Below are 45,360 nucleotides of genomic sequence, written 5' to 3'. Positions count from 1 at the left end.
CATGATGGTTCTAGACTTGTATTCAATCCTATGCGTAGCTACGCACCTATGTCCACAAGGATAAGTTATCAATTAGTTTAAAAAAGAGTCGTAGTTGTAAAAAGTTAGAACTTTTTTTTATTTTATCCGAGCTGAGAATGCTAGTACGCTCTCCAAGAAAAAAATGCATATTTGGCAATGAGATAATTATATATTATATATTTTGAAATAACACTTGAGTTATGCCAACCTTTGTGGGCGCGGAAAACATTTTCCGCACTATCATGGAACAAATCGAGTATCTCGGGATTACACACTATCGTTGTGTTGAATATACATACGCTCAACATCAGTATAATCTTTCATAATATAAATTATATAGTTTTATTTTATTTATTTAAAACCAAAACACATTTTTTAACGTAAGTGTTAGAAACAATAATAAAAACAAAATGAAAAAAAAACTATCTAATTTTAAGTTATTCAAAACCAAAATAACTATAATGTTCTCTTTTTTAGTGTTTTCTATCTCAGGCTACTCACAAACGGTTGAAATTTTCTTTGAGCAAACCAACGAATTTTTAAAAAAGAACGTAACTGCCGAAGGTAAAATAGATTATATAACACTCAAAAAAAGTCCTGGTGAGTTAATGTATATCTTGAGTAATGTTGAAAAATTGGATGCTACTTTTACAGATAAAAATTTAGCCAAAGCCTTTTGGATAAACATTTACAATTTACAAGTGATAAAAGGAGTTTTAGATACTTATCCCTTTAAAAACGTAAATCAAATTCCAAACTTTTTCAAAGGAAATTATTTTATAGTAATCCAGCAAGAATTAACACTTGATGATGTTGAAAATACAATTTTAAGAGAATTATTATTTGACCCAGCCATTCATTTTGCGCTATCAAGTGCGTCCAATGGTGGTGCTCCGTTATTAAATGAAGCCTACATGCCAAAAACTATAGAAGAACAATTAAAAACTCAAGCATCTCGTGTAATTAACTCAAAAAGTTATTACAAAATAAACAAAGATGAAAAATCAATTGCATTGCCAAAAATATTTGAGTGGTATAAAAAAGATTTTGTTACTCAATATTTTAACGAAATTGATTTCTTGAATATATTTTCAGAAAAAAGAATAGACAATAAACTATCCGTTACAACTTATGATTTTGATTGGACACTAAATCAAAAATAGTAGAAACCATAGATCAAAAAAACAAAGGATCTTACCCTCTAAACTCACTTAACAGAAATAGAGAAGAAAATCACTAAGACCATTTACACCTAAGGTTTGAGACCATTTCTTACTATTGTCGGAAGAACGACACGCAAAACAATTTGTCATCAAAGACAACAGTAATATATAAAAACCATTCAAAAATTCCGTTTTTTTTGAATGGTTTTCTTTTTGGTATTAAAAATTCAAAGCCGTGCTATTCTTGATTTCGCCCATAACAAATATGGTTTGTGTATTACCAATATTCTCAATCGTAGATAATTTGTTCATCACAAAATCTTGATAACTCGCCATATCCTCCACTAGAATTTTCAACATAAAATCATAATCTCCTGCTATATTGTAACATTCAATAATTTCGGGTAAAGCGACAATGTCTTTTACAAAATTAGCTCCTACATTTCGCGCATGTTCCTTTAGTCGAACATTACAGAAAACAGTCATCCCTAGTTTGAGTTTTTTTTTATCTAATAAAGCCACATATTTCATAATGTAACCCTCTCGTTCAAGTCGTTTGATACGTTCATAAACGGGAGTAGCAGTCAAGAACAACTCGCTTGCTAGCTGTTTTATGTTGATATTAGAGTCAGATTGTAGTCGTTTCAGGATTTGAATATCAGTGCCATCGAGGTTTTCCATAGGATTATTTACGGTAAAAGTTAATTTTAAAGTTATAATTTAGATTTTAGAACTTCAAAAGTACGTTTTTACAGTTCAATTTACCTAATAAAACAAAAAATAACAGTATTAATCACCAACTAAATACATTTGTAAAGTAAAAAATACTTTAAAAATGAAAACAAATAATTTAGGTTATCCAAGAATTGGAAGCAATAGAGAATTAAAAAAAGCAAACGAATTGTATTGGTCAGGAAAAATTTCTGCTGACGAACTTTTGAAAGTAGGTAAAAACATTCGTGAAACCAACTGGAAATTACAAGCCGAAACTGGAATTGATTTTATTCCTTCCAACGATTTTTCTTTTTACGATCAGGTTTTGGATTTGAGTTTGACAGTTGGGGCTATCCCTGAACGATACCATAGTTTTGCAGAAACCAACACCTTTTTAGATTTATATTTTGCAATGGCTCGTGGTGCTCAAAAAAACAACCAAGATGTTGTTGCGATGGAAATGACCAAATGGTTTGATACCAACTATCACTATATTGTTCCTGAATTCACGAAAGATCAAAAATTTTATTTGTTTTCAGAAAAAATTATTGAAGAATTCAAAGAAGCAAAAGCCATCGGGATCCTTACTAAACCCATTTTAATTGGCCCTGTTTCCTACTTACTTTTAGGAAAAGAAAAAGAAGATGGTTTCCATAGAATTGACTTATTAGGAAAATTACTTCCTGTTTATTTTGAGATTCTAACCAAATTAGAAAATGAAGGTGCTACTTTCATTCAATTTGACGAACCTTTTTTAGCACTAAATCTTACCGATACGGAACGTGAAGCTTTGGTATATACCTATAACCAAATTCATAATCAATTTCCAAATATCAAAATCCATCTCGCAAACTATTTTGACTGTTTTGGCGAGAACATAGCCACAGCCTTATCATTACCAATCGATACCTTTCACTTGGATGTAGTTCGTTGTCCGTTGCAATTAGATGATATTTTAGAATCGAAATTACTTGCTTCAACAGCTAAACTTTCATTAGGTGTTATTGACGGTAGAAACATTTGGAAAAACGATTTCAAAAAATCATTGGCTTTAATCGAAAAAGCAACAACTACTTTAGGGAAAGACCGCATTCTAATCGCCCCATCTTGTTCATTGATTCATTCACCTTGTGATTTGGAATTGGAAACTAATGAAGAAAATTTATCTCCAGAAGTCAAACAATGGTTGGCTTTCGCCAAACAAAAAATTGAAGAGGTAGTGGTACTTCGTAATTTGGCTTCAGGCGAAATCACAGAAGACGATCAAGCGCAGTTTGAAGCCAATACTTTGGCGAATGCCAAACGAAAAACAGCGACTATCATTCACAATGAAGCGGTTAAAAAGAGAGTGATCTCTATTACAGAAAACGACTCTAAAAGGCAAAATACCTTTGCTGTACGAAGACAAAAACAAGCTGATGCTTTACAATTGCCATTGTTCCCTACAACTACCATTGGATCATTTCCACAAACCCCAGAGGTACGTAGCTGGAGAGCCAAATTTAAAAAAGGTGATTTGTCACAAAAAGAATACGATGCTTTGTTAAAAAAAGAAACCGAGGAAACTATTCGTTTTCAAGAACAATCAGGTATTGATGTTTTAGTTCATGGCGAATTTGAACGCAATGATATGGTGGAATATTTTGGCGAACAATTAGATGGTTTTGCTTTTACTAAAAACGGTTGGGTTCAAAGTTACGGTAGCCGTTGTGTAAAACCTCCCGTGATTTATGGTGATGTTTCTCGTCCTGCACCTATGACTGTTAAATGGGCTGAATATGCACAATCATTGACTTCAAAATGGGTCAAAGGAATGTTGACAGGACCTGTGACCATCTTGCAATGGTCATTTGTACGTGATGATCAGCCAAGATCTGAAACTTGTACGCAAATTGCATTAGCCATTCGTGATGAAGTTGTGGATTTAGAAAGTGCTGGAATCAAAATTATCCAGATTGATGAACCTGCTATTCGTGAAGGTTTGCCATTACGCAAAGAAGAATGGGCAAAATATCTAGACTGGGCAATTAAAGCCTTTAGAATTTCGGCCAGTGGTGTTGCTGATGATACACAAGTACACACGCACATGTGTTACAGCGAGTTTAATGACATTATTCAAAACATTGCTGATATGGATGCCGATGTGATCACAATCGAATGCTCTCGCTCCCAAATGGAATTATTAGACGCTTTTGCTGATTTTAAATATCCAAATGAAATAGGACCAGGTGTATATGACATTCACTCACCACGAGTTCCTTCAAACGAGGAAATGGTTCATTTATTAGAAAAAGCTGCAGCGGTAATTCCTGCGAACCAACTATGGGTAAATCCTGACTGCGGATTAAAAACACGTCATTGGGATGAAACTAAAAAAGCCTTAATCGAAATGGTAAATGCTGCTAAAAAAATGCGTTTGGCTGTAGAGACTTTGGAGACGGTCTAATAAAACATAGTCTCAAAAAGTATTTAAGTTAAAAAGTTAAGGCTTCGTTTTTATAATCGAAGCCTTTTCATATATAACAAAAACTATTTTAAAACAATTCCTCAAATAGGCAACATGTTCTGCTTTGAGTAAAGGTTCTACTGCTCTTTTATGCATCATTTTTAAAGGAGCTCCACTATTTTAGAATAACTTTTTAACTTACACAGTTAGTAAAACACTACCTTATTCTGCTGGCTTGGTCTCGTCAACAGGTTTCTTCTTTTTACCGAATAAACCATTTAAAAGATCGGTGGCTTTTGTTTTCACTTCTTCTTTTGCTTTTTCTTTTACTTCCTCCTTAGTTACAGGCGCAGTAATTTTAGTGGTGTCACCTGTCTTTTTATTTTTATTCAACAAATCAGTTAAAGCTGATGTTCCTTTGCTAATTAATTTCTCTTTTTGTTGTTGTACCAATTGATTCGTCAAGTTAGTAACAGCTGTCTTCATGTCTGTAGAAATTTTAGGGTTTGAGAAATTACCTGTCATTACCGCATTAATAGGAATGCTTTCTAGTTTGTTTGCATCAGTAGGAGTTAACTTAGCAATCAATGCATTAGCTTCTGTTCCAAGATACTTTGCAGGCACATCAAATTTTAAATTATAGTTCATGTTTTGATCAAAACCATGAGAACCGCCAATTGTTGCTTTGATATCTTGGTATTTAATATCAAATGGTTTTACGTTTACTTTTCCGTTTTCAAAAGTAAGTGCTGCTTTTAAATCATTCAAATTAATTTTGCTCAGATCCAGAAACTTAATATTTGACGTAAGTGCAGTTAATAAAGTAGAATTTTTAGAATTTACTGTGGTCGAAAGTAGTTGTCCAACCAAATCTCCAGTCAATGATTTTAAATCTGGACTCATATCATTGGTTAGGTTTCCGTTCAATTTAATTGTAGAATTTATCTTACCATTAATGATTCCGGCAATAGGTGCAATTTTTTTCAACATATCTAACTGGGTAAATGATTGAGCGATGTCTAGCTGATTTAAACCCAAATTCATATCAAAAACAGGTGTTTTCCCTTTAGTAGAAACCGAACCATTTAAACCAATATTACCTCCAAAAATCGAAGTTTTAATATTTTCCATCGTCACTTTTTCATCTTTTACAATTAGTTTTCCTGAGACATCTTTCAAAGTCAAATTATCATACAAAACTGTATTTGCTTTAGCGGTAAGTGTACAATTCAAGAAAGCTGGAATCTTCATAGCTTCGGTTTCTTTTTTAACCGTAGTCCCTTTTACTGGTTCCTCAGGAGTCATAAAATCACTTACTGCCAATTGATTTGAATTCAAAGAAAAGTTTCCTTTCAATTCTTGATTTTTAAAAATAAAACCATAGAAATTATTTAAAACCCCAGTAACACTAATGTCACTTTTTCCAGTTGACGCGTTAAATTGTTTTAAATTGACTTGACTAGGATTAAATTGTACCAAAGCCGTACTAATATTCATTACTTTACCATTCTCATCAGTATATTTGAATCCTGACAAACTCATCGTTCCTGCATTTTTGATGTTTTGATACTCACTTTTCTCAACAGATGCCATATCGAATTGAGTGGTAACATCCGCTTTCAAAATTCCTAACATAGGTTTATCAAGCTTTATTGGATATGCTTTTGATAAATTCCCTAAGTTGATTGTACCCTTTAAAGCAGCATCAACTAGTGCATTTTGTGTTACGTTTTTAATATTCGCTTTAGCATTAAAAATATCTTGATCTATTTTGAAAGATAATTTATCTAGGTTAACATACGTATCATTCAAAACCCCTGTTTCATTGATGATTTTCGTATCAATTACAATGTTTTGAACGGATTTAGGTAAATTTGGATATTGAAATGAAGCATTGTTTGATGCTATTTCGATATTGAATTTAGGAACAGTAGTATCTGTGTAGGTTCCTTTTGCAAAACCTACCACAGTGAAGTCACCAGTAGTTTTCACATTATCTAAGCTAGCTGAATAAGCCGCAGGAATCAATCCTAAAAAGTTTTTGAATGATGAAGTAGGTGTTTTGAACTTCAAATCATATTCTTGACCTGCTTCCACCATTTGAATGAAACCATCAAATTCTAACGGCAACTGATTGATTAATGCTTTATTTTCCTTAAAAGTATATTTGCTTTTTTCTAAATCGATACCAAGAACAGCATCCAAAGTCAGGGCTACATTTTTCATGTAATTCACTTTATCCATGTCTAAAGATATTTTGGCAGTCGACTTAGTGTTTAAATCCAATTTAGATGCTGCAAAATCTCCTGTTCCTTGATGATTTAAGCTATCAATCACCATTTTGATTTTCGAACCTTGGTCGGTATAGCGAAATTGAAAATTTTCGATTTTATATTCTTGAATTTTCAGTGCCAATGGATCACTGCTACTAGTATCCTCCTTTGGCTTATCCTCTTTCAAGGCAATATCATAATTTCCTAATCCATCTTTATTAAAAATGATATTGATTAAACCATTTTTAGAAGTAATACCTTGAATTGCAATCGACTCGTTTTTTTCTTTAAAAAGTTCTTTAACGGACATCTTTAAATTCAATTCACCCAAAGCAACAAGGGTATCTCCTTCAAAAGGTGCTTTGTTAATAATCACTAAAGAGTCTAAAGTCACGGTAGCGTTAGGGAAATTTTTAAACAAACTCAAATCAGCATCTGTAAAACTTACTTTGGCATCAACTTTCTCATTAATGGCTTGGGCGATTTTCGCTTTGATTTGGTCTTTAAAAAAATAAGGAATAGCAAATAAACTTCCTGCTAGTAACAACAAGATTCCTCCGAATATAAGGGCGATTTTTTTTAACATAGGTAAAAATTTTAATTTATTGTTTAAAGTAGCAAAAATATTGCCGCAATGAATTAGTAAAGACACATTTTTCTATTCTTATTATAAAAAAAGTTTTAAGGGTTATTTGAATTGATGTTGTAGCTTTATCGTATATCAATTTCATATGGCATTATGGCTTGAAGACCTTTGCGTGCTTGAAGACGTTTTACTCGCTCAATAACTTTATAGTTTTCAGTTCCAATTTCCTCTTTTATAAACTCTTTTTTTGATTTAGAAAAAGGAAGTTTAGAAAAAATATCTTGAATATTTTTCTCATATTCAGGAAAGTTTTTAGTTGAATACTCATTAATTTTAACAAGGCTTGCTGCTGCTTTGATTGCATCATTTAAATTTCCAATTTTGTCAACTAATCCAATTTTAATAGCTTCAGAACCTGTCCATACACGACCTTGAGCAATAGAATCAACCTGTGCAAAAGTCATCTTTCGACCTTGAGCCACATGTGTCACAAATGTTTTATAAATATGCTCAACCCCTTCTAGAGTTACAGCTTTAAAATTTTCATCAATTGGGACAAACGGGCTGTAATTTGGTGCATTTTCATGTGTTTTTACTTGCTCAATGTTAATTCCTATTTTTGAGGTCAGTTGGCTAAAATTAGGCAATATTCCAAAAACCCCTATTGATCCAGTAATGGTATTTTTTTCTGCAAAAATTTCATTTGCATTACATGCGATATAATACCCACCCGAAGCAGCATAATTCCCCATAGAAACAATTACTGGTTTTACTTTTTTAGTCAACTCAACTTCTCTCCATATCAAATCAGAGGTTAGTGCATTACCACCTGGGCTGTCAATACGCAAGACAATCGCTTTTATTTTTTTATCTTTTCTAGCTTCTTGTAACGAGCGCTTCATGGAACCTTCACCAATAGTGTTTACATCGCCCTCTCCAGATTGAATTTCACCTTGCGCATAAATAACAGCAATTTGATTATCAGTTTGTGTAAACTCGGCATCAAGAAGGAGTTTTTTAGTATAATCTACAATAGATACTTTCTGATAGTCCTTGTCTTTATCAACTTTTAATAATTTTTTAATCGCATCATGATACTCATCTTCATACCCTATAATGTCAATTATTTTTTGTTGTTTTGCTAATATAGGCGTACGAGCTAGAAGACCGTTTGCTATTTCATTTAGTTTGTTTATTGGTATGTTTCTACTTTTAGAGATGTCTTCCACAACAGCATCCCATACCGAGTTTAATAAAGCTGTAGTTTGTTCCCTATTAGCCTCACTCATTTTATTTTCTAAAAAAGGTTCTACTGCACTTTTATATTTTCCGTGACGAATAACTTCCATTTTCACTCCCGTTTTCTCTTGGAGGTCTTTGAAAAACATAATCTCAGAAGACAATCCTTTAAAATCCAAATCACCTACAGGATTTAGATACATTTTATCCGCAATTGAATTTAAATAATATTCTTTTTGAGAATAAGTATCGGCATACGCCAAAATAAATTTTCCGGATTTTTTAAAATTCCCCAAGGCATCACGTACAGCTTTACTTTGTGCCATTCCTAAATTAGAATGATTATTTAAAATTGAAATCCCTTTAATTTTATCATCTATTTTAGCAGCCTCAATTGCATCGATAATATTGGTTAACCCAACACCATTATCTTCAGAAAAGACAGATACCCAAGGATCTTTGTACTTACCTGCATAATCGTATTCTACTTCTAACAAATCTAATTCAATTACAGTATTTTCTTCTACATTGGCAATTTCTGAATCACTTCCAAAAACACCTGCGACAAGAACCAGTCCTAAAACAAACAAGAGACAAAAAATAAACAAACCTACAATGGTAGCAATTACATTTCCTAAAAATTTCATATTATTGTTTTTTTTTAAATACGTAAAATAATTACGTACAATGTTACGGTTTGACCAACATACTTTATGCAAATATATTCTTAATTCTAAAATTGTTTTAGTTAATTTGCGCTTAATTATGAAACTACAGCATCAAGTTATTTTATCATTAGGAACCAATCAAGGAAATAAACTTGAAAATATCGAACATTGTATTCAACTAATCAATAAAAAAATAGGGAGGGTAACACAAATTTCTAAGCTATACGAAACGCCTTCTTGGGGATTTGAAAGCTATGCCTTTTATAATTGTGCTTTATCCGTAATAAGTTCTTGTGAGCCAATAAAAGTTTTAGAAACGGCATTGGCAATAGAGCAAGAAATGGGGCGTATTAGAAAAGAGCAATTAGGGTATCAATCTAGAATAATTGATATTGATTTAATTTTCTTTGAAGACAGAATAATTACGACTGATACACTTCAAATACCACACCCCTTACTACAAGAACGGAAGTTCGTTATGATGCCTCTTCTTGATTTAGACATTCCTTGGAAACATCCTGTTTTAAATCAAACCATTGCTACTTTAGCAGAAAACTGTTCTGACAATAGTAACTGCATGGTCATTCAGAATCTTAAAATTAACTAGGCCAGGTGAGTTTTTTAAACAAATCCCATACTACAATTCCAGCACTAACAGAAATATTCAAGGAATGTTTTGTTCCTAGTTGTGGAATTTCAATACAACCGTCGCAAAGCGCAACTGCTTCTTGAGACACTCCAAAAACTTCGTTTCCAAATACAAGCGCATATTTCTGGTTTTTTTCGACTTGAAAATCTTGTAAAAAAGAAGCACTTTCTACTTGCTCTATTGCCAAGGTAAGCGTGTTTTCGTTTTTTAATTGGGTGATTACATCTAGTACGTTGTCATAATGTTCCCAAGCAACTGTTTCAGTTGCCCCCAAAGCTGTTTTGTGAATTTCCTTGTTGGGTGGTGTTGCTGTAATACCGCACAAATATATTTTTTCAATCAAAAAAGCATCAGCAGTTCTAAAAACAGAACCAATATTATGCAAACTTCGGATATCATCTAAGATCAATATTAATGGAGTCTTGTCTGATTTTTTAAAATCTTCAATAGATTTTCTTTCTAATTCGCTGTTTTCTAGCTTTCTCATTAGTTAGGGATTAGTCGTAAAAAAAAAGCTCCCAAAGTAAAGGAAGCTTTTTAATTGTAATATTTTGAATTTAGCTTTTTGTAGGCTCGTCAGGCAATACATTCCCTTTGATAGTTAATGTTTTTGTTGCTTGTCCCTCAGCATTAGATGTAACAGTAACCGTTTTTGTAAAAGGACCTACTCTATCAGTTGCATATTTTACTCCAATCACACCTTTTGCTCCAGGAGCAATAGGTTCTTTAGGCGTAGTAGGAACAGTACAACCACATGATCCTTGAGTATTTGTAATAATTAATGGTTTTGTACCATTATTAGTAAAAACAAATTGGCGGTTACCATCAGCATTATGAGCTATTGTCCCATAATCAATTGTTTCATTTTCAAAAACCATTCCAGCACCATCAACTTTAACCACTTTAGTTGTAACAACTGTTTTAACAGTTGCTTTCATTTTTTTAGTTGTTCCTTGTGCATTAGAATTAGAAATTCCAAAAGCAGTAAGCATTGCTAGTAAAATTATTTTTTTCATTTTTATTATATTTTTGAATTGATAAAACAAAACTAAATAAAAAATCATGCCAATACCATAAAATTTCCTTAAAAGTGAAGTTTATTTTTTTAACTGATTCCATTTTCGCTTTTAAATCTATAAATTCGCTCTAATTTCCAATTAATCATAAAACAAACAAATATATTTTGGCAGCTAAAGATAAAGTAATAAAAGAGACTCCATTAATGAAACAATACAACGAAATCAAGAGAAAATATCCTGATGCTTGTTTGTTATTTAGAGTGGGCGATTTTTATGAAACTTTTGGCGACGATGCTGTTAGAGCTTCTAAAATTTTAGGAATTACATTAACAAAACGCGGTGCTGGCTCAGAGACCGAAACTGCTTTGGCAGGTTTCCCACATCATTCAATAAATACCTATTTACCTAAATTAGTCAAAGCAGGACTTCGGGTGGCAATTTGTGATCAATTAGAAGATCCGAAAATGACTAAAACCATTGTAAAAAGAGGTGTGACTGAGCTAGTAACCCCAGGTGTTTCGATGAATGACGAAGTATTGAATTCTAAATCCAATAACTTCTTGGCTTCGGTTTATTTTACCACTAAAATAATTGGAGTTTCTTTTTTAGACATTTCTACAGGTGAATTTTTAACAGCACAAGGAAATGCGGAATACATTGATAAATTACTGCAAAATTTTAGTCCTTCAGAAGTCCTAATTCAAAAAAACAATAAGAACGATTTTAAAGAAAATTTCGGAAATGATTTTCATTGTTTCTACCTTGAAGACTGGATTTACAAAGAAGACTATGCTTTTGAAACCTTAACAAAACATTTCCAAACCATTTCTTTAAAAGGTTTTGGCATCGAAGATTTGAAAGAAGGAATTATTGCTTCCGGAGCAATTTTATACTATTTGTCCGAAACTCAACATAACAGAGTACAGCACATTACTTCAATTCAGCGTATTGCAGAGGATGCCTATGTATGGATGGATCGTTTTACGATTCGTAATTTAGAATTGTATCACAGTTACAATCCAAATGCCGTAACGCTTTTGGACGTAATGGATCGTACGCTTTCGCCGATGGGAGGACGTTTATTAAAACGTTGGTTAGCTTTACCTTTAAAAGATGCTAATAAAATCAGAAACCGTCATCAGGTTGTAACGTATTTGAAAGAAAATCAAGAGGTACTGAAAAAAATGCAATACCAAATCAAGCAAATATCTGATTTGGAACGTTTGATTTCTAAAATTGCAGCTGGAAAAGTGTCCCCTCGTGAAGTTGTTTATTTAAAAGAATCCTTGGATGCCATTATCCCTATCAAGACTTTGGCATTAGAAAGTCCGCAAGAAGCCGTCAAGGTTATTGGTGACAGCTTACATAGTTGTGATTTATTGCGTGAAAAGATAAAAACAACGTTAAATCAAGAAGCACCAGTCGCTATTTCAAAGGGAAATGCGATTGCTAAAGGAGTAAATCCAGAATTAGATGAGTTGAGAGCAATTTCAACCTCTGGAAAAGAATACCTAGAAGGGATTGAAGCAAGAGAATCAGAACGTACTGGAATTACTTCGCTTAAAATTTCATTTAACAATGTCTTTGGCTACTATATCGAAGTTCGAAATACACACAAAGATAAGGTGCCTACAGAGTGGATCCGAAAACAAACCTTAGTCAATGCAGAGCGTTATATTACAGAAGAATTAAAAGAATACGAAACCAAAATTCTTGGTGCCGAAGAAAAGATTCAAAAAATCGAATCAGAGCTTTTTGAGCAATTAGTAGCTTGGATTACTACTTACATCAAGCCAGTTCAATTGAACGCTAATCTTATAGCCCAATTGGATTGTTTATGTTCCTTTACACAATTAGCTATCGAGAATAAATATATTTGTCCACAATTAGACGAAACGTTTGAACTTGAAATTCAAAACGGAAGACATCCCGTGATTGAGAAACAATTACCTGTGGGAACGCCTTATATTGCTAACGATGTATTTCTGGATAGAGAAACACAACAGTTGATCATGATCACTGGACCCAATATGTCCGGTAAGTCGGCTATTTTGCGTCAAACAGCTTTGATTGTTCTGCTAGCGCAAATGGGAAGTTTTGTCCCTGCTGATAGTGTCCGAATGGGGATTATTGACAAAATATTTACTAGAGTCGGTGCGAGTGATAACATCTCTATGGGGGAATCCACATTTATGGTCGAAATGAATGAAACGGCTTCCATCTTGAATAACTTATCCGATAGAAGTTTAGTACTCCTGGATGAAATCGGACGTGGAACCAGTACGTATGATGGTATTTCGATTGCTTGGGCAATTGCTGAGTACTTACATGAACATCCATCAAAACCTAAAACTCTTTTTGCTACACATTATCACGAATTAAATGAGATGAGTGAGTTATTGCCTCGAATCCAGAATTACAATGTTTCAGTGAAAGAATTGAAAGATTCTGTTTTGTTTATTAGAAAACTGGTTAAAGGAGGAAGTGCACATAGTTTTGGTATTCATGTGGCAAAAATGGCAGGAATGCCTCAAATTGTGATTCAAAAAGCACAGAAATTATTGAAAAAGCTCGAGAAAAATCATTCAAGTGATGCTTTAAACGGAATAAAATCAGAGAAAGAAGAGATGCAAATGAGTTTCTTTAATCTAGATGATCCTTTATTAGAAGAAATAAAAGAAGAAATCTTAAATCTTGACATTAATACAGTAACCCCTGTAGAAGCTTTAATGAAGCTGAACGAGATAAAGAGAATGCTAACTAGAAAATAATTTTGCACATAAACTTTAGGTTATCAGAATGTTATAAAATAATTTAAAAAAACTTTCAAAAAGCTATTGTTTTACTCAATAAAAGTCTTAAATTTGCATCCGCAATACAGAACAAGTATCGCGGTTCTTTTTAAGGATTGAAAATGCGAAAATAGCTCAGTTGGTAGAGCGCGACCTTGCCAAGGTCGAGGTCGCGGGTTCGAGCCCCGTTTTTCGCTCAACGCCATATAATGCTCGGATGGTGAAATTGGTAGACACGCTGGACTTAAAATCCAGTGAACAGCAATGTTCGTGCGGGTTCAAGTCCCGCTCTGAGTACTAAAGCCTCTTCTTTTGAAGAGGCTTTTTTTTGTTTATAACTACACACGTTTTTATTAAAGGAAAACCAATAAAGATTGTATTTTTAAAATCTAAAATAGCCAATATAAACCATGGGTTCTTTTGTAATTAGCAAGCGATTTAGCGGAGATTATAAGTTCGAATACACTTCTAGGAAAGGGAAGCCTATTTTTACAAGCAATACATACGAATTACGCATGGACTGCGAAGCCGATGCAGAACTACTTCGTTCACAATTCAATCAATGCTCTTTTATAAAGTTCAAGACCTCAAAAGGAAAATTCTTCTTTAGAGTAGTCAGTAACGATACCGTTATGGCCGTTAGCCGAAAATACTCTACTGAGCTGATGGCACAAAAAGGGATTGACGAAATTACAAAATACGGCTCTCGGGCCGAAATATTAGATTTTGCTGCTAGTGAAGTAATTTTTGATGACTAAAACACATTATAACTAAATAAAAAAGGAGTCCTGACGTAAATACGCCAGAACTCCTTTTTTATACGGAATACTCAACACCATAAAAAAATAAAAAAAGCCATCACAAGGATGGCTTTGATTTTTTTCTAGAATAAATTCTTGATTAGTGAGCAGCAGGTGTTTCAACTTCAGTAGTTGTAACAGTAGTGTCAGCCTCTATCGTTGTAGTATCAACAGCAACAGTATCAACAACAACAGCAGTTGTGTCAACAGCTACAACTTCTTCAGCAGAAGCATCAGCTTTTTTACAAGATACAACAGTTAAAACAGCAACTACAGCTAAACTTAAAAATACTTTTTTCATCTTACTTTAATATAAAAGGTTAATTATTAATTCGGAGCAAAGATATAAAATTTTTGATATGTAAATTATTTTTTCAATTTTTTTTTAAAAATATTCTGTGATTTGTTTTTTAGACAGTATTTATAGGGTTTGGAGTAAGTGTATCTCACAACTTGTGATTTTTTTTAAAAATATTCTTTTTTTTTAATTGTTTGATATTAAAAAAGTTGTGCCTTTTTTTAATCTTTAATGTTGTTATTTTTAAATTAGTTGTTTTGATGTTATTTTTGAGATTATTTGTAATACCAAAGAATGCGTTTTTTAAAGGCTCTTTTTTTTATAAAAACTAAATTTTATAGGGATAAAATACGTCTTTAATTATTGAGTTTTTATTTAGTGTTTGTTATAATATATTCCAGGATACTTTTTGTTGCTCCTTTATTTGCTGTAACAAAGTCGCTACAAATCGCTCCTTTTTCCTTTTGAAGGACTGAATTATTGATTAAATTATTAAAAATGACTTGCAATTCATTTTGAGTAGAAACAGAAATACATCCTTTTAATTCAACTAGAGCTGTAGCTTCAGCAAAATGTGAATAATTAGCCCCAATAACTATAGGGACACCAAAAGTAGCTGGCTCTAAAATATTATGAACGCCAGGATTCCCAAAACCACCACCTACATAAGCGATATCAGCATAACTATAGATCTTAGTTAAAATTCCGATAGTATTAATAATGAAAACGTCGTAATCTGCTAGATTTTTATCTTTCATATCCGAAAACAAAACTGTTTTTTTTGTGATACTATTCTTTAGTTGATTTATTTGTTCTCCTTTGATGTTATGAGGTGCGATAATAAATTTGACCTTTTGTGTAGTGGTATTGATGTAATTAACAAGCAATTCTTCGTCTTTAGGCCATGAACTTCCAATTACAATAGTGGTTGTATTATTTTTAAAGTCCTGAATAAAATCAAGCGTATTGTCTTTTTCTAAAATGGCAATCACACGATCAAATCGGGTATCACCTGAGACAATAACATTTGTTTTACCTAGTCGTTGTACCAATTCTTTTGATTTCTCATTTTGCACAAAAAAGAAGGTAAAAGCATCTAAAGCTTTTCTATAAAAACCGCCGTATGACCTAAAGAATAACTGATTTTCTCTAAATATTCCTGATATTAGATAAGTAGGTGTCTTTTTATTTTTTAAAATAGTCAAGTAATTTATCCAAAATTCATATTTAATAAAAAACACCATTTCTGGATGTGTTAAATTGATAAAACGTTTTGCATTGGCTATTGTATCCAAAGGTAAATAAACTGTAACATCAGCAACAGTGTTGTTTTTTCGAACCTCATAACCAGAAGGAGAAAAAAACGTTAGGATGATTTTATGAGCTGGAAATTGTTCTTTTACTTTTTCCATAACAGGTAAACCTTGTTCGTATTCTCCTAAAGAAGCAGCATGAAACCAAATCGTTTGATCTTCATTGTTTATTTTTTGCGAAAGCGTTGTCCATACCGTTTTTCTACCATCAACAAATAATTTAATTTTTGGACTAAATAGAGCGATAATTTTTAATGAAATTTGGGCTATAAAAAACGTGAAATTGTATAGAAAATGCATCCGAATATTTTTTGGGGCTAAAATACATTTTCTTTGGCTTAAAATCATTGGTTTGAAATCAATAATACCTATTTTTGTTTTCACTTTGTGAAAGAAACATCATAAGCTAACCACTGTAATGCCACTCTTTCTAATTATAAATTACTGGATAAATGAAGAAAATTCAAATGGTTGACTTAAAGAGTCAATATGATAAAATCGCTACTACCGTTAATGCTTCTATTCAAGAAGTTTTGGATACCAATACGTATATTAACGGACCTCAGGTACATCAATTTCAAAAATCTTTAGAAGATTATTTAGAAATTAAACACGTGATTCCATGTGCGAATGGTACAGATGCTTTGCAAATTGCGATGATGGGACTAGGTTTAAAACCAGGTGATGAAGTTATTACTGCTGATTTTACTTTCGCAGCTACTGTTGAAGTAATTGCGTTGCTACAATTGACCCCAGTATTAGTAGATGTGGACATGCACGATATGAATATTTCGATCGAAAAAATCAAACAAGCCATTACTTCAAAAACAAAAGCCATTGTCCCTGTTCATTTGTTTGGACGTGCAGCTAATATGGATGCAATTATGGAATTAGCAGCAGCTCATAATTTGTTTGTAATAGAAGATAATGCACAAGCTATTGGAGCCGATTTCATTTCTACTATTGGAACAAAAAGCAAAGTAGGAACGATTGGTCATGTTGGAGCTACTTCTTTCTTTCCTTCTAAAAACTTAGGTTGTTATGGTGATGGCGGCGCTATTTTTACCAATGACGACGCTTTAGCACATACTATTCGCGGAATTGTAAATCACGGAATGTACGAACGTTACCACCACGATGTTGTGGGAGTAAATTCACGTTTAGATAGTATTCAAGCAGGAGTCTTGAATGCAAAACTACCTTTGTTAGATGAATACAATCAAGCGCGTCGTGAAGCGGCAGCGAAGTATAATACAGCTTTATCAGGACATACTAAAATAGTTACTCCTGCATTTGACATAAACGAAAACAACCATGTTTTTCATCAATATGTATTGCGAATCATTAATGCGGATAGAGACGGATTGATGAAACACTTGTTAGATAAAGGAATTCCTTGTGCTATTTACTATCCTATTCCGTTACATTCTCAAAAAGCATATACTGATTCAAGATACAAAGAAGTAGATTTTCCAGTAACCAATCAATTGGTCAACGAAGTAATTGCATTGCCAATGCATACCGAATTAGAAGATGAACAAATTCAATTTATCACCGATAGTATATTGGAGTTTTTGAAATAAAAGATAGTATTTACATAAAGAAAAAGCCTTGTGATTAATTGTTTACAAGGCTTTTTCTTTATTAAATAGTTTGTTTTTAAAGCACTAATTCTAGATACAACTTATCAAAAGTAGCGTCTAAATTCAAACTAAATCCAGAATGTGGCCTGCTTGTTTGAATGCTAGAGCTTTTAATAGCAGTAAGCCACCTAAAACGTTCATCTTTTTCAAAATGCGCAATCGGTCCTGCATTTTTTTTACCTTCGCAAACGGCTGAAAAAGATTCTAAATTGACTTTGAGTTGGTCTAAATCAAATTCACTACAAAAAGAGCGAATTTTTTCCGCTGGAATCTGGTATTGAATACGCAAATATTTTTGACGTTTACAATATAGCATCAAACCTACATTGATGAATTCCCCGCGTTCTACCCTAGGCACCACACGAATGACTGCGTAATCATATAAGTGCTGTTCGTGCATCTTGGGCTTGTTTTAAAAAGATTTCGGCGTTTTTTAAACGGACGCTTAAAAACTGAAAATAAATTTCTTTGATTTCCTTAGGTGTACTATCTAGTTCTTCCCACTGCAACCAGTCCTCTGGAATCTGATTCACAATTTCTTTCAGTATTTTGTCATATGGCAGTACATTCCTGATGTGCCTTCTCGAGTTGAAATGCTTTAGGCAATAAAACATGGTCTTTAATTAAGGTAAAAGGGGTAACTGCTGTTTTTTCCCAATTTACCCATGAATGATGAAAGTAAAACGAAGCACCGTGATCAATCAGCCACAATTCTTTTTTCCAAATGAGTAAGTTGGTGTTTTTAAAAGTGCGGTCTACATTAGTAATAAAAGCATCTAGCCAAACTATTTTGGAAGCTAATAAAGATTCGCAATCATTAGCTGCAGCATCATACGTTAAGGCTCCAGATAAATAATGCAATCCTAAATTCAAACCTTGGCTAAACTTTAGTAAATCTTGAATTTCTTCATCGGCTTCTGTTCTTCCAAAGGCTTCATCAAGATGAGCAAAGACCAATTCAGGAATGGGTAATCCTAGTTTTTTAGCAATTTGACCTCCTAAAAATTCAGCAATCAAAGCTTTGACCCCGTGTCCTGCTCCTCTAAATTTTAATACATATTTAAAATCGTCGTCAGCTTCTACTAGAGCAGGCAAAGAACCGCCTTCTCGCAAAGGGGTGATGTATCGAGTAACATTGACTGTTCGTAAATCTAAATTCATAAAAAGAAATTCTAAAAACAAAGATAACATAAAATTTAGCGACAGCATATTTTAAAAATGAAGTCATTGTTTAAATTGTAAATAATTAATTGTAAATTTGTTAGGGTATAAAAACTGGAATTATGGATGCTCGAAAGGACAAAAAAACAGATAAAGCCGAAGAACCTGCCGTTTTTTATGAAAAATCTATAAAAAAACAAAAAGGAATTGATCACACTACTTTCGATTTTGAGGAAGAATTTAAAAAAGGATATACGCCAGAGGAATTTAAAGCTGAGATGTTTAAAAGAATAAAAGCTTATCCTTGGAAAAAATAATTTTTACGGAGGAAATTCTTTTCTATTTCGACGAACTGATCAATACACTTTTTGTAGAAGAGTATTTTGGATATGTTGAAAATGCACAACTATATGTTACTAAAATTGTAGATTTTATTATTGTTGAAATTCATAATTCCCCTCATAAGAGAACTCCAGAAATACTAGGCTATCTTGGTTCCAATTACATTTTTTATAAATTCAACAAGCGTACTACTTGGTATATTTTCTTCGAAAAAAAAGATACTAATATTCTAATTACTGGAATATTCAATACTCATTGTGAAGAAGCAAAAAGTCTCTAAATGTAAAAATCCCCACAAATTTTCATAAGTGAGGATGATATATAGTACAAAAGGGAACCCTAATTAAGCATTCGCAGTAACCGCTTCTTTATTAATTTTTCCAATTAATCCAGCTAAAACTTTTCCAGGACCTACTTCAGTAAATAAGCTTGCACCGTCAGCAATCATTTGTTGCACTGATTGTGTCCATTTTACAGGAGCCGTCAACTGAATAATTAAGTTTTTCTTGATTTCATTAGCGTCAGACACTGCTGCTGCCGTTACATTTTGATACACTGGGCAAATAGGAGTTGAGAAAGTAGTTGCTTCAATCGCTGCCGCTAATTCCTCACGAGCTGGTTCCATCATTGGTGAATGAAAAGCACCACCTACCGGCAATAACAAAGCGCGTTTTGCACCTGCTTCTTTCATTTTTTCGCAAGCTAATTCTACTGCTTTAAATTCTCCCGAAATTACCAATTGCCCTGGGCAGTTGTAATTTGCAGCTACCACCACACCATCAATAGAAGCACAAACCTCTTCAACGATATTGTCTGCTAATCCTAAAACTGCAGCCATAGTCGAAGGTGTAATTTCACAAGCTTTTTGCATCGCTAAAGCACGCTGCGAAACCAATTTCAATCCGTCCTCAAAACTCAAAGCACCATTAGCAACCAAAGCTGAGAATTCTCCCAAAGAATGTCCCGCTACCATTTCAGGTTTAAAATCTTCGCCTAATGTTTTTGCTAAAATTACCGAATGCAAGAAAACGGCTGGCTGGGTTACTTTGGTTTCTTTCAATTCTTCGGCAGTACCTTCAAACATAATGTCTGTGATACGGAAACCTAAAATTTCGTTTGCTTTTTCGAATAAATCTTTGGCCAAAGTCGAGTTCTCGTATAAATCTTTACCCATACCTGTGAATTGTGCGCCTTGCCCTGGAAATACGTATGCTTTCATCTGTGTGTTTTTTGTTTAAAATTTAAGGGATCTAATTTTCTACATTTGAAGAAAATAAAAAACCGCCTGCAAAAATAAACTTTTTAAGCATAAAAAAACCTTGCAAATTATAAAATATGCAAGGTTGCTGTGTTTGATGTAGTGGGATTATTGTTTTACAAATTGCAAATCAATGATCAATTTTATTTCTTCTCCAACTAAAACACCTCCAGTTTCTAAGGCTGAGTTCCAGTTTAGTCCCCAATCTTTACGGTTAATTTTTCCTTCAATGTTTAAACCTACTTTGGTATTTCCCCAAGGATCTGTCATCAATCCGCTGAATTCTACAGGAAGTTTAACTTCTTTTGAAACGCCTCTAATGTTTAAATCTCCAGTTAATTCAAAGTTGTTATCGTTTATTTTCGTAAATGATTTACTTGTAAAACTTAATTTTGGGTGGTTTTCAGCGTCAAAAAAATCACCACTTTTTAAGTGGGTATCTCTATCTGCGTTTCGGGTGTCAATAGAGTTAATGTCAGCCGAGAATGAAAAAACAGCGTCTGTAAAATCATCGTTTTGAGTTTCAATATTTCCTTCATAAGAATCGAATTTTCCTGAAACATTGGTAAACATCATGTGTTTTACTTTAAAACCAATTTCTGAATGTGTTGGGTCAATTGCCCATTTTGTAGTTGCCATAATTATGTGTTTTTAAGATTATTAATAAGAACACTACAAAGATACTTTCAGACTGTAAACAGAGCACTTAACCTAGATTAAGAAATGAATTTACGTATTGCCATTATTCAAATAAAACGATAAGGCTCCCGAAGGACATTTATGAATGGTATCCATAATTTTTTCAGAGGAAGAAGCTTCAATCTTAATCCAAGGTTTCTCTTTAGGCTGAAAAACCTCAGGATTATTTCGCACGCAATTACCCGAATGAATGCATTTTCCAGATTGCCATATCACAGTAACTTCACCGTTAGTATATTCTTTTTGAATGTCTTTTGGATCCATGTTATAAAGAGGTGTTAATTAAAATTTTATTTTTTAGAATTTTTGAAACAGGACATTTTTCAGCAATATTGAGCAGTCTTTTTTTGATGTCTTCATCAATTGGTATTGGAAAACTAATAGAACGTGTTATTGTTGTTGTCAATTCGGAATCCGTTTCTTGACTCATGTTTAGTGAAATATTGATATCCGGAATATCCCATCCTTTTCGGTCAATGTACATTCGTAAAGTAGACAAAGTACAACTCGCTAAAGAAGCCAAAAGAGCCGTGTAAGGATCAGGCCCCAAGTCCTGTCCTTCAATGGATTGTGGCTCGTCCATATAAAAGGTGCCTTTTCTCCAGCTAATGGTGCATTTGTATTTTTGAATTCCAATGTGTCCTTTGATATCTTCTTCTAATAGTTTTTCCATAATTATAAAACGTCTTTAAATTCAGGTGTTTTGTCGAAAACTCTTTTTGCAAAAGGACAAAGTGGAATGATTTTTAACTTTTTTTCTCGGGCAAATTCAACAGCTTTTTGGACCATTTTTTTACCCAATCCTTTTCCGTTATACGCTTTGTTTACTTCCGTATGGTCAATGATAATTTTATCAGAACCAGCAAAAACAAAGGTCATTTTTGCTTCTATTTTGTTGTCAATTTCAATGTAAAAAAGACCTTTGTCATTGTTGATTTCTAATTTCACTTCTGTTTCCATAATTCAATTAGTGTTTCATTGGGATTTCCATCATTAAAAATTTGGCATCTGTGGTTGCTTTTATTTCTAATGTGTCAAAATCAGTAATTCCTAATCCATCTCTCGTTTCTAATTTTTGACCATCAACAGTAATGGTTCCTGAAATTACGATAAGATACAAACCATTTCCTTCTTTTTTAACACTATAGTTTTTAGAAAAACCAGCTTGAAAATCAGCCAAATGAAACCAAGCATCTTGATGAATCCAAACGCCTTCGTCATCTGCATTAGGCGATAAAATTTGTGCAAAGTCATTTTTTTGTTTGCTAGCGTCTAAAGTAATTTGTTGGTAGCGAGGGGTTACATTTTGAGCTTTTGGAAACAACCATATTTGAAATAATTTTGTTCTTTGTTCGGCATTCGGATTGAATTCAGAATGTTGCACTCCTGAACCCGCGCTCATTACTTGTACGTCTCCCGTTTTTATGGTAGCGGCATTTCCTAGGCTGTCTTTGTGAGCCAAATCTCCTTCTAGCGGAATGGTAATGATTTCCATGTTTTTATGTGGATGGGTACCAAAACCCATTCCAGCGGCAATGGTATCATCGTTCAAGACACGAAGAACTCCAAATTGCTCTCTATCGGCATTGTAATAATTTGCAAAACTAAACGTATGATATGCATTAAGCCATCCGTGATTTGCGTTTCCTCTTGTATTTGCTGGGTGTAAAACTGTAGTTGCCATAAGTATAAATTTAGTGATTATTATATTACAAATTTACAGCCGATGTCGAAGTTTAGCACTTAACCTAGATTAAGAAAGTGCTATTCTAAAATTAAATTCTAAAAAGACAAACCATTTACTCGCTAAAATTTAGACCTAAAAAAACCTTAGCTCACAAAGGAACTAAGGTCATTTTAAAAATTATTATTTGTATTTTTAAATTTCGTCCATCATATCAATATGTCTATCGTGGTATCCTAAAAGATATAAAACACCATCAAGACCCAAACTTGATATTGAAGTCGAAGCACTTTCTTTCACCTTTGGTTTTGCGTGAAATGCGATTCCAAGACCTGCTAAGTTAATCATTGGCAAGTCATTAGCGCCATCTCCAACAGCAATGGTTTGGTTGATGTGGATTCCTTCTTTTTCAGCAATAGCTTGAAGATATTCAGCTTTCTTTTGACCATCAACAATTTCTCCTATATACCTACCCGTTAGTTTTCCATCTATTATTTCCAGTTGATTAGCGTGAACGTAATCAATCCCTAATTCTTTTTGCAAATAGTCGCCAAAATAAGTGAATCCACCTGATAAAATTGCCGTTTTATAACCATAGTATTTCAAGGCTTTCATAAGTCGGTGTGCGCCTTTGGTAATAGGTAATCTTTCTGCAACACTTTGCAACACCTCTTCACTTAAACCTTCTAGCAAAGCCATGCGTTTTTTGAAACTTTCGTTAAAATCGATTTCGCCATTCATTGCTGACTCGGTAATCGCTCTTACTTCTGCTCCTACTCCATTTAGTTCGGCTAATTCATCGATAACTTCAGTTTGAATTAGAGTCGAATCCATATCAAAACACACTAAACGACGGTTTCTGCGGTACATATTATCTTCTTGAAAAGAAATATCAACATCTAAAACCCTAGATACCGCCATAAAACTAGCCGTCATTACGGTTTTATCTACAATTTCGCCTGTAACTGATAATTGTACACAAGAACGAGGATATAGTTCTTTTTCGACAACAGAAGTTCTTCCTGTTAATCGAACAATTGAATCAATATTTAAATTTTGATCAGACATGATTTTAGTCACCGCAGACAACTGAGCAGCGGTTAGATGCTCACCTAAAATATTGATAATATAACGCTGCTTAGATTGTGCTTTTACCCAAGTTTCATAATCAGCGATAGAGATGGGAATAAATTTCACTTTAATTCCTAATTCATATCCTTTAAACAATAAATCCTTCAAAACAGGTGCAGATAAAGAACCTCTTTTTATTTCAAATAAAATCCCTAAGGACAGTGTATCATGAATATCAGCCTGCCCTATGTCTAAAATTAGGGCATCGTATGTCGCCAATACAGCGGTCAACCCAGCGGTTACCCCTGGTTTGTCCTGACCCGAAACTTTTAATAAAATGATTTCTTTATCTTCTATTGCCATTTTGTTTTTATATTGGTTTTCAGTGGGCAAAATTCGGTAATCTATTGTTGATATAAAAGAATAATGTTGGTTTTTTTGTGAAAGGCTTTTTTTAACATATAAGTCATATATGGTAGACATAATTAGCTATAGGACATATATGTTTATAAATAAATTTTGGCAGACATAGAAAAACCTGCTCAAATTAATGAACAGGTTGCTAATTATTTCAAAAAAACGGAAGCATTACGAAGCAATTTCCAAACGTTTCAATAAATTTTTATTCAAGGTTTCTTGAGCGTATTCCTTATTAATTTCTAATATTTTATCATCAGAACTTGGTAATTCATACATGGCATCAGTCAAAATTGCTTCGCATAACGAACGCAATCCACGAGCACCTAATTTGTATTCTAAAGCTTTATCCACAATAAAATCCAAAGCTTCGTCTGTAATATTAAACTCAACCTCATCCATTAAAAACAACTTTTGGTATTGTTTGATTAACGCATTTTTAGGTTGGGTTAAGATTGCTCTTAGCGTTTCTCTATCCAATGGATCCATGTGTGTCAAAACTGGCAAACGACCAATGATTTCAGGAATCAAACCAAAATCTTTAATATCTTTTGGAATGATGTACTGCAATAAATTTTCTTTATCGATGTTATCTGCATTTTTAGAAGTTGAATACCCAACAGCCTGACGGTTCAAACGTTTTGAAATCACTTTTTCGATTCCGTCAAAAGCACCACCAGCGATAAACAAAATGTTTTGCGTATTTACCTCAACAAATTTTTGATCTGGATGCTTACGTCCTCCTTTTGGTGGTACGTTCACTATTGTTCCTTCCAATAATTTTAATAAGGCTTGCTGTACTCCTTCACCAGAAACATCACGAGTAATAGATGGATTATCACTCTTACGAGCAATTTTATCAATTTCGTCAATAAAAACGATTCCTCTTTCTGCTTTGGTAACATCGTAATCAGCAGCTTGCAAAAGGCGTGTCAAAATACTTTCCACATCTTCTCCTACATAACCTGCTTCTGTTAATACGGTTGCATCAACGATAGCCAAAGGAACATCTAACATCTTAGCAATGGTTTTAGCCACTAATGTTTTACCTGTACCCGTTTGTCCCACCATGATGATATTGCTTTTTTCAATCTCTACCTCATCGTCCTCTTGCTGTTGCATCAAACGTTTGTAGTGATTGTAAACCGCCACCGACATTACTTTTTTAGTTTGATCTTGTCCAATTACATATTGGTCTAAGAACGCTCTAATTTCTTTGGGTTTTTGCAAAATCAAATCCCCTACAACATTAGTCCCTTTACTTGATTTTATTTCTTCAAGAACAATACCATGTGCTTGCTCGATACATTTGTCGCATATATGCGCATCAATACCTGCAATAAGCAAATTGGTGTCTGGTTTCTTGCGTCCACAAAATGAACATTCTAATTTTTCTTTTGCCATTATTTTTTGTTTAAAGTTTAAAAGGTTTAAAGTTTCAAGTTACGTGGGCAACTTGAATCCTGAAACATTAAACTTGGAACTAATTTAACTTCTTCTCAACACTTCATCAATCATTCCGTATTCCTTAGCTTCGTCAGCGATCATCCAATAATCACGTTCACTATCAAGGTGTACTTTATCGAATGTTTGTCCTGAATGTTGTGAAATAATTTTATACAATTCGTCTTTTAATTTCAACATCTCTCTCAAGTTAATTTCCATATCAGTTGCAACTCCTTGTGCACCTCCTGACGGTTGGTGAATCATCACTCTTGAATGTGGCAAAGCCGAACGTTTTCCTGCTGCACCAGCACATAATAAAACCGCTCCCATAGAAGCCGCCATACCCGTACAAATTGTTGCTACATCAGGTTTGATGTATTGCATCGTATCATAAATTCCTAAACCTGCATAAACACTACCTCCTGGAGAGTTTATATAGATTTGGATGTCTTTAGACGCATCAGCGCTTTCCAAGAACAATAATTGTGCTTGAACGATATTTGCAATTTGGTCATCAATTCCTGTTCCTAGGAAAATAATACGATCCATCATTAATCTCGAAAAAACATCTAATTGAGACACATTCAACTGACGTTCTTCAATAATATAAGGAGTCATATTTGTAGGATTCATTGCTGTTACGATTTTGTCGTAATACATCGCATTTACTCCGTGGTGCTTAGTCGCAAATTTTTTAAATTCTTTACCGTAATTCATTGTATATAAGTTAGGTGTTATACGTTAAGTGTTATAAGTTATTTGTTAGGTGTTTTGAGATTTGAGACTTAATGTTTTGGATTTTAAATTTTCGTTATTTTAAAACGAAAACTCTCTTCCAACACCTCTGTTTTCTCTTGGAAACCAAAAAACAATTAAACAAAAGAGCGTCAAAAAAACTTTTGACGCTCAAATATACTTATTTTTTATTGTTCAGTATCTGTAATAAAATCATAAAGTTTAAAAAAGTAGGTTCTTGAACTATCCAGCAAATTTTCGTCCCAACCACATACCTCTTAACCCCTAACTTTTAACTTTATTCACCATACGAAGCTGCAATAAACTCTTCGTAAGTCACTTCTTTAGTTGTTGGGTTTGCTTTCTCTTTGAAAACTTCCAACAATTTCTCAGCAACAACTTGCTCAGAAAGTCTTTTTACTTCGTCTTGGTTAGACAATACTCTGGCTACAATTCCTTGAACTTCTTCGTCAGTAGGATTTGTTTGTCCGTATTGTGCCATTTGTTGACGGATATTTTTAGTTGTGAATGTTTTCAAGTCTTCAAAAGTGATTTTGATATCAGACTGCGCCATTGCTTTTCCTTCAATCAATTGGAAACGCAATCCTTTTTCAGAACGAGCGTATTCTACTTCAGCTTCCTCTGGAGACAATTTTTTCTCTCCTACCGTTTGCAACCATTTCTTCAAGAAAGCTTCTGGCAATTCGAATTTAGTGTTCTCGATTAAGAACTCAGTAACATCACCTAATAATTTTTGGTCAGCTTGTTGTGCAAATTGAGATTCAGCATCTTCTTTAATTTTTGCTTTCAATTCTTCAAGCGTAGCTACAGTACCTTCACCAAACAATTGATCAAACAATTCTTGGTTTAATTCCGCTGGTTCTGATGCGTTGATAGTTTCAATAGTAAAGTCAACATCAATTGCTAAATCATGTACATTATCGTGACCTACTTTAAGGTAGTCCATCAATTGGTGATCGTCTTGAAACAATCCTTTAGTATTAACAGTTACAACGTCACCTACTTTTTTACCAATAAATTTATCAGCAGTTGCTTGATCTTTAAAGATAGACAAGTTGATTGTCGTTGTATTCCCAATACCTTCCGCTTCATTTGTAAAAACTCCGTTGATATCTGAATCAGCAGCAACCACTTCTTGTGGAATTGCTTTTCCAAATTGTTTTTGGATACGCTCAACTTGACCGTCAATTAATTTATCATCAGCAGTAACGATGTATTTTACGATATCATTTTTAGCATCAAGATCTATTTCGAAGTTTGGCACTAAACCAATTTCGAATTCAAAAGTCAATTCTTCAGCATCCCAGTCTAAACCTTCGTTTACAACAGGAAGTGGAGTACCTAAAAGGTTCAATCTTTCTGATTGAATGTAACGCTCAAGAGCCAAATCAACCACTTTCTTCACCTCTTCTTGCTTGATCCCTTTACCGTATTGTTTTGCAACAAGGTCTTTAGGCACAGCCCCTTTTCTAAATCCTTTAACAGTTGCCAAAGGCATTTTTTCGTTGATTCTTTTTGCAACTTGACCTTTATAATCCATGTGAACAACAGTCATTACAATTGTTTCAGTCACAGCGTTTATTGCTACTCTTTTAATATCCATCTTCTTCTTTAATTACATTATAAAATTGGGTGGCAAAATTATAAAATATTTCCAACCCAAACAAGCTTTTTTACATATTGAATTCCAAGCACTTCAATCCCTAAAAAGTTATCCTATTTCCAAAGATTTATTGGGGCGTGCCCTCCGTAAAAACTACGGGTCAGGCTGTACGTTGCAAACGAAGTTCACTGAACACCAAAAAATAGTAACTAAGTGAAGTAATCTTTTATTCCGCTACGCTTCATAAAAGGATTTCCATTTCCATCCTTCACGCGGGATTTAGGAACATTTACTTCCATGAACATCTTTTATCTTTTACAAGAAAAAAATAATATATTTGAAATTAAATAAAGTCTGATTGACGTCAGACCTATATACAAATTAGCAGCAATATCACCCAACAACGTAAAAAAACAAAATCGAATTTAAAATTATGAATGCATTTGAAATGGATTATTATAAAACATACTATTTTTCAAATATTTGCAATTCAGTAATGGAAGATACATTTCAATATTTAAGGACTTTAAATGATTTTTGGGGTGAAGGAAAAATTGAATATTTAATTAAGCCATTTGAAAAATGGTATTAATAAAAACACAGTTGATAACAGACCATATAACGGATTTGGGCGATTGACTAATAGAAAATTGGTTTTGGTATTACAGATGATTTTAAAATCCTAATAATGTATTTAATTCTACCCAAAACTTCTGCAACAGTAAAACGCTACAAAAAAACCTTCAATCAAAAATGCCTCATCCTTTCAAAACCCATTTAGAGAAATTCATCGAGATTGATGATGCTGAGTTTTCAGCAGTTCTATCTTTTTTTGAAATTCAAAAGTTTAAAAAGAAAGAGAACTGATTGTTTGAAGGCGCTATTTGCAAATCGCATTATTTTGTATTGAGTGGTTGTTTGAGTAAATTTTTCATTAATGACAAAGGCATTGAGCAAACCACTGAATTTGCCATCGAAAACTGGTGGATGACGGATAATATTGCTTACGAGAGAAGACTTCTCACCAGCTTTTATATCCAAGCCGTAGAATCCTCTGAAATTCTAATCATTGACCGAGAGGCACAAGAAAAATTACTGGTTACACATCCTAAAATCGAACGTTATTTTAGATTTGTTTATCAACGGGCATTCGCCGCTTCTCAAATGCGAATTAAATACCAATACGATTTTACCAAAGAAGAAATCTATACTCATTTGTGTAAACACCAACCTGAAATTATTCAAAGAATCCCTCAATATTTAATAGCTTCTTTTTAGGTTTCACCCCAAAATATCTGAGTGAAATTCGAAATAAAAACCGTTCTTAAACCAGTTTACGTTTTTTAATTGAGATCTTTCCGAATTTTGTTTTATCAATTTAAAACAATATAAAAATGGAAAAGAGAATCAACATTCACGAAACTGAACCTCAAGCGTTCCAAGCCATGATGGGTTTAGAAAATTATTTGGCAACTACACAACTATCAAAAACAAACAAAGAGTTAATCAAAATTAGAACTTCACAAATTAATGGTTGTGCTTTTTGTATTGACATGCATACCAAAGATGCTTTAAGATTTGGTGAAACTACACAACGTATTTTTTTACTCAACGCTTGGCGAGAAATGGAGTTGTTTACTGCCGAAGAAAAAGCAATCCTAGCCATGACCGAAGAGATTACCTTAATTTACATTCAAGGTCTAACCGAGGAAACCTATCAAAAAGCAATGGCTTTTTTTGATAAAAATCAAATTGCTCAATCATCATGGTTATTATAACTATAAATGCATGGAATAGAATTGCTGTAAGTACTCAATTATAACCTGGGAAATAAAACAATTACTATAGTAATATTCTTTATTTTATCTAAATACTAAAACTAAAATCAGCTGATTTTACTCCTATACATGAGCTGATTTTTTTTTTTAAAATGTTAAAAATAAATAACTCTCAATAAAATGTTGCATTTTTATAACCAAAAATAAATTTTACTTTCCTGTACTTATATAGTATGTTTGTAAAGTAAAGCTGACGCACAATAGTGCTTTCTTTATTTTAGTATCAAACGCAAATTATAAAGATTTACAGAAAATGAAAACGCCACAACTTCCAGAGAATGAAAACGAAAGACTCGTAGAACTGAATTCATATAAAATAATTGGAGAACCAGCAAGTGAAGATTACGATTTCCTGACTCAAATGGCAGCCCAAATTTGTGATACCAAAATCTCATTAATTACTTTAATTACTGAAGACAAACAATGGTTCTTATCTCATTATGGGACAGATGTACGTGAAACACCAAAAGAATTGGCTTTTTGTGCTCATGCTATCAATCAGCCCAACGATATTCTAATTATTGAAGATACCCGAAAAGATGATCGTTTTTATGACAACCCTCTTGTAACAGAAAATCCAAAAGTGATTTTTTATGCTGGAATGCCATTGATTACCGAAAATGGCTTTCCTATAGGAACCCTTTGTGTCATTGATCTCATACCTAAAAAACTTTCTAAGAAACAAATTACATCTTTAAAATTATTAGGAAATCAAGTCATTAAACTATTAGAGCTACGAAAGAAAAAATTTGAAATTGAAGCACAAAATAAGCAACTTAAAAAAATGTCGGCTTTATTCAACGAAAGTCAAAAAATAAGTAACATTGGCGCTTGGGAATTAGACATACAAACAGGTCAAACCTTTTGGACAGACGAAGTGTACCGCATACACGAAGTTTCCAATACTATAGTTTACGACAAATCAAAAGGTATTGAGTTTTACCATCCTGATGATAGGCATCTCATCATCAACGCTATTGAAAATGCAATCACTACAGGAGCATCTTATGATATTGAATGTCGTTTTATAACAGCCAAAAATAATTTAAAATGGGTGCGTTCGTCGGGTAAACCTTGGATAGAAAATGGAGAAACAACAAAACTTATAGGAACTTTTCAAGATATTACAGAGAGAAAAGAAAGCCAAGAAAAACTTCGTATCAATGAGGAAGCATTTAGAGGCAACTTTGAAAATGCAGCAGTAGGTATGGCAGTATTAGACGAAAAAGGAAAATGGCTTAATGTAAATAAAAAATTATGTTCTATTTTAGGATATGAGGAGAAAGATTTTTTGAATCTTACTTTTAAAAAAATTACACATCCAGAGGACACCACAACCGACTTATACTTACTAAAACAATTAATTCAAGGCAAGAGAGATAGTTACACCACAGAAAAGCGATACTTCCATAAAGACGGTCAATTAATCTATATTATTCTTGCAGTTTCTATTGTTAAAAACGACAAAGGAGAAATTCTCTATTTTGTATCACAATTTGTAGATATTACAGCTCTAAAAAACACCGAAATTCAATTAGAGAAAACAATTGCTTATAATCAAGCGATGATGGATGCCAGCACTCAAGTTGCCATTATTGGAACCAATAGAAAGGGAATTATCAAAACCTTTAACGAAGGTGCTGAACAATTATTAGGCTATAATGCCATGGAACTGATTGATAAAGAAACACCTCTAATTATTCATGTAAAAGAAGAAATAGTAGAAGCATCTCAAGCACATTTTGAAGAAACAGGGGAACGCTTAGAGGGAATTAATATCTTTATAAATAATATTTTAAAAGGAAAAGCAGAAACAAAAGAATGGACCTATAAAAGAAAAGATGGAAGTACATTTCCCGTTTTACTCTCAGTATCAGCAATCAAACAAAAGAATATAATTACTGGTTTTCTTGCAATAGCTACTGACATTACACAAATAAAACAAGTAGAGGAAGAAATTCTATCATTACTTGAAATAGCCGAATCACAAAACAACCGTTTAAAAAATTTCGCTTATATTGTTTCACATAATTTGCGTTCGCATTCAGGAGGAATCAGTTCTCTAATGGATTTGATTGAAACAGAATTACCAGAATTTAGCCAAACTGAATTTTTTAATTATTTGAAACAATCTTCTGTCAACCTTAGTGAAACAATCAAACATCTAACTGAAGTTGTTCAAATTAATTTATCCACTAAAGAGAAACTAGAAACTATTTCTCTAAAACCTGTTATTGAAAACAATATCAATAGCTTAATCACCCATGCAAAAAAACAAAATATAACTATTATAAATGAAACACATCAAAACATCACTGTCGAAGCAATACCCGCTTACTTAGATAGTATTGTTATGAATTTCATTACTAACGCTATTAAGTATAGCTCTAATGAAAGAGATAGTTTTTTAAAAATTCAAACAGACAAAACAGACAAATATGTCGTTTTGAAATTTATTGATAATGGTCTAGGAATTGATTTAGAAAAACATGGGAAAAAACTTTTTGGTATGTATAAAACTTTCCATAATCACGTAGATTCGAGAGGTATTGGACTCTTTATTACAAAAAGCCAAATTGAATCCATGAATGGCAAAATCGAAGTAGAAAGTAAAGTCAATATTGGCACTACCTTTAAAATATATTTAGAATATGAAAAAAATTGATATTATATGTATTGTTGAAGATGATCCTACGCAATTATTTATAACAAAAAAATACTTAGAATTATCTGGTCTAGTAGAAACCATTATGGTTTATAGAAATGGTAAAGAAGCCTACGAAAAACTAAAAGCAATTTTTATGGCATCTGAAAAATTACCAGAAATTATATTACTAGATTTGAACATGCCAATTTGGGATGGATGGCATTTTCTTGAAGAATTCACAAAAATCCCGATCGAATATAAGGTTCATATTTACATTTTAACAAGTTCCGATCGTCAAGAAGATAAAGAACAGGCAGCTAGATATAATCTAAACAGTAATTATTTGATTAAACCAATAAGCCTTAGTGAAATAAAAACAATCCTTTCAGAAATTGAACCATAAAAAAATACTAGACAAAAATGGTTGATAAAATAATGCCAATCATTATAAAAAAAGTTTATTGAAACGAATTTCAATAAACTTTTTTTTTGGGGAATTGTGATGAAAAAAAACTTAATTGTTTTTCATTTTACATTGATTACATCCCTTCTTAAACTGAAGTGTATACTGATGGCTCCGGAATGTATTTATTAGCAATATGTTTATTTTGAGGCTTCAACAGGAACCTCTAATTGATTTGAAATTAACTTGCCTACTTTATTTTTTGCTACTATATTGATTTTAGAAGTTTTATGTGTAGCCTGAACTTCCAACAAACATTGACCAAAATGAGTTGCTATTGTTTCTCCTTTAAAATTCTTTAAACTAGCTGTATTCCCATTATCAGTCCCTAAAAATCGGTGTTCACCAGAAATATCAAAGGTAATTTCATCTTCTACATTCTTAACTTCTTTTCCATTTTTGTCTATCAACTGTGCGACCACATGCACAACATCCGTATTATTTGCAGTCATCGATTTTCTATCTGCTGTTAAACGAATTGCTACAGGGACTCCAGCAGTCTCTAGTTTGGTACTCGTTTTTTCTTTGCCTTTGATCCCTTTGGCAACCAATTCGCCTTTTAAAAAATTCACTGCCCATTTATAGGTATAATCTTCTTGGTCTTTAAGGAATTTTTTACCTAGGGATTTTCCGTTTTGAAACAATTCAACAGACTCACAATTCGAATACACCTCAACAATAGTTTCTTCTCCTTCTTTATAATTCCAATATGGATTTATGGCTTGCCATTCTCTTGGAGCCAATTTCCAGTAGTCTTTCTTTTTTTCTACCACCTTTCCATCGGCTTCTTTTTTATAAATAGATTTTGCTGCAGTTTGGGTGTACATGCTAATTACAGCCAAATCATCCCGCCACAAGGCTTTGAACATATAATAAGAACCACGAGGAAAACCAGCAATATCAAGAGGTCCATGTGGAGTCACCTTTACTGGCCAATCGTCAGTTCTACATTCTCCCATATAATCTACTCCTGTCCAAAGGAATATCCCCGGAATAAAATCACGCTCTAAAGCTGCTTTCCATTCGTACCAACGCGGCACATTTTCGGTACCCATCATAGCTTTATTAGGATACATTTTTTTGAAATAATCGTATTTATCTTCTTTATAACTAAATCCTACAACATCCAAAACATCTGTATATCCAGTTTCAAAACTAGAAGTTGGCAAAATACAATTGGCTGTTACAAAACGAGTAGTATCCAGCTCACGGGTCCATATTGCCAACTTCTTGGCCGTTTCACCTATATTAAACGTTTGTTTTGGAAACTTTTTCCAATACTCTCGAACCTGTTCTGGAGTATGAGGAGGTGTATTTGAACGCCACAAAGTCCAATCTATTTTATCATTTTCATTAGTTTCTTTGAAAATACCAGAAGCTCCACGGTTACCTGGATAAGTCCATTCAATTTCATTTCCAATACTCCACTGAAAAATAGATGGATGATTACGGCTAGACAACATCGCATTTTTTAAATCAGTCTCTGCCCATTCTTGAAAATGTTCTGAGTGACCGCGACTAATGTAATCCACCTCTTTGTCTTGCATATTGTAACGCTTGTCTTTTGGCAAATCCCATTCGTCATAAAACTCGTTTTGAACCAAAAACCCTAATTCATCACACAAATCCAAAAACTCATCCGAAGCAGGATTGTGAGAAGTTCTAATCGCATTACAACCGCCATCTTTCAAGAGTTGCAAACGTCTTTTCCAAACATCTTTAGGCACAGCCGTACCTACAATTCCAGCATCGTGGTGCAAGCAAACCCCTTTTATTTTTGTGTTTTTTCCATTTAAGAAAAAACCTTTGTCTTTGTCAAAATGAATCGTACGAATACCGAATTTAGTTATGCGTTCTTCCAATGTTTTACCATCCAAAACTACTCTAGTTTTCGCTTCATACATTTGTGGCAAATCCACATCCCATAAATTAGGATTTGTAACCGTTGCCAGTTGGTTTAATGTCGATTTTTGATTGGAATTTAAAGAAAAAGTAGTAGTTTCCGTAGCTACCTTTTGTCCTTTTGGATTAAAAATATCGGTAATAATGGTTCCGTTTTTGGCTTCATTATAATTATTTTCAACCTCAACTTGAACATTTACAGTAGCATTATTTTTGGTTACCTTGGGAGTGGTTACAAAAGTACCCCAAACAGGAATGTGTAATTTATCGACAATCAACAGTTGCACATTACGATAAATCCCTGAACCGGTGTACCAACGAGAGTCGGCATAACGGCTGTGATCCACTCTTACGGATAATCTATTTTCTTTAGATTCTGGCGCTAACAAATGAGTCAAATCATAATAAATCGGTGCATAGCCATACGGATGATTTCCAATTCGCATACCATTTATCCAAAATTCAGCATTATTATAAACACCATCAAAAATGATGTAACACTTTTGATTTTCTTTGATGGGTGTATTAAAAATTTTACTGTACCAACCAATTCCACCAGGCATAAAAGCCGTACATCCTTCTAGTTTTTGAGAAAAATCGTGCTCAATACTCCAATCGTGAGGCAAATCAAGTTTTCGCCATTCTTTGGGAGAATAAGTTGTCAAAGAATAATCATGAGAATCAGTCTCTGTAAAAAGCCAATCTTTATTAAAATTAATATGGTTTTGCGCCTGACCAGAAAGACTAACGACTAGAAGCAAGACACCAGTAAGTCTTTTCAAAGATTTGATATTTATTGTCATAACTTAGTTACTATTAATTATTTTATTTCAAGTAGCAAAACGCCTTTTGATTTTAATTCAAACTCAGAACCCAACATTTCTCCTGTAAGCATATTAATTCCATTTACTTTTTCATTGTTTTTTAAACTCAGATTCAACTTGGCTGTGTTTTTTCCAATATTTAAAATAGTCATTAAATAATTACCCTCCTTATTCTTAACTACTCTCCAAGTACAACCTTTGTAATCGGTTCCGTTAGTTTCTTTTAAAACAATATCTGAAGTTTTAGTAGCATTATTGTCTAAAATTGTTTTTTTCAACGAAGCAACTGTCACATCATTATTCATGGTAATGAGCGTCCCTTTTGCTTTTTGTAAATTCATTTTTCTGATGTGGCCATATTCATTTTTAGATAAACTAGTACTATCCACAATCACTGTTCCTCCATTATTCAAATAATTTTGTAGCGCCTCAAACTCAGAATCTGTAACAAATTCTGTTTTATAAACTACAATAACATCCCAGTTTTTGTTGTCTTGTTTTTTAATGATCTTTTCAGTGGCATATCCCAAAGGAAAACCTTCAAAATACAAAGATTCATATAGTCCAAAATGTTCGGACATATAATGAGGTTTCTGAATAGCTGAAGTTTCTGAATAGAAAAAACGAACGGGTTTACGTTGGTGTCGTAGGTCCATAATTTCTTCCGAATAACTGTTCAAGTCCATCATCACTTGAGCCAATTCATTGGCAGTTTGTGGTTGCATATTAACCGATCCTGCATAAGAACCCGCTAAAGCAGGATCAAAGAAATTTAATGTTCCCTCTAATCTATCTTCAGGCGAACCATCTGGATCTCTTGCCCAAAACCAAGAAAGTCCTGCATCCATACCATGAAGGGTAGCCAACCAAAAACAACTTCTAGTATAATCCGGTGAAGTATTTAAATCTTTCCAGTGAGAAGACGATAGAAAATGAGTTTCAGAATTAACATGAATCTTATTTGGCGCAACAGATTCCATGAAATCATACGAAACGGCTAACTCATCCCAAGAAAAGGCATATTTCTCCTCCCATTCTTCAGCAGTATTAGAATTAAAACTTCTACCACCAGTAGTTTTAGCATCATCACCAATCATGGTTGTTAGTTCTGTCAATGCCTCTAAATCAATTCCGTGCGAACGATTATCTTCTGTAAATAAATCGGGCATAATTTTGATATGTGTATCTGCCATGGGATTAACAGTATGTAATTCTTTTTGAATATAAGTAAACCAGTCAATACTTCTATCCATATTATATCGACACCAATCATACCAAATAGCTTGACCTCTTTTAGACTTATTTATTGGGATTTCAATGTCAATCACATTAAAGTCAGCAAATTTACTTTGCCAATTTGTATTTAGTTCACCGATTTTATTGCCATATTTTATAGAAAGCCAGTTTCTAAAATTATTGAGTGTATAAGACGAAATCGAATTCATCTCTTTGAATTTTTGGGTCCAATGTCCCGTTTCGGAAAACCAATGAGGTTCATTAGATAATATATACCCCAATTGAGATATTTTTTTTCCTTTTGTGATTTCACCTGCGTTTTTAATCACATCCCCCCATATATGTCTCATTAAAGGATTATCAATATCATAATCTGTAAATAGGGATCTCCCTTTTGATACTTCAGGGTCTTTTTCCGAAATCCATTTTGGAAATCCAGAATTCCAAAGCAATAAAAATCCAACATTTTTATTAGGGATATCCCTTAAAATCTGTAGTCTTTCCTCTTTGAAAGTTATTTTTTTAGTTAATAATGAAGATTCATTTTGATTATTTTCACTAACCACAGATAAATTAATTCCACCGTGATAAATTGCCCCTAAATGATCATTATACACATTGGTATCTGTGAGTGCACCACCCATCGTTTTGGAGAAATAATCATATAAAAACACGGGTTTCCCATTACTTATAAATTGATCTTTACCAACTTCTATGTTTTTCCAATCGACCTTTGCGACGGCTCTTCTTGTAATGCTTCCGTCGATTACTTTTTTAAGATTATCGATTCCTTTATCTAAAATATCTATTACTTTTTGACGTTCTAAATCAGGTAATTCTTCTGCATACTTTGTTTTCTCATTTTTATAAGGACCATAATAGCCGAAAAGTTTTTCAACTTTATCTTTGTTCTTTTCGTCCCAATTAGCAAATTTCAAAAATTCTTTTGAAAACCAAAGGAGCGTTTCTTCACGAGTAACATCAATTGATTTTGACTTTGCTTTTTTCATCAAAGTTTCAAGTATTTTAATTTTTTTTATTGCTTCTTTTTCCAATACAATTGGATTTTGAACCTTACTAATTGTATAAGCATTCATTGATAATGAAAAGATTAACAAGCTACTTAATAATAAAAAAATTTCTTTTGGACGCATTATAATTTGATTTAGTTATTTCAATAAATGGAAAAGATAGTAAGTAAAAGTGATTTTGCAATGTTGATTGTAATTATTTTAGTCTCACCTTCATCCAAATCAGGCAACACCTCTTTTACCTTTTTGCATTATTTATTTTATGAAAAACAAATATTCGAATAATTAGAATCACTTTCTTCTTCAATTTTTGCCTAAATAGAAACTATTTTATCCTAAAATCATCAAATAGCATGTTTATAAAAACATAATAACAAACAATTTTTTAAATTTAAATATGAAATTAATTACTACTTCCTGTCATGAACAAGTTTTATAACGTTTCCAATACGTATTTTTCCATAATTTTTGGCAATCACATTTTGACCAAAAATCACTTTGCTTCCTACTTTTTTATATTTCGAAAGTGTAAACAAAGGTTCTTTGCCAGAGAAAATACCTTTTTTAAAATCAATAGTTGTCATAATGCAACGACTGGAAGGTTTGACACCATAAAAGGTTTGGTTTTCAATCGTAAATTCATACCAGTTTTCTTCTTCATACGCTATTCCGCCAGTGAAAACAAAATTAGGTCGAAAACGTTGGATAGAAAGAGGTGTTTCTAATTTTAAATTCAAATCATCCAAGGAGGCTTGCCCGATGATTAAAAAAGGAAACCCATCAGTAAATGCTGTTTTATCTTCTGGACTTACCGCATAGTCTGGGTCTACAGTTCGGTGACTTTCTTCGGGCATAAAAACTAAACGAACAGAAAATCCTAGAATTTGAGTAAACCAAGCCGAAATTTCAGCATCAACTTCTAAGACTTCTACGGTGTCTTCCCAAACGGCAACATTAAATTTAGAGTCGGTATTTTTTTGCGAAAGCGAAAATTTCACACTTCCTTTTGAAGTATCGGCATGACTTATTTTTATACAATCCTCTTGAATTTCAGGTTGAAATAAAGCTAATTGTGGGTAGGTTCTTTGGGTTAAAAAAACGGCTTTTTGGTCTACCAACATCCAGCGTCGGTCGTGTTCCAAACCTCGTGGGGTTAGATTGGATTGCTCCAAACAAATCCCTGACAATGACTTTATGGGATAAATCCAAATTTGGGACAGTTCTAGCATCTTGTTTTTTATCAAAAATAATAAAGTTTATTTAAACACAAAGGAAGTACTAATTATACTAACATTAATTTTATAAAAAAAGCAAAACGCATAGATTCTGTATTAAAAAAACACCAAGGGGGTTGTAATAATTTCAATAATTTAAATTCACTCCAAATCCCACTCCCATATCACTATCAAAATGGGTTGTTATTCCTAAATTCTTACCAACGATATATTTAAAACCTGTCATATATTCTTTGTCGGTATTGACCATAAAAGCCATTCGCAATCTTTTTGAAATTGGGATATCTTCTCGCATTAATTGGAAACGAATATTTCCATCATGATAAACTTCGGCTTGCGCAATTACTAATAATGGCAACGTATAATTGACCCCTAAACTAACTTGAAGACGCTTGTCTTTGGTGCTCCTTTGACCAAATAAATTCTCTTCGACTTCACCCTGGTCTAACTTTCTATAACGAGCATCAAAACCAATAAAAGGCATCAACCATTGATTTCTTCCAATGTATCGTCCAATATGCGTTTCGGATTCGTAACCGTGATGGTCGCTATAGCCCAACCTCCATTCAGTTCCAAAACTCCATCTTGCATTTTGTAACATTGCTTGTCCATCATTACCATTTGTAGCAAAATCATTTTCAGCCATAAAGTGCAATTCATTGCTTTCAGCTTGCAATTTCTTGTATGCTTTTTCTTTGTTAGGTATAAGCGGATTTGGAGCAGAATTATCATAACTAAATACCCGATTCATTCCTGCCATCATGTGATACAAAATATGACAATGAAAAAACCAGTCGCCATCAGCATTGGCTTCAAACTCGATTACATCGGTTTCCATTGGCATGATATCCAATACGTTTTTCAGTGGTGCATACTCTCCTTGACCGTTCAACACTCTAAAATCGTGACCGTGTAAGTGCATCGGGTGGCGCATCATCGAATTGTTGTACAACGTAATCCTAACGTTTTCTCCTTTTTTAATCAAAATTTTATCGGTTTCAGAAAGCACTACATTGTCCATACTCCAAACATAACGGTTCATATTTCCTGTCAATTCAAAACGTAGTTCACGAACAGGAGCATCTTTAGGAAGGGTTGTATTTGTTGGTGATTTTAGCATCGAATAATTCAAGGTTACGATATCTGAACTTTTCTTTCCCATATCATGTCCTGAATGATCCATTTCTCTACTCTTAGCCATTTTATCAGACTTCATATCCATCTTCGAATGATTTATTTTATCTGATTTCATATTCATTTTGGAGTGATCCATGGCACTATCCATCTCCATCATTGGACTTGTTGACAATTCTGGATACATAACTGAATTCATATCCATTTTTTGTAGACTCATTTTCATCCCCATTTCATTCATCGTCCCGTCCATATTCATCATGTTGTTCATCATCTTCATCCCAGCAAAATATTTTAATTTAGGCAAAGGATCAGCGGCTTTCTTCTTACCTTCTCCTATATAAATTGAAGTCGAATTGGTTCTATCCTCTGGAGTTACTAAAAAAGCATACGATGTGTTTTTTTCAGGAATAGTCACCACCACATCATAGGTTTCGGAAACTCCAATAATCAGGCGGTCTACATCAACAGGATCTACATCATTTCCATCATTGGCTACGACGGTCATTTTCCCTCCAGCATATGTCAGCCAAAAATAAGAAGAGGCTCCTCCATTAGAAATCCTCAATCGTATTTTATCGCCTGCTTTGAATTGGGATAATTGACTTTCATTCTGCCCGTTAATCAAGAACTTATCATAATACACATCACTTACATCCATGGCTAACATACGTTTCCATTCGTTATTAACTTTCGTTTTAAAATGTCCTGCCTTGATCGCTTCGGCATAACTTTGAGTTGTTCCTTTTTTGATTGCAAACCAGTCCGAAGCATTGTGCAGCATTCGATGTACATTTTCAGGTTTGTAATCCGTCCATTCGCTTAAAATAACAGGAACTTGTGGGATATCATCAATTCCTTTTCTAAAAGTTTCGTCTTCTAGTTTTTTCTTTAAAATCAAAGAACCATACATTCCAATTTGCTCTTGCAAACCGCTATGACTATGATACCAATGCGTTCCATTTTGAATTATTGGAAAAGTATATTTATGCGTTGTTCCTGGTTCAATAGGCATTTGCGTTAAAAACGGAACACCATCTTCTTTATTTGGCAAATACAATCCATGCCAATGTAATGAAGTACCTTCTTTTAATTCGTTATGAACATAAATTTCGGCTGTATCGCCTTCGGTAAATGTTAAAGTAGGCATCGGGATTTGCCCATTCACCGCAATAGCTCTTTTTGATTTGTTCCCAAAAGTCACAACTGTATCACGAACATACAAATCGTAACGTATCGTTTTTGAAATTGTTTTTGGTCTAAGTTTTTGCTCTACTATCACTTTTTCTTTTGGCAACTCAACCGTTTGGACTAGTTCTTTTTTTGGAGCTATCAGTTCTTTCTTGGCTTCTACTGGAACTTTTGAAACAGGTTTTGCTAAAACTGTTTTCTTGACAACCTCTTTTTTAACTTTTTTAGATTTCTCTTTGACTAATGTCATTCCGCATTTGGGACAATTTCCTGGTTCATTTTCATGAATTTCTGGATGCATGACACAAGTATAATAAAAATCGGAGGCTGTTTTTGAAGCTTGGGCATGAACAAACTGACCAATAAATAAAAAACAAAGTAGGTAAAATATCTTTTTCATGATTTTAAATTTTTATAGATCTCAAACGCAACGCATTTGCAATTACTGAAACCGAGCTGAAGCTCATTGCCAAAGCGGCAATCATAGGCGATAACAACAATCCGAAAAACGGATACAAAATTCCTGCTGCGATGGGCACTCCCAATACATTATAAAAGAACGCAAAAAATAAATTTTGTTTGATATTTTTCATCACGGCATGACTCAAATTTTTAGCTTTAACAATACCTTGTAAATCCCCTTTCACCAAGGTGATTTTAGCACTTTCTATTGCCACATCTGTTCCTGTTCCCATTGCAATTCCGATGTCGGCTTGCGCCAAAGCGGGAGCATCATTGATCCCATCACCTGCCATAGCAACAATTTTCCCTTTAGTTTGCAAAGCTTTGATGTATTCTAATTTATCTTGTGGCAAACAACTGGCTTTAAAGTCGGTTAAGTTCAATTCGGCCGCCACCGCTTTTGCTGTATTTTCATTATCACCGGTCAACATCACCACTTCGACACCTTGTCTTTTTAGTTCCTGAATGGCTTCAAAACTTGTTTTTTTAATCGCATCGGTAATCGTAATATAACCCACCGCAGTATCATTGATAGCGATATAAGAGACCGTTTTTCCTAGTTTTTGTTCGATAATAACTTCTTGTTCAAGCGCTGAGAAATCTTTAATTCCTTCTTGTTCCAACAATTTTTTATTTCCAATACTGATTTTATCATTGGCAACAAAACCAATTACCCCTTTACCAGTAATGGATTCGAACTTATCTACTTTGGATAAGCTTGCTTTTTTCGCTTTCGCAAAAGTGACAACGGCTTCCGCCAAAGGATGCTCGCTACTTCGATTCACCGAAGCAATTTTGCCTAAAACCTCATTTTCATCACCGTCTTTTACTACTATTTTCTCTACCGATGGTTTCCCTTCAGTCAAAGTCCCTGTTTTATCTGTAATAAGCACATCGATCTTATCCATTTTTTCGATGGCTTCGGCATTTTTAATTAAAACACCTGACAAAGCTCCTTTACCTACTCCCACCATAACCGACATGGGTGTTGCCAATCCTAAAGCACAAGGACAAGCAATAATCAAAACAGCAATGGCATTAATAAAACCATATACTAATGCGGGTTCTGGTCCCCATTGTGCCCAAATAAAGAACGTAATTATTGAAATCCCAACGACAATGGGCACAAAATATTTGGCAATGCTATCTGCTAATTTTTGAATGGGTGCTCTCGAACGACTAGCATCATTGACCATTTGTACGATTTGCGAAAGCAAGGTTTCTGAACCTACTTTTTCAGCTTCCATCGTGAAAGATTGGGTACCGTTAATGGTTCCTGCAATTACATTATCATCTTGTTTTTTATCCACTGGAATAGGTTCACCTGAAATCATCGACTCGTCTATGGTCGTATTTCCTTCGATTATTTTTCCATCAACAGGGATCTTGTCACCAGGCTTTACACGCAGTACATCTCCTTTTTTGATATCGTGAATCGAGATTCGTTTGTCTTCGCCATCTACTATTAAAGTCGCTTCGGTCGGTGCTAATTTCATTAATTCTTTAATCGCTCCACTGGTTTGACTGTGCGCTCTGGCTTCTAATAATTGCCCAAGTAAAACCAATGTCAAAATTACCGTTGCAGCTTCAAAATACAAACCTACATGTCCCGAATGGCTTTTGAATTCAGCCGGAAAGATTTCAGGAAAAAACAAACCAACAATACTAAACAAAAAAGCCACTCCTGCACCAATCCCAATCAAAGTAAACATATTGAGATTCCATGTTACAATAGATTTCCATGCACGTTTAAAGAACATCCAACAAGCATAAAAAACTACTGGAATGGATAATGCAAACTGCACCCAATTCCAAGTTCCATAATCCAGGATTTTCAATAAAGGATTGTTAGGAATCATATCCGACATGGCGATGATAAAAATTGGTACGGTAAACAAAACCGCTATTTTCATCTTGAACAACAAATCGTCGTAGGTTTTCGATTCCTCACTAGCATCTGGAGTGATTGGAACCAAATCCATTCCACAAATAGGACAAGAACCCGGTCCGTCTTGCACTACTTCGGGATGCATTGGACAGGTATATTGTGTTCGCTGATTCAAAATAGACTGTTGGACTAAATCCATTCCGCAGACTGGACAATCGCCTGGCGCATCGTATTCTTTATCACCTTCGCAATGCATAGGGCAATAATATTTCCCAGCCGTTGCTTTGTGTGATGATTCTTTCTTGTGTTCATGAGCGCCAGCCACACTACAGCATGATTTTTTTTCTTCTGGCTTTGGTTCCGCAGTATGCTTATGATGTGACCCTTGCATTTCAATAGTATAATTCCCCGCAGCAGTTAATGCTTTTTGCATAACCTCAGTAGCAATATGCTCTTTCATCGTAATAATTGCCTCTGGCGGAGTCAAACTAACCTGAGCGGCTATTCCATCAATGGCGTTTAAAATTTTTTCGACTTTCGTTCTACAACCATTGCAGCTCATTCCAGTAATAGTATAGGTATGTGTCATTATTTCTACTTTTTATTGTGATATACAAATTTCGGACTTAGATGACGGTTTTATGTTGTAGAATTATGGAAAAGGTTTGTATCATTTTATTGACCGCTAATTTGCAAACTAATCGATTGAAAATAAACATTCTAATTTGCGAATTAGCCGTCTTTAAAATATTTACAATTCATCAATCTGTTTCCTTTTATTATCCTTCAAACTTTTAAAATAAGTAGGTGTAAAACCAGTTACTTTTTTAAACTGATTGCTCAAATGCGCGACATTGCTATAATTCATTTGAAAAGCGATTTCACTCAAAGTAAGTTCGTTATACACCAATAATTCTTTGACGCGCTCAATCTTTTGAAGAATATAAAAATGCTCAATAGTAATTCCTTCGGTTTCTGAAAATAATTTACTCAATGCACTATAATCTTGCTTTAAATCTTCTACCAAATAGTCTGATAGATTCACTTTGAGTTTTTCCTGTGGGTAATGCACATTTTCAATAATTAACGTTTTGATTCTTTCAATAACTTGCCTTGTTTTGTCATTTAACAACTCAAAACCTAAAACTTTAAAACTATCCGCTAGATTTTTCTTTTGATTTTCGGTGATTGATTCTACTAATTCAACCTCCCCTAGTTTCATATTTGAAAACGAAATTTCGTGTTGTTCCAATACCGTTTTCACAGCAGTGATACAACGATTACAAACCATATTTTTGATATAGATATTCATATAAATCAAGTTTTTGAACAATTAAAACTAATTGGTAACATTAAAAAAAGTATATTCAAAATTCAAAAAAGCACCATTAGGCGAAAGACGATTCATTGAACTTAATAATTGAGTTTTGTATCCAATATCTATTCGG

Annotated in this window: 36 protein-coding genes, 2 tRNA genes and 2 pseudogenes; 15 read left to right on the top strand and 25 right to left on the bottom strand. The window is 33.6% G+C overall.

Annotation, left to right across the window (positions count from 1 at the left end; translation table 11 throughout):
* Positions 1–431 precede the first annotated feature (431 nt).
* The gene (locus tag WBQ70_RS08350) at positions 432–1,184 is read left to right on the top strand and encodes a DUF547 domain-containing protein (protein WP_423912825.1); all 753 of its coding nucleotides are present in this window, start codon (positions 432–434) and stop codon (positions 1,182–1,184) included.
* A gap of 219 nt (positions 1,185–1,403) precedes the next feature.
* Here WBQ70_RS08350 and WBQ70_RS08345 read toward each other — a convergent pair whose 3' ends face one another.
* The gene (locus tag WBQ70_RS08345; protein ID WP_423912824.1) at positions 1,404–1,865 is read right to left on the bottom strand and encodes an Lrp/AsnC family transcriptional regulator; all 462 of its coding nucleotides are present in this window, start codon (positions 1,863–1,865) and stop codon (positions 1,404–1,406) included.
* 154 nt (positions 1,866–2,019) lie between these two features.
* Here WBQ70_RS08345 and metE point away from each other — a divergent pair, with 154 nt between their 5' ends.
* Positions 2,020–4,344 carry a 5-methyltetrahydropteroyltriglutamate--homocysteine S-methyltransferase gene (metE, locus tag WBQ70_RS08340; RefSeq protein WP_423912821.1) on the top strand — a complete coding sequence of 775 codons (2,325 nt, stop codon included), beginning with the start codon at positions 2,020–2,022 and terminating at the stop codon, positions 4,342–4,344.
* 222 nt (positions 4,345–4,566) lie between these two features.
* On the opposite strand, the gene WBQ70_RS08335 is transcribed toward metE, so the two are convergent.
* Together WBQ70_RS08335 and sppA are read right to left on the bottom strand one after the other, a co-directional pair.
* The gene (locus WBQ70_RS08335) at positions 4,567–7,203 is read right to left on the bottom strand and encodes an AsmA-like C-terminal region-containing protein (protein WP_423912820.1); all 2,637 of its coding nucleotides are present in this window, start codon (positions 7,201–7,203) and stop codon (positions 4,567–4,569) included.
* Between the two features lie 125 nt (positions 7,204–7,328).
* Positions 7,329–9,089: a signal peptide peptidase SppA gene (gene sppA / locus WBQ70_RS08330; protein WP_423912817.1), complete on the bottom strand. Its 1,761-nt coding sequence runs from the start codon at positions 9,087–9,089 to the stop codon at positions 7,329–7,331.
* Between the two features lie 118 nt (positions 9,090–9,207).
* Here sppA and folK point away from each other — a divergent pair, with 118 nt between their 5' ends.
* Positions 9,208–9,717 (top strand): 2-amino-4-hydroxy-6-hydroxymethyldihydropteridine diphosphokinase, encoded by a 510-nt coding sequence (gene folK / locus WBQ70_RS08325; RefSeq protein ID WP_423912814.1) that lies wholly within the window; start codon positions 9,208–9,210, stop codon positions 9,715–9,717.
* On the opposite strand, the gene WBQ70_RS08320 is transcribed toward folK, so the two are convergent.
* On the bottom strand, positions 9,710–10,246 hold the full coding sequence (locus WBQ70_RS08320) for an RNA methyltransferase (RefSeq protein ID WP_423912812.1): 537 nt from the start codon (positions 10,244–10,246) through the stop codon (positions 9,710–9,712). The two genes, folK and WBQ70_RS08320, sit on opposite strands and share 8 nt — an antisense overlap.
* A gap of 70 nt (positions 10,247–10,316) precedes the next feature.
* Positions 10,317–10,775 (bottom strand): DUF1573 domain-containing protein, encoded by a 459-nt coding sequence (locus WBQ70_RS08315; RefSeq protein ID WP_423912810.1) that lies wholly within the window; start codon positions 10,773–10,775, stop codon positions 10,317–10,319.
* A gap of 167 nt (positions 10,776–10,942) precedes the next feature.
* On the opposite strand from WBQ70_RS08315, the gene mutS reads away from it, so the two are divergent.
* The 4 genes from mutS to WBQ70_RS08295 all read left to right on the top strand — a co-directional run bounded on the left by mutS (position 10,943) and on the right by WBQ70_RS08295 (position 14,328).
* Positions 10,943–13,549 carry a DNA mismatch repair protein MutS gene (gene mutS, locus WBQ70_RS08310; protein ID WP_423912808.1) on the top strand — a complete coding sequence of 869 codons (2,607 nt, stop codon included), beginning with the start codon at positions 10,943–10,945 and terminating at the stop codon, positions 13,547–13,549.
* 145 nt (positions 13,550–13,694) lie between these two features.
* Positions 13,695–13,767: transfer RNA gene (locus tag WBQ70_RS08305), tRNA-Gly, on the top strand.
* A 14-nt stretch (positions 13,768–13,781) separates the two neighbouring features.
* Positions 13,782–13,867, top strand: a tRNA-Leu gene (locus tag WBQ70_RS08300).
* A 113-nt stretch (positions 13,868–13,980) separates the two neighbouring features.
* Positions 13,981–14,328 carry a DUF1508 domain-containing protein gene (locus WBQ70_RS08295; RefSeq protein WP_423912805.1) on the top strand — a complete coding sequence of 116 codons (348 nt, stop codon included), beginning with the start codon at positions 13,981–13,983 and terminating at the stop codon, positions 14,326–14,328.
* 142 nt (positions 14,329–14,470) lie between these two features.
* On the opposite strand, the gene WBQ70_RS08290 is transcribed toward WBQ70_RS08295, so the two are convergent.
* Positions 14,471–14,671: a hypothetical protein gene (locus WBQ70_RS08290; protein WP_423912803.1), complete on the bottom strand. Its 201-nt coding sequence runs from the start codon at positions 14,669–14,671 to the stop codon at positions 14,471–14,473.
* A 368-nt stretch (positions 14,672–15,039) separates the two neighbouring features.
* The gene (locus tag WBQ70_RS08285; protein ID WP_423912828.1) at positions 15,040–16,281 is read right to left on the bottom strand and encodes a 3-deoxy-D-manno-octulosonic acid transferase; all 1,242 of its coding nucleotides are present in this window, start codon (positions 16,279–16,281) and stop codon (positions 15,040–15,042) included.
* Between the two features lie 152 nt (positions 16,282–16,433).
* Here WBQ70_RS08285 and WBQ70_RS08280 point away from each other — a divergent pair, with 152 nt between their 5' ends.
* On the top strand, positions 16,434–17,564 hold the full coding sequence (locus WBQ70_RS08280; protein WP_423912800.1) for a DegT/DnrJ/EryC1/StrS family aminotransferase: 1,131 nt from the start codon (positions 16,434–16,436) through the stop codon (positions 17,562–17,564).
* A gap of 76 nt (positions 17,565–17,640) precedes the next feature.
* Here WBQ70_RS08280 and WBQ70_RS08275 read toward each other — a convergent pair whose 3' ends face one another.
* Positions 17,641–18,024: a DUF3037 domain-containing protein gene (locus tag WBQ70_RS08275; RefSeq protein WP_423912797.1), complete on the bottom strand. Its 384-nt coding sequence runs from the start codon at positions 18,022–18,024 to the stop codon at positions 17,641–17,643.
* Positions 18,002–18,785, bottom strand: a pseudogene (locus WBQ70_RS08270) (HipA family kinase). Before WBQ70_RS08270 ends, WBQ70_RS08275 begins: the two are co-directional and overlap by 23 nt.
* A 122-nt stretch (positions 18,786–18,907) precedes the next feature.
* Between WBQ70_RS08270 and WBQ70_RS08265 the strand changes: the two are divergent.
* Both WBQ70_RS08265 and WBQ70_RS08260 read left to right on the top strand, forming a co-directional pair.
* Complete coding sequence (locus WBQ70_RS08265) at positions 18,908–19,102, top strand: hypothetical protein (protein WP_423912795.1); 195 nt, start codon at positions 18,908–18,910, stop codon at positions 19,100–19,102.
* Positions 19,090–19,407, top strand: coding sequence for a hypothetical protein (locus WBQ70_RS08260; RefSeq protein ID WP_423912793.1), 318 nt, complete (start codon positions 19,090–19,092; stop codon positions 19,405–19,407). The genes WBQ70_RS08265 and WBQ70_RS08260 overlap by 13 nt, the downstream gene beginning before the upstream one ends.
* Positions 19,408–19,470: 63 nt before the next feature.
* Here the strand turns inward: WBQ70_RS08260 and fabD are convergent, their stop codons facing one another.
* The 10 genes from fabD to WBQ70_RS08210 all read right to left on the bottom strand — a co-directional run bounded on the left by fabD (position 19,471) and on the right by WBQ70_RS08210 (position 28,061).
* A complete protein-coding gene (gene fabD / locus WBQ70_RS08255) occupies positions 19,471–20,346 on the bottom strand; it encodes an ACP S-malonyltransferase (RefSeq protein WP_423912790.1) in 876 nt (291 codons plus the stop codon).
* Between the two features lie 147 nt (positions 20,347–20,493).
* A complete protein-coding gene (locus tag WBQ70_RS08250; RefSeq protein ID WP_423912788.1) occupies positions 20,494–21,024 on the bottom strand; it encodes a YceI family protein in 531 nt (176 codons plus the stop codon).
* Positions 21,025–21,114: 90 nt separating this feature from the next.
* Positions 21,115–21,348: a (4Fe-4S)-binding protein gene (locus WBQ70_RS08245; protein ID WP_423912785.1), complete on the bottom strand. Its 234-nt coding sequence runs from the start codon at positions 21,346–21,348 to the stop codon at positions 21,115–21,117.
* A 1-nt stretch (position 21,349) separates the two neighbouring features.
* On the bottom strand, positions 21,350–21,757 hold the full coding sequence (locus tag WBQ70_RS08240; protein WP_423912782.1) for an OsmC family protein: 408 nt from the start codon (positions 21,755–21,757) through the stop codon (positions 21,350–21,352).
* A 2-nt stretch (positions 21,758–21,759) separates the two neighbouring features.
* Positions 21,760–22,044 (bottom strand): GNAT family N-acetyltransferase, encoded by a 285-nt coding sequence (locus WBQ70_RS08235; RefSeq protein WP_423912779.1) that lies wholly within the window; start codon positions 22,042–22,044, stop codon positions 21,760–21,762.
* Between the two features lie 7 nt (positions 22,045–22,051).
* Positions 22,052–22,768: a pirin family protein gene (locus tag WBQ70_RS08230; RefSeq protein WP_423912777.1), complete on the bottom strand. Its 717-nt coding sequence runs from the start codon at positions 22,766–22,768 to the stop codon at positions 22,052–22,054.
* Between the two features lie 195 nt (positions 22,769–22,963).
* Positions 22,964–24,202, bottom strand: a complete 1,239-nt coding sequence (gene serB / locus WBQ70_RS08225) for a phosphoserine phosphatase SerB (protein ID WP_423912776.1) — start codon at positions 24,200–24,202, stop codon at positions 22,964–22,966.
* A gap of 225 nt (positions 24,203–24,427) precedes the next feature.
* Positions 24,428–25,660: an ATP-dependent Clp protease ATP-binding subunit ClpX gene (gene clpX / locus WBQ70_RS08220; protein WP_423912773.1), complete on the bottom strand. Its 1,233-nt coding sequence runs from the start codon at positions 25,658–25,660 to the stop codon at positions 24,428–24,430.
* A gap of 84 nt (positions 25,661–25,744) precedes the next feature.
* Entirely contained in the window at positions 25,745–26,419 is a 675-nt protein-coding gene (clpP, locus tag WBQ70_RS08215) for an ATP-dependent Clp endopeptidase proteolytic subunit ClpP (RefSeq protein WP_423912771.1), read from the bottom strand.
* Positions 26,420–26,735: 316 nt separating this feature from the next.
* Entirely contained in the window at positions 26,736–28,061 is a 1,326-nt protein-coding gene (locus tag WBQ70_RS08210; RefSeq protein ID WP_423912768.1) for a trigger factor, read from the bottom strand.
* A gap of 433 nt (positions 28,062–28,494) precedes the next feature.
* On the opposite strand from WBQ70_RS08210, the gene WBQ70_RS08205 reads away from it, so the two are divergent.
* The 5 genes and pseudogenes from WBQ70_RS08205 to WBQ70_RS08185 all read left to right on the top strand — a co-directional run bounded on the left by WBQ70_RS08205 (position 28,495) and on the right by WBQ70_RS08185 (position 32,949).
* Positions 28,495–28,653 (top strand): hypothetical protein, encoded by a 159-nt coding sequence (locus WBQ70_RS08205; RefSeq protein ID WP_423912767.1) that lies wholly within the window; start codon positions 28,495–28,497, stop codon positions 28,651–28,653.
* Between the two features lie 326 nt (positions 28,654–28,979).
* Complete coding sequence (locus tag WBQ70_RS08200; protein WP_423912764.1) at positions 28,980–29,339, top strand: hypothetical protein; 360 nt, start codon at positions 28,980–28,982, stop codon at positions 29,337–29,339.
* A 116-nt stretch (positions 29,340–29,455) separates the two neighbouring features.
* Positions 29,456–29,883, top strand: a pseudogene (locus WBQ70_RS08195) (carboxymuconolactone decarboxylase family protein).
* A 269-nt stretch (positions 29,884–30,152) separates the two neighbouring features.
* Positions 30,153–32,564, top strand: coding sequence for a PAS domain S-box protein (locus tag WBQ70_RS08190; protein ID WP_423912760.1), 2,412 nt, complete (start codon positions 30,153–30,155; stop codon positions 32,562–32,564).
* Positions 32,551–32,949: a response regulator gene (locus WBQ70_RS08185; protein ID WP_423912759.1), complete on the top strand. Its 399-nt coding sequence runs from the start codon at positions 32,551–32,553 to the stop codon at positions 32,947–32,949. The genes WBQ70_RS08190 and WBQ70_RS08185 overlap by 14 nt, the downstream gene beginning before the upstream one ends.
* A 200-nt stretch (positions 32,950–33,149) precedes the next feature.
* Here WBQ70_RS08185 and WBQ70_RS08180 read toward each other — a convergent pair whose 3' ends face one another.
* The 6 genes from WBQ70_RS08180 to WBQ70_RS08155 form a co-directional block, all read right to left on the bottom strand.
* Positions 33,150–35,714: a glycoside hydrolase family 2 TIM barrel-domain containing protein gene (locus WBQ70_RS08180; protein WP_423912756.1), complete on the bottom strand. Its 2,565-nt coding sequence runs from the start codon at positions 35,712–35,714 to the stop codon at positions 33,150–33,152.
* Between the two features lie 17 nt (positions 35,715–35,731).
* On the bottom strand, positions 35,732–38,125 hold the full coding sequence (locus tag WBQ70_RS08175) for a hypothetical protein (protein ID WP_423912754.1): 2,394 nt from the start codon (positions 38,123–38,125) through the stop codon (positions 35,732–35,734).
* A 287-nt stretch (positions 38,126–38,412) separates the two neighbouring features.
* Positions 38,413–39,231, bottom strand: a complete 819-nt coding sequence (locus tag WBQ70_RS08170; protein ID WP_423912752.1) for an MOSC domain-containing protein — start codon at positions 39,229–39,231, stop codon at positions 38,413–38,415.
* A 133-nt stretch (positions 39,232–39,364) separates the two neighbouring features.
* A complete protein-coding gene (locus tag WBQ70_RS08165; protein ID WP_423912749.1) occupies positions 39,365–41,962 on the bottom strand; it encodes a multicopper oxidase domain-containing protein in 2,598 nt (865 codons plus the stop codon).
* A 4-nt stretch (positions 41,963–41,966) separates the two neighbouring features.
* On the bottom strand, positions 41,967–44,501 hold the full coding sequence (locus tag WBQ70_RS08160; RefSeq protein ID WP_423912746.1) for a heavy metal translocating P-type ATPase: 2,535 nt from the start codon (positions 44,499–44,501) through the stop codon (positions 41,967–41,969).
* A gap of 162 nt (positions 44,502–44,663) precedes the next feature.
* Positions 44,664–45,224, bottom strand: a complete 561-nt coding sequence (locus WBQ70_RS08155) for a helix-turn-helix domain-containing protein (RefSeq protein ID WP_423912744.1) — start codon at positions 45,222–45,224, stop codon at positions 44,664–44,666.
* Between the last annotated feature and the right edge of the window lie 136 nt (positions 45,225–45,360).

The organism is Flavobacterium sp. (assembly GCF_049590715.1).
Lineage (GTDB): Bacteria > Bacteroidota > Bacteroidia > Flavobacteriales > Flavobacteriaceae > Flavobacterium.
Note: the sequence above shows the minus strand (reverse complement) of the source record. Positions and strands in the feature narration are given on the sequence as shown.

Coding starts and splice junctions, on each gene's coding strand:
- WBQ70_RS08155 (WP_423912744.1), bottom strand. CDS start 45,224: ATGAATATCTATATCAAAAATATGGTTTGTAATCGTTGTATCACTGCT.
- WBQ70_RS08185 (WP_423912759.1), top strand. CDS start 32,551: ATGAAAAAAATTGATATTATATGTATTGTTGAAGATGATCCTACGCAA.
- WBQ70_RS08280 (WP_423912800.1), top strand. CDS start 16,434: ATGAAGAAAATTCAAATGGTTGACTTAAAGAGTCAATATGATAAAATC.
- WBQ70_RS08190 (WP_423912760.1), top strand. CDS start 30,153: ATGAAAACGCCACAACTTCCAGAGAATGAAAACGAAAGACTCGTAGAA.
- WBQ70_RS08285 (WP_423912828.1), bottom strand. CDS start 16,281: ATGCATTTTCTATACAATTTCACGTTTTTTATAGCCCAAATTTCATTA.
- WBQ70_RS08335 (WP_423912820.1), bottom strand. CDS start 7,203: ATGTTAAAAAAAATCGCCCTTATATTCGGAGGAATCTTGTTGTTACTA.
- sppA (WP_423912817.1), bottom strand. CDS start 9,089: ATGAAATTTTTAGGAAATGTAATTGCTACCATTGTAGGTTTGTTTATT.
- serB (WP_423912776.1), bottom strand. CDS start 24,202: ATGGCAATAGAAGATAAAGAAATCATTTTATTAAAAGTTTCGGGTCAG.
- WBQ70_RS08175 (WP_423912754.1), bottom strand. CDS start 38,125: ATGCGTCCAAAAGAAATTTTTTTATTATTAAGTAGCTTGTTAATCTTT.
- clpX (WP_423912773.1), bottom strand. CDS start 25,660: ATGGCAAAAGAAAAATTAGAATGTTCATTTTGTGGACGCAAGAAACCA.
- WBQ70_RS08245 (WP_423912785.1), bottom strand. CDS start 21,348: ATGGATCCAAAAGACATTCAAAAAGAATATACTAACGGTGAAGTTACT.
- clpP (WP_423912771.1), bottom strand. CDS start 26,419: ATGAATTACGGTAAAGAATTTAAAAAATTTGCGACTAAGCACCACGGA.
- WBQ70_RS08235 (WP_423912779.1), bottom strand. CDS start 22,044: ATGGAAACAGAAGTGAAATTAGAAATCAACAATGACAAAGGTCTTTTT.
- WBQ70_RS08290 (WP_423912803.1), bottom strand. CDS start 14,671: ATGAAAAAAGTATTTTTAAGTTTAGCTGTAGTTGCTGTTTTAACTGTT.
- WBQ70_RS08205 (WP_423912767.1), top strand. CDS start 28,495: ATGAATGCATTTGAAATGGATTATTATAAAACATACTATTTTTCAAAT.
- folK (WP_423912814.1), top strand. CDS start 9,208: ATGAAACTACAGCATCAAGTTATTTTATCATTAGGAACCAATCAAGGA.
- WBQ70_RS08345 (WP_423912824.1), bottom strand. CDS start 1,865: ATGGAAAACCTCGATGGCACTGATATTCAAATCCTGAAACGACTACAA.
- WBQ70_RS08275 (WP_423912797.1), bottom strand. CDS start 18,024: ATGCACGAACAGCACTTATATGATTACGCAGTCATTCGTGTGGTGCCT.
- WBQ70_RS08320 (WP_423912812.1), bottom strand. CDS start 10,246: ATGAGAAAGCTAGAAAACAGCGAATTAGAAAGAAAATCTATTGAAGAT.
- WBQ70_RS08295 (WP_423912805.1), top strand. CDS start 13,981: ATGGGTTCTTTTGTAATTAGCAAGCGATTTAGCGGAGATTATAAGTTC.
- WBQ70_RS08210 (WP_423912768.1), bottom strand. CDS start 28,061: ATGGATATTAAAAGAGTAGCAATAAACGCTGTGACTGAAACAATTGTA.
- WBQ70_RS08180 (WP_423912756.1), bottom strand. CDS start 35,714: ATGACAATAAATATCAAATCTTTGAAAAGACTTACTGGTGTCTTGCTT.
- WBQ70_RS08315 (WP_423912810.1), bottom strand. CDS start 10,775: ATGAAAAAAATAATTTTACTAGCAATGCTTACTGCTTTTGGAATTTCT.
- WBQ70_RS08250 (WP_423912788.1), bottom strand. CDS start 21,024: ATGGCAACTACAAAATGGGCAATTGACCCAACACATTCAGAAATTGGT.
- WBQ70_RS08170 (WP_423912752.1), bottom strand. CDS start 39,231: ATGCTAGAACTGTCCCAAATTTGGATTTATCCCATAAAGTCATTGTCA.
- WBQ70_RS08165 (WP_423912749.1), bottom strand. CDS start 41,962: ATGAAAAAGATATTTTACCTACTTTGTTTTTTATTTATTGGTCAGTTT.
- metE (WP_423912821.1), top strand. CDS start 2,020: ATGAAAACAAATAATTTAGGTTATCCAAGAATTGGAAGCAATAGAGAA.
- WBQ70_RS08240 (WP_423912782.1), bottom strand. CDS start 21,757: ATGGAAAAACTATTAGAAGAAGATATCAAAGGACACATTGGAATTCAA.
- WBQ70_RS08265 (WP_423912795.1), top strand. CDS start 18,908: ATGGATGCTCGAAAGGACAAAAAAACAGATAAAGCCGAAGAACCTGCC.
- fabD (WP_423912790.1), bottom strand. CDS start 20,346: ATGAAAGCATACGTATTTCCAGGGCAAGGCGCACAATTCACAGGTATG.
- WBQ70_RS08350 (WP_423912825.1), top strand. CDS start 432: ATGAAAAAAAAACTATCTAATTTTAAGTTATTCAAAACCAAAATAACT.
- WBQ70_RS08160 (WP_423912746.1), bottom strand. CDS start 44,501: ATGACACATACCTATACTATTACTGGAATGAGCTGCAATGGTTGTAGA.
- WBQ70_RS08230 (WP_423912777.1), bottom strand. CDS start 22,768: ATGGCAACTACAGTTTTACACCCAGCAAATACAAGAGGAAACGCAAAT.